We start from the raw sequence: 57,671 nt of genomic DNA, 5'->3' as shown, positions 1-57,671 counted from the left end.
GCAATGATCGATCCGGCGAGGACACCGATCGTGACGGGGGGCATCGCGCGGACTCGATTTCCCCTCACCGCTATCGGTGGCTGTTACCGGCGACACGAGGGGCGGGGTCCGTCATCGGGTTGCTGCGGAGCAGTCTCGCCTGGCACGGTGACGACTTGGGCGGCGTGGGTCAAGCCGGCGCCGAATCCGATCAGCAACGCGATGTCGCCGGGGTGGATCTGGCCGGTGCGCAGCAGGGTGTCCATGGCGAGCGGGACCGATGCCGCAGAGGTGTTGCCCATCTCGACGATGTCCCGGGCGACCGCGACGTCCGGGGGCAACCTCAACCGCTTGGTGAGCGCCTCGGTGATCCGCTGATTGGCCTGGTGCGGGATGAACGCGTCCAACCGTTCGAGCGGGACACCGGCGCGATCGAGCGCGCACCGTGCCACCTTCTCCATTTCCGAGACCGCCCACCGGAACACCGCCGGACCGTCCATTCGCACCGTCGGCGTTGTGCCGGTGGGATTTTCGCGGAACTCCGTCCACGACGGCTGCTGTGCGAGAGCCGATGCCTGAGAGCCGTCCGAACCCCACTCCACGGGGCCGATACCCGGATCTGCCGAGGGGCCAACCACCACGGCGCCGGCGCCGTCGGAGAAGATGAACGCCGTGGACCGATCGGTGAGGTCGAGGAACTCACTCAGGCGCTCGACCCCGATGACCAGGACGTAGTCGGCGGTCTGGGCGCGAACCAGGTCCGAGGCGAGCGCCAATGCGACACAGAAGCCGGCGCACCCGCAGGACACGTCGAACGCGCATCCGGTGATTCCCAACCGATGCCCGATCTGCGGGCCGGCCGCAGGTGTCTGATACGGGAACGTCGACGTCGCCACGATCACCGCCCCGACCCGGTCTCCGGAGACCCCCGACGCGGCGAGGGCTCCCCGGCCCGCCGCAACCGCCATCTCGATCACCGTCTCGCCGGGGCCCGCGAAGCGGCGGCTGCCGATACCGGATCGGACTCGTATCCACTCGTCCGTGGAGTCGATCCGCGCGCAGATCTCCTCGTTCGACACCACCCGCTCCGGCCGATACACCCCGAGCCCCCGGATCGCACTGTGGCGCACCACTGAACTCTCCGCGACTACCACCCGTGCGCCTCCTCTGTGCTCCACCCGGTCAGGGTCACCATCGGTGAGTCACCGGTAGGGGTTCATGCCCTTCAGCCTCCGTGGAACCGGCACGCGGCGACAGCACACCCAGGGTGCAAATACCGCCACCACGCCACCACTTACATGAGAAACGCGCCAGACCCCGCTCCCGTACCGCCGTCTCAGCACGCAGACATCCCTCGTCGCCACTTTCCGATGAGAACTCGCCACCACGTCGACACCTCCACGGAGAACGCGCCGGAGCGGCTGAGACCCGAGCCCCCCCGATCCTCCCCGATTCCATTACGTAATGTTATGAAACGAAATGATATGAAATGTTACGATGGCAGAGTGGGGTCCGTCTATCGGGGAGAGTGGCGTCGAGATGAGCGAGAGCAGGCCGGGTAGGCCTCGGGAGTACGCCTCGGACGCCGACCGGGTCCGTGCCTGGCGGGCCCGGCAGAAGGGAAAGTCCGGCTCCACCGCTGAGACGGCTGAGACGCCGACCGATCCGGTCGAGGCCTCGGCAACCCTGGCTCAGTCCCTTCCGCTGTTGAGGCAGGAGGCCGAACGGCTGTCCGCCGTCGCCGACCGCATCACCGAGTCGGTGAACCTGCTCGGCGACCCCGCTGCTGTCGATGCGCATCTACGCCGCGCCCAGGTCGCCGCGGACAAGGTCCGGGCGGATGCCGCCGCCGAGATCGAACAACTCCGCGATCAGCTCGACACCGCGGTCGACGACCGGATCAACGCCGATGCCGCCGCCCGGGCCGCCGAGCAGGCGGCGCAGCAGTCCGCCACCGAGCTCGCGGAAGCCAGCGCTGACCACGCCGAACAGTTGCGCGCGATGGAAAGCTCCTACCGCGAAAGGTTGGCGGAGCAGGAGCAACTCGTCGAATCCCTGCGTGCACAGGCCACCGAACTCGGCGACGAGGTCGCCCGGATCCGCGGCGCAGCGGACCGGGCGTCCGCAGCCGCCGCGGCCACGATCAGTCGGCTCGAATCGGACCTCGGCGAGGCACGAGCCGCCGTTCAGACCGAGCGGACCCGCACAGACGACATTCGTGACGAACTCGCCGCCGCGCGTGCCGACCTCGCCGCCGCACGCACCCAGACCGAGGCCAGCCGCGAACGGGTCGAGGAACTGCGTGCCGAGCTCGCCGATATCCGGGGGCGCGCCACGAGCTGACGGTTATCGATCACCAACGTCCTCGAATCCCCAGTTTTGCGAAAGAAGCCGCCGGCACACCCCGGGCGACCGGAGGTAACCTCCCCTCGCCGGTGATGTCACCGACCTGCAGTACTGCGACCAACGCGGTCGCCTAGGCCAACGCGGTCGCCGACCGGACCCTTACTCGTCCGGTGCCGGTGGTGGGGAAGCGGACCGGAGCTGATCGAGCGAGAGCGACACCGTGGTGGTTCCGGACCGCACCGAGTCGCGACCGTGCGGCCAACGGTAGTGCCAGCTCAGCCTTCGGTTCTGGCTCGTTCGGAGTCTGCTCGGGCACCGCCGCTACGAACGGCAGTGACCAGTTCGTTCAGGGTAGTGAAGACGGTCTCGGAGCGCCCGAGCGCGCGCTGTGCGTCTCGGAGTTGCGTGCCGGTGTGAGCCTCGGCGCACACATACTTCGCGTAGCCGGCGGCGCTGGACAGGTGAAAGATGTCAACCAAGTCGTTCCGCTTCCACTTGCTCATGTGGTCGATGAACCGGCGGATGAAGAGTTCGGACACTAGTCCCACCATGGGGGAATCGGCGAATAGTCGCGCCAACTCAGCGTCGCTGAACGTTGGGAAGTCTGTGGAGTTCGTTAGCCGGCGGTACGCGGCGGTGTAGTAGCCGATGTTTTCGTTCCAGTAGCGACGTCTTGCGAGTCGGCGACGTTGCTCCTTCGGTAGGTGCTCTGCATGGATTTGCGCCGTGATGGCTGCGTGGTGGGTGACCCATTTTGCGATCTGGTTCTTCGGTATCCGCTCGGGGTCGACGGGTTTCGAATCTGCCACCCGCCGGCCAGATGGGCCATCGCAACGCCGATCTCGTAGCGTCGGTCGCCATGCAACCCGGCTGTCTCGATCAGGTGTCCAGTTGAGAGGGGCAGGACAATGCCGCCGTCGCTGGCGAGGTCGATGAGATCCTGAGCTGCACGTCGTTCGCTGAGGTCTTGAGCGGCGGTGGGGACGCTGGATTGAACCCTTCGGTGAGGATGAGGTCGTTCCTGGTCGTGGTCGTCCAGATCCACCACTTCTCCCAGTCGAACGTCGACCTCGCGACCTGGGAGTTGATCGGCCTGTACCTGGCTTCGAGTTCGCTATCGAGGACCTGCCCGTCCTGGCAAACGACTCGGATGGACCCATTCTGGTAGTCGACATGCCAGTACTTGAACATGTCGGCGGAGATGGCCGTTGGTTCATCCATGGGGGCAGGGTAGCCGCGGGAAGCGACGCTGACGTCGCGATCGTCCTCGGCGGCGTGTTATACCCGCGGTTTCTGCGGCTGGGCGGTAACCGGTCCGCCCGGAGTTCTGACCTCGAACACGACAAACGCCCCGACCTCTTGGGGAGTCGGGGCTTCGTATGGTCGTAGTGGTCGCCCGCGACGACACTTCATGCAGGTCAACTTCATTTCTGAAGTTCTGTCGTGTATGAACGCCGAGTACACGAGCACAGTCGTGAAGCGCCACCCTCATGCGTTGTACACCGCGTCCGCTCCGACTTACCGCCATCCCGCCAACTCCAGAACAGCAAAGTATTATGCCCAAGGCCCAAAGGAAGTCCGGGGCGCGAACGCGAGCGATCGAGCGCAACCGAAGCGTGCCACCGAGTGCCTGGGTAGGCGTAATTTTCGACCAGGAATTGCAGGTGTTTACGCCTCGCTGGGCGGTCGCGGGCGTCTCGTATCAAAGTTGCTATCGTCGGTGCTGGTCATGCAGAGGATGGGGTGATGGGGTGCCAGGCAGAGTCTGCGTCACCGAGGGGTGCGGAAAGACCGCGGCAGGAACCAATCTCAAGTGCACCAGCTGTCGCAGCATCATGCGTGACTGCGTCGAGTGTGGTCGAACGTTCAAGGGGCCGCAGCGCAAGTGCCAGCCGTGCAGTCGCGTTACTCGGGTATGCACCGAATGCGGCAGGACGTTCAGCGGCAGCACCCGTAAGTGCACGCCGTGCCGAGCTACCCATCGGGTGTGCCAGGGCTGCGGCGAGTCTTTCAAGGGACAAACCAGCAAATGCACGCCGTGCCGAGCTACCGAACGCGCGTGCATCGACTGCGGCGATACCTTCAGCGGTAGCACGCGAAAGTGCCGCCGATGCCAGGTCGTTGAACGCCAGTGCACCAGGTGCGGAAAGACCTTCAACGGAACTAACCGCAACTGCGACTCCTGCCGGATGGTTGAACGGCCCTGCCTCGTCTGCGGCAAACCTCTCAAGGCAAATAACCGCACGTGCAACTCGTGTCGGGCTACAGAACGCGACTGCATCGAGTGTGGGAAGACATTCACAGGCACGGCTAACAAATGCGCCTGGTGCTACGCCTTCGAACGTGAGTGCATCAACTGCGGTAAACCGTTCAAGGGCACCAACTCCCAGTGCAGCTCATGCTCGGTCATCGAACGGGCCTGCGTCGGGTGCGGCAAAATCTTCAACGGCCGGAAGCTCAAGTGCGACCTCTGCCGATACACCGAGCGTGAGTGCATCGGCTGCGGCAAGATCTTCATGGGTAGGCAAAGCACGTGCAGTTCTTGTTCGAACGTCGAACGTGAATGCATCGTCTGCGACAAGACCTTCAACGGCACTACCTTGAAATGCGGACCATGTTCGAACGTCGAACGAGAGTGCATCGACTGCGGCGAAATGTTCATCGGCCGGCAGAGCAAGTGTGGCTTGTGCTACATCGTTGAACGAGTATGCATCAGATGTGGCGAGACATTTAATGGCAGCCACACAATGTGCAGATCCTGCTGCAGGGCGGCAATGGCTCCAGAGAAACGCGCCGCTCAAGACAGGAGAACCAACAACGCCCGTCGGGCGCGGAAGCTCGGCGCGGAGGTCGAAGGTCCGGTACCCGCGGAGATGTACACGGCGATCCGCAACAGCGGTCCATGTGTGTATTGCGGCGGTCAGAGCGCGGCGGTGGATCACGTCCGGCCCTTGACGAAGGGCGGATGGGAACACGAAGACAATCTGGTTCCCGCCTGCAAGCCGTGCAACTCCTCCAAGGGCGCCAAGTTGCTCACGGAATGGAACCCACACCGAGTCGCTCACGCCATCACACTGTCATCGAAAGTCGCAGTCGAGTACGCCCGGCTCACCGATTCTGAGTAGGCCTGACAGCGTCCCAGCACATGACCAACCCCGGTCCTGCACCCCCTCGAAGTCCTTCAACGGTCGCACGAGACCACCAGCGGGTCGTACTTGACCATCTCGGGCGGCGCGCCGATCAGGACCGGGGGTGGTTAGGCCCGCTGATCTCGGCCACGGAACGCTGGCCTGCGATGATCGCCTGGCTCGTTGAACGAGCAGATTCGCTGCCGTGGGGTACTCTCGGCTGTCGGCGGAGTCGTCGCCCTACGCGACGTCAGGTAGTGATCGACTGGGCTGGGAGTGGAAGACAGGTAGTGCAGCGCTCAGGCGAACCTTGCACCACCACTTGGTGGTCACCGGCCCGTTCGAGGAATACCGTTCTGACAAACGTCGTCTGGATATTCTCGACACATGTTGATCGGCTAATGCCCGCGTCTCGAGCGCAGACCAGAACCCCGACCATCAGATCGACGCGCTGCGCCGCGCCGGGGTGGCTACCGCGGACATCCACGTCGACCACGCGGGCGGTGCGAAGGCCTCACGGCCGCAGCTGGATCTGGTGTTGCAGCTGCTCCGCGAGGGGGATGTCCTGGTGATCACCCGGTTGGACCGGCTGGGGCGGTCGATGCTGCACCTGATCACCCTCGGCACCGACCTGCGGACCCGCACAGACGACATTCGTGACGAACTCGCCGCCGCACGCAGCCAGACCGAGGCCAGCCGCGAACGGGTGGAGGTACTGCGCGCCGAGCCCGCCGATGCCCGGGGGCGCGCCACGAGCTGATGGCTGTCGATACCAACAATGCTGTCGCAAACTCCGGGAGGAATTTCGCGCACTGACAAGCCCTACTGCTCGCCCGTGGTAATGGTCGCCTCGCCGTAGAGCTCCGAAAAAGTCGGGGGCTAAGCTTGGGCTAAGCTCCCGATGTGGTGGAGGAGCACGGACACTCGCACTCTGAATCGCCGTGCTGCAGACCGGCGAGCATTAGATCGAATACCGCAGCCGAACGGGTGTCGAGCTCAGCAAGCGGGATATCGAGTGCGCGACCGATTGCCTCTCGGAAAATGCCGTAGCCCAGATACGTTGCCGCCGTGAGCGCGTGCATGACCTCACCATCAGCACTGCGAGGCAGCGCACCGGTCTTCTTGTCCCGCTCAAGGGCTGCGCGAGTGGACTCGATAGCTGGGAATATGTCGAACTGTTCGTCCTCATCGAGTGCGAGCAGCGCCTGGAGCTTAGCGAGGTCGCGATTCTGTAAGGAGATTTTCCAGAGCGATCGCCGTCGATCGGAGAACGGAAGGTCCCAGTGCCCGCTGGGATGCGGAGCAACCTTACCGAGCATCCGACTGATTGCCGCTCGCAGCAGTATCTGGCGAGTGCCGAAGTACTGGTAGATCTGCCCGTGGTTGACTCCGGCCTCCTTGGCGACTTCCCGCAGTGTGATGCCCACCAGGACGCCGTCGCGTTTGATCAATCGCAATGCCGCGTCCAGCAGTTCGTCCTCGGTGTCCTCCCGGGTTCCACGACGCCTCCGCGGTCGCGCCGATGCCTGCGATTCTGCCACTTCGTCCACCTTCCATGGTTTGCCTCGCCAACGGGGCCTTGCTGTGGTTCGTCACACAGTCTACAGTCACTAACCACGATACGTTAGTAACGAACCGTTAGTAGGTGGATGATGACGGATACACCGCTGCCGCTAGAGGGCATTCGAGTGCTCGATCTGGCAAACGTGCTGGCTGCTCCAGTGACAGCGACCTTTCTGGGTGATTTCGGAGCCGAGGTAATCAAGGTCGAGGAGCCCGGCAAGGGAGACTTCACCCGGTCTGGGCTCGGTGGCGACACCGAAGCCCGCCGGTCGCTGCAATGGCTTCAGGAGGGCCGCAACAAGAAGTCGGTGACCATCGACCTTCGCACGGAGGAGGGACGATGCCTCGTGCGGGCGATGATCCCTCACTTCGATGTCGTCGTGACCAACTACCGCCCGCCGACGATGGAGAAGTGGGGCCTTGGCCCAAAGGATCTGCAGGCCCTCAATCCTCGTGCGATCCTCGTTTTCATCACCGGATACGGGCTCACCGGACCATACAGCGATCGTGGTGCATTCGATCGAATCGCAAGCGCCTTCTCCGGACTGACCTACGTCAGCGGCGACCCGGATCGCGCGCCTGTCCGGTCGGGCTACTCCGTGATCGACTACATGTCGGCCTATCTGGCCGTCTTCGCGACCGTCACGGCTCTGTATCACCGCGACATCCGTGGCGGAAGTGGACAGATCATCGACTTGGGCCTGTACGAGGCTGCGTTCCGGGCAAGCGAGGACGCTCTGATCACCTACGGGGTAACGGGCGGAGTGAGGGACCGGGTCGGCAACCGGAACCTGGCAATTGCCCCGGCCAGCGACTTCGACACCGCTGATGGGCGACGCATCTCACTGCACGCCGGAACCGATTCGCTTTTCCGAAAGCTGGCCGAGGTGATGGACCGCCCAGAATTGGGTCGCGATCCGCGGTTCGCATTTCGAACCGAGCGCCTCGCCAACCAAGACGAGCTCTACGCGATCATCACGGAGTGGGTGAGCACTCAGGATGCGAAGCACGCGGTCAAGCTACTTAACGACGCGGGAGTGCCGGCCTCTCTGATCATGAACGTCGCCGATATCGCCGATGATCCGCATTACCTTGATCGTGAAACGATAGTCACCCTCGACGACGAGCAGTACGGTGCCGTTCCCATGGCCGCCCCACTGCCGCGGATGAGTGAAACTCCCGGCCAGATTCGCGCCCTCGGGCCGAGACTCGGTCAACACACAGAAGAAGTACTTTCCGGACTTCTCGGCCTTCCCGCACATGAGATCGCACGCTTGCGTGCTCAGAGCGTCATCTGAGCACGCAAGTCAACCCCTCCATTCCACGCAGACGCGACACAGCTCCCCACCCGGAGGTCACATGACAATCGAGAATACCGCCGACCACACCGACGTACTCGACGAATGCGGTTCCCGCCGACGAACACGATCACCGGCGCGAGCGTGGCTGGTCGCCGGAATGATCATCGTCCTGGCGATGATCAACTTCGGCGACAAAGCAATCCTCGGCCTGGCCGCTGTCCCCCTGACCAAAGAACTGGGACTGAGCCAAACTACCTACGGTCTCGTTGCAAGCAGCTTCTTCTTGCTCTTCAGCATCGCCGGGGTTGCCGTGGGGTTCCTTGCGAACCGGATACCAACGAAGTGGTTGATCCTTGCGATTGCGTTGATCTGGTCCATCTCGGCGGTGCCCCTGGTCGCCGCCGCTTCGATAGCGACGCTGTTCCTTTCTCGCATCGTGTTGGGCGCGTCCGAGGGACCAACTGCATCTCTCGCGACACACGCGCTCTACAAATGGTTTTCGCCGGAAAAGCGCGCTATCCCAAGCACTCTTTACACCATGGGCGCGGGGCTAGGGGTCTTCGTCTCCGCCCCTACCCTCACGTGGCTGATCAGCAATCACGGTTGGCGTTCAGGATTCGTGGCACTCGCGATTGCCGGAGTGCTGTGGTCGGCGGTCTGGGCGGTGGTCGGCCGTGAAGGTCCAGAGAGAAGTCCCGAGACCGCAGACGGCGAGCCCCCCGAGGCGGCGGCAAAGTCGACCGAGCGTCTGCCGTACCGAAGAATCTTGCTCAGCCCGACCTGGCTGGGAAGCGCGAGCAGTACTTTCGGCGGTTACTGGTGTGTCGTTGTCAGCTCGGCGTTCGTGCCCGCCTACTTGGTGACTCAGCGCGGCTACACCCCCGCGCATGCCGCCAAGGCCGTCAGTGCCTACGCCATCGTCGCGGTCATTCTCCCAGTCGTGGTGGCCGTCGTGGCCGGGCGTTTCCATCGACGTGGGCACTCCTCCCGGGTGGCCTACGGCGTTCCGCAAGCAGTACTGGTTCTCATCCCCGCAGGACTGATGTTCGTGCTACCCCACATCGGATCCTCGTCTGTCTTCTTTATCGTGGTCGCACTTGCTTTCGGAATTGGATACGCCGCGATGCCGCTGTCGTACCTCACCGCTTCAGAGGTCACCCCTGCCCATCAACGCGGCGCCGTACTCGGAATCCTGGTGGCTGTCCAGACACTGCCAGGACTGTTTGCGCCCGCATTGACTGGGTGGATTATCGATGCCGCCTCAAACCAGGGGTCGGGCTTCACCCATGCCTGGACAGCCTGCGCGATCGTCATGACGGTGTGTGGATTGTTCGCGCTGGGCGCGATCCGTCCCGGGCGTGACGCTGCCCGCCTCGGCCTGCGGAAGGCCACGCCGTAGCGCACACCGCGCACTTCCTCTTGGGCCCCGAGAGAACCACCAGCAAAGAACAGTCCACACGGAAGAGATATTTCATGCCCACCACTACCCGCGTTGTAATCCAGGATCGCAAAGACGGCCCCATCGAGTTGCGCGAGGTCACGCTTCCAGACCCCGGTCCCCACGATGTCCTCGTCGCGATCGAGGCCAGCGGAGTCTGCCAGAGTCAGCTGTTCTGGATGCACGTTGACCACCCGAATCCGATGCTGTTCGGACACGAGGGCTACGGCACAGTCGTAGCCCTCGGAGCCGACGTTACAAATGTTCGCGAGGGTGAGAGGGTGATGGTGACCTGGATACCCCGACAAGGCGACCGAGTTCCAGCACCTGCATCCATCTCGTTGACCGGCGGCACTACAGCTATCTCCCCGAACGTCTACACGTGGGCAGAGCACACCCTGGTCGACGAACTGTACATCGTTCCACTCCCGCCGGCTGTCCAACAAGACGTCACGTCGATCGTCGGGTGTGCCGTCGTGACCGGGGCTGGCGCCGTATGCAACTCTGCACCGGTCAACCCCGGGGACACAGTGGCGGTGTTCGGAGTCGGCGGAGTCGGTTTGTCCGCGGTAGCCGGCGCACGCATCCGTGGTGCCTCGCAGATTGTCGCCGTTGACTTGGACGCCAACAAGCTGGAATTCGCCAAGCACTTCGGGGCCACCGACACTGTCAACGCGACCACCGTGAGCGACCCCGCGGCGGCGATCATCGAGCTCACTGGCGGTGTAGATGTCGCAGTCGACTGTGTGGGCCACCAGTCGACGACCGGCCAAGCCCTCGATTGCGTCCGGTCCGGTCAGGTCGGAGGGACCCATGGCGGCACGGCGGTACTCGTCGGTGTCCCGAAGGAGCCGATGACACTCGACCTGTCCAGCCTGTTTACCGGCCAGAAGAAACTCGTCGGCACAACAGGCGGCGGGTGTACCCAAGACGACATCACAATGTTCCTCGACTGGTACCACCGGGGACTCCTTGACTTGAATACCCTGGTTACCGATCGCTATCCCCTCGAATCCATCGAGCAAGCCGTCTCTGATCTCGCCACCGGGAAGATTCTCGGCCGGGCTCTGGTGACCATCTGAGGCCCCTGTCCTCGGCACGACACATCGACTTATGCACATTTTTGGAGAATCAGTGAATACGACAGAAGGTCACAGCGTCGAACAGGAGCGCTGCCCCGTGACGGGGCTCCGTGAGTACTCCCTGGATCCGCCGCACGACCGTCCGATGGACCCGCCGGACTACTTTCGCGAATTGCTCGGGGATTGCCCGGTCAGCATGGTCAGCGTTGGTAGGGGGCAACAGACGGCCTGGCTCTTTACCCGCTACGAAGATGTCCAAGCGGTGCTGTCCGACACGCGGTTCAGTTCCAACCCTCTCATCGATGGGTTCCCGTACATCGGTACGCCGGGACGTAACACCCCCGAAATTGCAAAAAGCATGATCCGACGCGACCCACCGGACCACACCAGGCTGCGGCGAATGGTGACGAAAGACTTCATGCCCCGCAGCATGGAGACCTTCCGCCCACAGATCGAAAGGATCATCGATCAGCATCTCGACGAAATGGAAGCAGCTGGATCACCAGCTGACTTCGTGCAACACTTCGCCCTGCCCGTACCGTCCGCGGTGATCGGCCTCATCTTGGGTGTTCCCCATGAGGACTTCGAGACGTTTCAGAGGCTGACCGAGGACCTTGTGTCCAAGGACAACACGCTCGAGGAGCAGTCTCACTGCGCACGGGAGTTCCTCGTCTTCTGCGAGGAGTTGATCGAGCTGAAGAAGCAGCAGCCAGGTGATGACGTCACCACCCGTCTCCTTCAGAATCAGTTCGGATCCGGCAAGCTTTCGCACGAGGAACTGGCGTCGTTCCTCACCCTCCTGGTCTCCGCGGGCCACGACACCACCTGGGGAATCTTTGCTCTCGCCGTACCCACGTTGCTGGGCGTCCCTCGGGAATTGGAGCGATTGAAGTCTGGGGAAGTCTCCTGGGAGATCGCGGTCGAGGAGTTGGTGCGCCACCATTCCGTCGTGCGCCAGGGCCCACGCCGAGTCGCGACTGAGGACATCGAGGTCAACGGCCATATGGTACGGAAGGGCGAGGGAGTCATCGCCGCCGTCTGGTCGGCCAATCACGATCCAGCAGTATTCGATTCATGGTCCACGTCCGAATTCACCCTCCCGGCACAGAGGCGGCGACACCTGGGATTCGGCTTTGGTCCGCATCAGTGCCTCGGCCAGTCACTCGCACGCCTCGAGCTGACCTACGGGCTGAAGCAGCTGTTCACCCGGTTCCCGAACCTGCAGCTCGCTGACGGAGGACAGGGCATGGTTTTCCGCCTCGACCAAGCCATCTACGGCATGACGTCCACCCCTGTGTGCTGGTGAAGGAGTACGAGAATGAAGATCAAGATCAACAAGGACCTGTGCTGTGGCGCGGGGCAGTGCGTCATCGAGGCGCCGACAGTCTTCGATCAGGACGACGAAGGAATCGCCTTCCTGCTTGATCAGACACCAGGCGAGAGCCAGCGCGCTGAGGTCGAGGCAGCAATGGCCGCGTGCCCCACGGTGGCGATCATGTTCGCCGAAGAGAATTCTTAGTTCATGGCGGCCCACCGGCCGGATCCCCGGCCGGTCTGTACTTCGGCTCGCCAGTCCGAGTGCGATTGCGTGTCTCACCGAACGCCCGGTAGTCACTTCAGCGGGTGACAGGTGCTCGTCACCCCCCTGTTCGCTCGGACATTCATTCGCTGCTGACGGCAAGATTCGACAGCTGCCGTCGATCCCAACGAGAAAGGTGCCAGTACCTTGACGACCCCGACCACCTCGCAGAACAACACGAGCACGCCCACCGCCGTACCGGACGCGACCATCCACGTCGTGAGTCCGGTGTCGGGAGAGCTGACTGCCGAAGTCGCTGTCACTTCAAGCTCCGATTTGGATGCAGCCATCGCGAATGCTGCACTCGCCCAGAAGGAGTGGATGTCCCTACCACCTGCAGTACGAAGCCAGAAGCTGTGGAAATGGGGTGAACTTGTCGATGCTCACTATGAGGAACTCGCTGAGCTCGACACGTCATGCACTGGAAAGGTGCTTCGTGAGTCGCGCAACGAGTGCCTGATGGCCTCGCGGAACATTCGCTACTGGGCCGGAATGGCCGACAAGATCTTCGGCGATCAGCTCGCTGACGTGCCAGGCCGCTTCTCCTACACTTCTCGCGAGCCCCTTGGCGTATTCGGAGTCATCCTGCCCTGGAACGGGCCTACCCACTCGTTCATCGCGCGTTGTGTGCCGCCCCTCGCCTGCGGTAACGCGGTGGTTGTCAAGCCCTCGGAACTTTCACCGCTCTCAGCGATTCGATTGGTGGAGTTGGCCGTAGCTGCCGGCCTGCCATCTGGTCTGTTGTCGGCCGCTATCGGAAACGGGGCCGTCGGCACCGAGCTGGTCGGACATGAGCGGGTACGCGGGGTGTCGTTCACGGGCTCGGTGGCAACCGGCCGCAAGGTCGCCGAACTGGCCGCTGCAACCTTCAAGCCGGTCACGCTCGAGCTCGGAGGGAAGTCTCCGGTTCTTGTCTTCGACGATGCTGACGTCGAGCAAGCCGCACGGGCAGTGCTGATGACGATCTACAGCAATGCCGGGCAGATTTGTGCGGCAGGAAGTCGACTGCTCGTGCAGAGCACAATCGCCGACACCTTCGTGGCACGACTGACCGAACTTACTCACCAGCTCAAGGTCGGAGACCCGCGTGACGAGTCCACTCATATCGGACCAGTCTCGTGCAGGCGCCAATACGACCGGGTGATGTCACTGCTCGAGGCCGCACGGAAGGAAGGAGCCCAGATAGCTGTGGGCGGCGGCCGGCCCGAAGGGGTAGACAAGGGGTGCTTCGTGGCCCCGACCATTCTTACCAGGGTCACTCCGGACATGACTGTCAGCAAGGAAGAGATCTTCGGCCCCGTTCTTACCGTAGCCGAGTTCGAGGATGAGACCGACGCCGTGACGCAAGCCAATGACAACGAGTACGGCCTCGCTGCGTACGTCTGGACAACGGACATGGGTCGCATGCACCGGGTCACCGCCCATCTCGATGCAGGCGCTGTCCACGGCAACACCCCGTTGGTGATGGATGCGTCACTGCCATTTGGCGGGTTCAAGCACAGCGGGGTCGGCAACGCCTACGGGGCGGATGCAATCGCGGGATGCACGCAGACCAAGCGGGTCACGCTGCGTACCACTACCGAACCGCTGCCCAATCCGTGGAGCTTCCAATGACAGTCCGCTCGGCAAAACCATTCGAGTCCGTCGCCATTATCGGCGCGGGGCACGGCGGCATCCAGGTGGCGGCAGAGCTACGCCGTCGTGGTTTTGCCGGCCGGATCCACTTGATCAGCGCCGAATCCGCGTTGCCCTATCAGCGCCCACCCCTGTCGAAGACCTTCTTGAAGCCCGGGACCGAGGGTGCCATGCCGGCACCTCAAGAGTTCCGACCTCGATCGTGGTTCAGCGAGCAGAACATCGAACTCGGTCTGGGTGACCCGGTCATTCGATTGGATCCCGACCGGCATGAGGTCGAGTTGCGGTCCGGACGCACGGTGCTCTTCGACCACGCCATCCTCGCAACGGGATCGAGCAATCGGCCGCTTCCAGTGCCTGTACTGAGCGGGCAGGTCATGACGCTGCGGGATGTGGAAGACGCCACTCGCGTACGAACGACACTGGCCGATGCCTCCCACGTGGCAATCGTCGGTGGCGGATTCGTCGGCTTGGAGATCGCTTCCTCAGTACGAGCGCTCGGCAAGGAAGTCACGGTAATCGAGGCCGAGGACCGCCTTCTGCGCCGGGGTCTATCGGAAAACATTGCCGCAGAGATCCATCGGCGTCATTCTGAACTCGGCGTCAGCGTTTCTCTTTCCACAATGGTGTCTGCTGTGCAGAGTCACACCAACCCGCTCATCCAACTGACTCTGCAGACAGGTGAGAGCATGTCGTGCGACGTGCTGATCGCCGGTGTCGGCGCAGTGCCAAATACCGACCTCGCCCGCTCCGCTGGGCTGACCATCAGCGATGGGGTGGAAGGTGGGGTGAAAGTCGACGGGACGCTGCGGACAAGCCACCCGGCCGTCTCGGCGATCGGCGATGTGTGCAGTTTTCCGTTGCCCGATGGCCGCAGAATCCGGCTGGAGTCGGTACAGAATGCCGTTGACCAGGGGAGATACGTGGCAACTCGGTTGTTGGGCCAGAGCGGCGACTATCACGCAGTACCGTGGTTCTGGAGCGACCAGGCCAACTCGAAGGTACAGATGGTCGGCTTCCCCGGAGAAAGTATCACCGAGCGCATCGCCGTTCCCGGTAAGCGCATACCCGGGGGGGTCTCGGTTTGGCACTTCAATGGCAGCCGCTTCGTCGGCGGGGAATCCATTGATGACAACGCCGGACACATTCAAATGCGAAGAATCATGGAATCTGGGCAGTCGATCTCACCATACGAAGTTGCTCAGCTGAATAAGGGTCCTCAAAAAGTCCGATGATGCAAACGGGCTGCGCGACGACCCATGATCGCCGCGCAGGTCGCCGAACTGAAGGACGTATCCAGACCCTGCCGACCGCTGTGCGCCGTGCAGAAAGTAGATTGACACTCAGGGCTGAATGAATGTCTCTCTACTTTCATACTGCGCCGGGGGCGAGGACCATCGAATCCAAAGTCACTAGAATCCCGAGTAGATCGTTCACCCCATGAATTCTCACGAGTATCGCAAATGGCGCCAGCGGCGACGCCCCGCATGGATCGAGAACAATCGCACACGCAAGCACCCGGACACCGAGGCGGAGCGCCTCATTGAGTTCGCCAGTATGTGGGTACCGTACGGCGGTGCAAACGAGGGAGAGATCCTCGTCCAATTCGGAATGTCGCGACTCCGGTTCATCGAGCGTTTGTGGCAGATCATAGGTGAATCCACCTGCGCTCGAGAAGAAATACGCAGTTTAGCGACCACATACCCCGCACCACCGGGGAACGAACGGGCCTCATCCCGTTCCGTGAGTCGCTCAGCGGGCCACAGAGATGCAGCAGACGATCAGCGGGCCGGCCGATCCCCAAGTAATTACGGAACCTCGAGCAAGCGACTCGCCTTGGAGAACAATGTGGAACTGCCATAGCGACAAAGACATTCTCGACTTTGCTCTTCTCTGGGAGCCTCTCGGTGGACCCGCTCCGGAAAATATTAACGCCGCCTTTGAAATCGACATAAATGAATACAAACGCCGGCTGACAGCCGCTGTCGGGTTCCAGGTATCCCAACTTCGGAAAGGATTCGTATCCCGTGAGCCCATCTACGGGATTTCAGCGATAACGGCGCTTGAGCAAACCCGACCTGAGAAGACCTACGAGAAACAAGACCGATATGAAGCCATGTGATCGAAGCTAAGACCGTCAAGCCACTTATCTCACGACGCACCACTAGGCATCGGCAACCGCGCTGAACCGCATCGAACTCACCCCATCAGATTCATCTGGTGGGGCGGGTTCTTTGGTTTGCAGAACCTTCGCATGACCACCACACCCATCGCTGATGCGGTTCTGGGCCGATCACCGTCGAGGCGGCCGCCTCTAACGCCTGCGAGGGCACCTGGCGGTGCTCAAACTCCACGACGCCGCCGAAGCCCTCCCCGCGGTCCTTGACCGCGGGGAGCAGAACAAACTGTAGATGAGACCCGTAAAGCTGCCTCGGGCGTTCGGCGTCGAGACGTAGACGCAGCAGCGGCCCAGGCCGCGGAATCGCCAATCCTGTGGATCGAGGGTTCGTCAGGCAACCTTGGATACGGGTGTGTCCGTTGACCGACCACGCAGTGATCTCGACGGGTCGTTCGAGAAGTTTGCCCTTGCGGCACAGCGCACCGGCCCGCACCAATGCCACCAGACGCAGCGACCGCCCGCCACCGGGCCCGGACGGCCTCGATGAGCTTGTCGGCCATCGCCAGGGACAGCGCGGGCAATGCACCGACCGAATGAGAGGTTGACTCATGACGCATCCCCAGACCCGCTGGCCCAAGTGGGTCTACGTCCCATCCGAGGACGAACCCGACTACCGCTTCAGCTTCGCGAACGAACGCACCTTCCTCGCCTGGATCCGCACCTCGCTGGCCCTGCTGGCAGCCGCTGTCGCGCTCGACGTCGTAGACCTTGCCCTCGCAGACCTGGTCCGCAAACTGCTCGCAGGACTCCTCGTGGGCAGCGGTCTGTTCTGCTCGATCATCGCCTGGACCAGGTGGGCAGTCTCAGAACGAGCGATACGGCGACAAGAACCCCTCCCCCCATTCGGGATCGCGATCATTCTCAGCATCGGCCTTCTCGCCGCAGGGTCGATCGTGATCGTGACAGTGGTGACCTCATGAACGCAACCGACGCCGACACGGGACTCGCCGATGAACGAACCTCCCTCGCCTGGCAACGCACTGCCCTCGCAGTCGCCGCAGGAGGTGCACTATTCGGTCGCCTCACCTTCGCCCGTCTGGGCATCGTCGCCCTCACTGTCCTCGTATTCGCGATCGCACTCAGCCTCTGTGCGCTCCACGAGTCGGGGACCCGGTACCGACGTCACGAGCGGCAAGCGCGTGGCGGCCGAACAACACTGACATTGTCGACTGCCACGTCACTCCTCGCTGCCATCGAGGCAGTAGCCCTCACTACTCACTGAGGGCGTCTCACCTAGATCACACCTATCCAGATCGCCTGACGTGCATAGTTTTGGTGCTCCGGTCAGCTGGGTGTCACTGGAGGCGAGCGGAAGCATGTCGACTGGTTATGCGGCGGCGCGGATGTAGACGAGGGAGTCGGCGAAGAAGCCGCGGACGAGGTGCGGCATGCGGTGCAGACGCCACAGCGCCTGGGCGCACAGGGTCTTGAACTGCTGTATCGAGGCCGCCAAAGAGGGCGACACGGCCTGAGAGCCGTTCTGCGGTCACCAAGGTCCGTTTTAGCGATGGTCATACCGGACATGTGCATATAGAAGAGACCATCATCGTTCGATCGAATCGGCGTGGGGCCCGTACAGCTCCAGTGCGCGACGGCGGAAGCACATGGTCGAAACTCTCACTGCTTCTCGTTGTTGCGTAAGCTGATCAGCACTCTCCTGCGCACTGAACTCCGGTTCGCTAACCACCCTTCGTGTCATAGATGCGCTGCAACCGGATAATCAGGCCTGACGTAGCGTCGATCCAGAGGCCGGTCGCGCTCAGCACGTCCGCGACACAGCGACGACCCGTACCGATCCCACTGCCTGGCACGGTGTCTAATGCCGATGCCGTCAGGTCCGGGAGGGAACGGGTCGGCCGAGCTCACGCTTTGGCAGCATCGTCCGATGCGTTTCGGAGTGGGGGAGTGGACCGTCATGGACGGCGGCACCGGCGGCGCGTTACGCGCTCGGCGAGCTCGGTGCGTAGGGTCGTCAGCTCGCTCGCGGGCCGAGCCTGAGCTGGTGGCGAGAGCCCGCCCTCGCGGTCGGGCGAGGTCGTCCTGTAAGTAGTCGAGGCAGACCCACCCCAGCCGATTCTCGACGGTCCGTCGCGCGCACGCTCAGGCCCGGACACTGAACGTACGACTCGACACCGGTGAAAACTGGAACCAGGGCTGATCAGCGAATGGAGCCTCGATCGATCAGTGACCTCCACCAGCGACCCAGCCACCGCCCGCACAACCCAGGCCCGATTGCGGGCGGCACTGAAGCAGCATGGATTTCGAGTTAGGCGCGTTGGTGAGATGCCTGTCGGGCACCACCAGGACCGATGCCTATCTTGAGAAGACCGGGCCGGGCTTCTCGGGCGGGCCAACGCTGCGGGCCCGGCGGGTTCGACCCAGGTCCTTGTGTCGGTAGCGGGGCATGAGGCCGGGTAGCAGCAGCATCCACATGTCGTCGACGCGTTCCTCGAGGTCGGCCCCTCCGGTGTGGAGCAGGGACAGGGTTTGGACCCCGGTGAACGCTCCGATCACGAATCGAGCGAAGGTCGCCGGATCGGTCTCGTGGCCGATGTCGCCCTGGTCGATGGCGCGGCGTGCGAGGTATTCGCAGGTGTTGATCCAGTCGATGTAGGGGTCGGCGGGTCCGTACCCCTTGTCACTGAGCTCGACGGTGATCCGGATGCCGGCTCTCACGATCGGCTCGTGAACGATCTGCCTGGCCATTTCGTGGCACAGCATCACGATTTGCTCTACCGCCGGCGCGTGTTCTCCTCGGATGGCCGCGACCGCAGCGATGGAGATCGCGTGTTGCGCGTCGATGATGGCTCGCGCCAGGGCTTCCTTGGAGCCGAAGTGGAAGTACAACGCTCCCTTGGAGAGCCCCAGGCTGTCGACGATCGCGTCCAGGCTGGTTCTCACATAGCCGGTCTGTTCGAACGCCTCGGCCGCGCGCGCAATGATCTGGGCTCTCGTCGCCAAACCCCTCGCCTGTCGACTCACGTGCACCTCCGCCCACATCGCGACAAAACCAACCTGCGGAACGGTACCAACATGGTTTTCGGGAACATCTCCAGGATTCGCTGAACCCCGCGGCCGACCGCTCCGTGCACCGACGGCCGTACGTACTCTGGCTTCGCTTCCTCGAATGGGGCCCCGTCCCGGGACCCCACCACTCGGTGCTTCACCCGTCCGATCAGTGGTTTCCGCTGTGCCGGCGCAGGGTCGGCAATCTGGGCGGTGCCCGCCCCGCAGGGAAAGCGAGCCGCTGATGACAGGGCAGGATCGCGGTACCACCGATCACAGAGCGATTCGGGAGTGGGTGACAAGCCGCCAGGGCACACCGGCGCTGAGTCCCCGGAGCCGGGCGGGGCGTGGGCGAGGGCCTGCCGTCACCGCGGCGGGTCACCGCGAGGAGCAGCAGTGGGCGCGGGCGGTCATGACGGCATGAGGGGTTCGGTCAGTCGTCCGGTGCCGGCGGCGGGGAAGCGGACCGGAGCTGATCGAGCGTCAGCGACACCGTGGTGTTGCGGACCGCACCGAGTCGGGACCGCGCCGCGGGGAGCGCCTCGAAGGCGGTCGACATGCCCAGCGCCCACGGCGCCGACTCGACCGGTGTCAGCCCACACCGCCCGAAGTGGTCCGAGAGCCGGCCGATGGCATGGTCGAGCGCCGCAATCTGTGCGGGGTCCGCATCCGGATCAGGATCGGAGAGCACCGGGTAGGGCCACATCAGCACGATCCCGGTGGGCAGCATCCGATGAATCGTCTCGGCCACCAGCCACGCCCCCAGATCGTGGCCCCGCAGCGGTTCGGTGACGAACGCGATGTTCGGGATCAGCACCGCCTCGGTGATCACGGCCAAAGTCTCGTATTGTTCCTCGACCTGCCCGGCGAGTTGATTGCCGTCGAACAACCCGGCCAGCATTTCGTGATCGCCGTCGAACGGGTCCAGGCACAACGCGATCGGGTCCTCGGTGCCGAGGCGGATCACCGTGAAGTCCAGTGAGCCCACCACCACGTCGTCGGCGTCGTCGATGTCCACCGTCATGGTCAGTTCGGCGAACCAGTCCAGGCACGCGTCGAGATCACTGTGCCCCACGCTCCGGAACTGCACCCGCGGCGACAACAGGACGACGCTGCCGCGGCCCTCCGTCTCGACCAGGTCCGCCACCGCGGCCAGCGACAATGACACCGCAACGCCCTCCTCGATGTAGCGGCCCGGACCCTGCCACTATCGCGCATCACCGCGTCCCGCACACCGAACGCGGGCCGTGAAACAGGTCAGGTCCGCACAATCAGCTGTCCATCTGGCTGACCAGACATTCTCGACGGGGTGGGAGTCAGAGACGCCCGTCAGGGGATGGTCATTGGGATTTCAGCTGTGTCACCAGTGCTTCGGCGACGGCGCGGGCGCTTCCCGGGTTCTGGCCGGTGATCAGCCGCCCGTCTTCGACGACGTACGTGTCGAAGGGTTTGTCGGCGCGGCTGTAGTTCGCGCCGAGCTTCGTCAGCTCCTCCTGCAAGCTGAAGGGAACGGCATCGGCGCGATGCGCCGCTTCCTCTTCCGGCCAGGAGAACCCGGTGACATTCTTGTTCTTGACCAAGGGTTCGCCCGTGCTCAGGGGGACGTTGAGCAGTCCAGCCGGACCATGGCACACGGCGGAGACGAAGCGATCGGTCTCGAAGAACCGTGCCGTCAGCGCACCGAGCTCGTCGCCGCGGAAATCGAACATCACGCCGTGCCCACCGGTGAAGTAGATGGCGTCGTAATCCTCGACGTTCACCTCGGCGACCTTCCGGGTGTTGCCCAGGAGGTCCATGAACTCGCGATCGTGGTAACGCTTGTCGGTGCCGAGTTCGCCAAGCACATCGTGCGCCAGGCTTTCGGGATCGATCGGCACATAGCCACCGGAGGGACTGGCGATGTCCACCGCGTATCCGTTGTCGGTGACGTAGTCATAAAAGTGTGTCAGCTCGCCGAGCCAGAGCCCGGTGCGATAGCCGACCTTCTCGTACTCGCCGACGTTGGTGACGATGATCAAAATCTTCTGCGTAGCCATGCTGTGCTCCCGTCTCCGGTCAGATGTCTTCAGGAGTGTGCCGCGCCAGGACGCCCGGGGAGAGTGGATTCGGCATCCGCGATCCGCGCCTCCGCTCAGCACGACGATCACCAGCCCACCATCACCACCGCGCGGACTCCACACAAGCCCTGGTATTCACGCGTTGGCATCGCAAACGGGATGGCGGTCGATACGGGGTCGCCCGTTCCGATCCCAGAGCCGGCCACGTGCGATGCCACTCCGCGACGTGCGCGATTTCTCGATTCACCCGTACTATAGTACGGGTAGGCGTACAATAGTGCGGGTAATGTGACCACCCAGGGAACGGAATCATGGATCTGACCCGGCCGCTGCAGACGGTGACACCCACGCTCGACGGTGAGGTGCTCGCCGCGCTGGCGACCGCATCCGAGGCGACGTTCACGACCGGCCAGTTGCACCGCGTGCTGCACCGCCACTCGGAGGAGGGGATACGGAAGGTGTTGCAACGCTTGAGTAAGCAGGGCACGGTGCTCTCGTCGAGAGTGGGCAACGCGTTCGTGTACCAGCTCAATCGTGAGCACCTGGCCTTTCCCCATGTCATGGGCCTCGCCGATTTGTCCGGGGAGTTCCTGCGCAGGCTGGAGGCGCGGTTGGCCGGCTGGGAGATTCCCCCGAGGTATGCCGCCGTGTTCGGGTCCGCGGCCCGCGGAACGATGACGATCGACAGTGACATCGACATCTTTCTGGTCCGGCCGGACGAGGGCGCAGGCGAGGTGTGGGACGAGCAGGTGGCGGAGCTGATGACCGCGGTGACCAGATGGACCGGCAACGACGCGCGGGATCTGCAGTTCACCGAAAGTGAGATCGCCGGCCGCGGCGCGGACGAACCGGTCCTGTCGGATGTGGCGAAGGAGGGGCTGACGGTGGCCGGTTCCCGCGCCGGTTTCACCCGTCTGCTGCGGCAGGGGAACCGATAGTGGGGCGGACACGGCCGTGTGACCAGGCGGTCCGTCGGGGGCGGCTGAGAAAAGCCGAACAGTTCTTTCATCTGGCCGAGATCGGTCGCGACTTCGCCGACGACCCGGACGGTGTCGATGATGCGGTCGTAACATTGTGGGTGCACGCGGGCATCGCGGCATCGGATGTCATCTGTTGCGCGCGACTGGGTAAGCATGCGCAGGGCGAGGACCCCAAGGATGCCGTCACGCTGCTCGGGTCCGTCGACCCGGCCACGGCGAGACACCTCAGCGTGCTGCTCGGCCTCAAGACACGGTCCGGTTACACCGATACCCCGACCAGCCGTACCGACTCGAAGCGCGCCGAACGAGCCGCCGAAGCCCTGATCGAGGCGGCCCGTCGCGCGCACGCTCAGGCCGGACACTAAAAACGTCAGACCCGGCACCGGCGAAGATCGGAACCAGCTGCGCTCCGACGCCGAACATCTCGGCATCGGCGGACCTTCCGGCCGGCGGCGGCGGTGCTTCTGGCCGACGCTCCCGCCGAAGCGGAACGCCAGCCCGGGCGGAGGCGGGGATGCGTACTCGACCACTGCCCGAGGATGGGGAGTAGTACCCGGGACTGTGTGGTATCCAGGCCGAGAAGGACGCGGTGACCGAAAGTTCTGCACGCCGGCCGCGACCGAGCCGGTCGGTGCCTGCCGGGCGTTCGCACCGGCAGGCCACTTTTAGTCTCGCGCCGCGGGCGGGGCCTGGTCGAGCATCCGGTAGACCGGGTTGGCTCTGGCGGCCTCCCGGGTGTCCTGACCGGCGGCTGCGGTGTAGCGGCTGGTGGTCTGGATCGAGGCGTGCCCGAGGAGCTGGCGCAACTCGTAGACCGACACCCCACGGTCGGCGAGTGTGGTCGCGAACGTGTGCCGAAGTTGGTGCACCAACGCCCCGCGAACCTTTTGGTCGTCGATGCCGGCCCGAGTGTAGGCGCGTTTGATGCGGTACTGCACCAGGGACCGGGTGATCCGCTCCCCGTCCGGGCCGACGAAGAGGGGATCGGTGGCCCGGAAGCGGGCCCAGGGATCGGAGTCGGCGCGCGCACGCACCCGGCCGGTGTGCGGGAACCGCAGAGCGCGGGAGGCGAGGTAGTGACCGAGCACCTCGACCAGGCCGACTTCGATCGTGACGGTGCGGTCCTTGCCGCCCTTGCCGTGCAACCGCACCGCCTTGGCGCCGGCGTCGTCCTCCACCGCCCGCAGGTCACGCAGGTCCAGGCCCACGAGCTCCGAGAGCCGGCAGCCGGTCAGCAAAGCGGTCAGGACGATCGCGAGGTCGCGTTCCGGCCAGGCCCGCGTATGCGTGTCCTGCGGGTCGCCGACCGCGGCGATCAGGCGGGCGACGGCATCGGGATCGAACGCCGAGGGTTGACGTTTCGGCATCGCCGGCCGCAACACCGTCGGCATCGGGTTGGCCTCGAGGAGATCCTCGGTACACCAGAAACTGCACAAGGTGTTCCACGTCGACCAGCACCGGCGCACCGTGGCCGGCGCCCGGGTTGCGGCGAACCGGCCGAACGCGCGGCGCAGATGCGTCTTGTCGAGCACGGCCACGGTCAAGTGTGCGACCGGCGTCCCGGTGTCGGCCGCGAGCGCCTCGGCGATCCCGGTGAAGTCGTGCCGGTAGGCCTCGGCGGTGTGGGCGGACAGGGTGCCGCCCCGGCGCCACGTCATGAACGATTCGAAGGAGACGTCGAGGGCAGTCGGCACCAGTCGAGCTCCTCTCGGTGGCGGGGGGAAGCGCTCCGCACGCCCCTCATTTTGCTATATATTACTGGTTATCTAGCAAAATTCGGTACGGGGGTTCATGAGCACCATGGTTACTCTTCGAAATCAGTATTATTTACTTGAGGAGTCTTACCGATACTTCCGTGAGAGCGCAGCGCTTGCCTTCGACGGAGAGGGTCGCCTTTCCTCTGGTATATGGCGGGACCAGCGAGAAGGTCGCACAACACAATTGCTATGTGCACGTTCAACGTCTGCAATCGAGGATAGGCGGTACCACCAGGTTGACGTTGAGACAACAGTGACGGGCCAACCTGCCGATCCTTCCGACGCCTCCGAACCCAACTGCAGATATCGTCAACCGCTTCCGGACTAATCTGAATGGGGCATGTCAGAGGTGGTGCAGGCCTATGGCGGACGACCCGTGGGCCACGCAGCGCGAGCCGGACGTCGTGGTCGAGTTGGCCGCGGCCGGGCTCGACGAGGCCGTGGAGATCGGACGTGGGGGTTTCGGGGTCGTTTATCGCTGCCTACAGAGCGATCTCGACCGCACAGTGGCCGTCAAAGTCCTGACGTCGAATCTCGATCCCGAGAACCTGGCCCGCTTCGTGCGGGAACAACGGGCGATGGGCCGCATGTCCGGGCACCCGAACATCGTGGACCTCTATCAGGTGGGCGTCACAGGTAGGGGCCGCCCCTTCCTGGTGATGCCGTATCACTCGCACGGATCCCTGGAGACACGGATCCGCCGGGGCGGCCCACTGGAGTGGGCGCAGGTTTTGCGGCTCGGCGTCAAGGTCGCGGGAGCTCTCGAGACCGCTCACCGCGGCGGCACCCTGCACCGTGATGTCAAACCGGCGAACATCCTGCTCACCGACTACGACGAGCCTCAACTTACCGACTTCGGCATCGCGCGGATCCCGGGCGGATTCGAGACCACGGCGGGGTCGATCACGGGCTCGCCAGCCTTCACCGCACCCGAGGTCCTGGAGGGCAGGCCCCCGACCGCCGCCTCCGACGTCTACAGCCTCGGATCGACGCTGTTCTGCGCACTCACCGGCCACGCCGCGTTCGAACGGCACAGCGGCGAGCAGGTGGTTGCCCAGTTCCTGCGTATCTCGTCGGCGCCGATCCCCGACCTTCGTGGCTCGGGTATCCCGGACGACGTCTGCGCAGCGGTCGAACGTGCAATGACCCGCGAGGTGGAGGTCCGTCCCGCCGACGCCGCCGCATTCGGCGACCAGTTGCGCGAGATCGAGAGCCGGCACGGTCTCGTCGTTGACGACATGCAGATGCCCGCGCCACGGGCCGCCGAGCCCCCGGAACGGGATGTGGACGCCACTCAGGCGGACGCCGCATCGCCGCATCGCCGGGCCTACTCGGTGCGCCCTTCGCCGACCCCGCCGGTACCGATGACGAAGTTCCGTCCGCCTACGGCGGAAGCTGCACAGGGTGTTCCACGTCGACCAGCACCGGCGCACGGTCGCCGGCGCCCGGGTCTCGGCGAACCGGCCGAACGCGTGGCGCAGATGCGTCTTGTCGAGCACGGCCACGGTCAACTCTTCGACCGGGTTCCCGGTGTCGGCCGCGAGCGCCACGGCGATCCCGGTGAAGTCGTGCCGGTAGGCCTCGGCGGTGTGCGCGGACAGGGTGCCGCCCCGACGCCAGGTCATGAACGATTCGAAGGCGACGGCGAGGGGAGTCGTCACGAGTCGAGCTCCTCTCGGTGGCGGTGGGACGCGCTCCGCACGCCCCTCATTTTGCTACATATTGACGATTATCTAGCAAAATTTCGGTTCGGGGGTTTATGAGCACCTGGCGGGGGCCCAGCGAAGGGTGTCGGCCTGAGTGGGTGTGAGCATCCCTCGGCACGCGTGTAAACACCGATTGAACAAGTCCGCGACACCCGCCCGGCCCGGCTTATTCTCGCGAGTATCGACAATTGGGCGGATGGACCTTGCGTTTCCAGCAGTCGGAGTTCGGAGGGTGCATCCTCTGTTCCTTCGACCCGGCCGCGGTACCTGGGGTGCCGGTAAGGATCGTGCCACCAGGTACAAACCGAGCGAGGTTGGTGCCACACCAGCTCCCTGGATGCATCTCCATCAACGATCGAGTGCCGGTCATCGATCCTCAACCGGACGGCGGAATCTCACTCAACGCGAGTCGGGTGTTCATGTTGAGTTTGACCTCGCCGTAGGGCAGCACGTGCGACCAGAAGAGCGGGGTCAGGCCCCGCTCGTCCTCGGCGGTGAGTACGCCGACCCAGTCCGGGTCGGCCAGGACGTCCTGAATCATCAGGACGTTGACATAGACCATGGCGGCCTGGCAGATCCGCAGGCAGAGCACGCTCATCTCCTGCTCGTCGCGACGGTTGGAGGCCAGCTCGGCGTTCTTGCCGTAGAAGATGATCGAGTTGGCACGATTCCAGACTCGATCACGTTCAGGCCGTCGTTGACCTCGCGTTGCAACCCGCGCGAGCGCAGGTAGCGGGCCAGGAACACCATCTTCTGAGCCCGGCACAATCGAGGAATGAGTCGGCTGATCGCGCCGGCCGGCCCTCCGCCGGAGAAGTGCAGCGAGAGTCAGCCATTTGTGCGCCATCAGTCATGGCCCACTCTCGCGCCCATCGATAGTGTCCCAGATCACAAGACAAACAAGGGCCGACAAACCAACACCCAGTTGCACCCAGACGAATACCTCGAAATCCCCCGCCACAACGAGAGGCACCCCCATGACCAGCTCCGTCCTCAACGGCTCCTCAACCGCCACCGACGACCAGTTCGACCGACTCCTGGCCGCCGCGCAAGAGATGAAGCCGCGCCTGATGCAACGCGCCGCCCAAACCGAGAACGAACGCCGAGTCCCCGACGAGACCATCGCCGAGATGATCGAGGCCGGCTTCTTCAAGTACATGGTCCCCACGCGCTTCGGCGGATACGGCGGCGGCGCCATCGGCCAGATCGCCCTCGCCGCAGAACTCGCCCGCGGCTGCGCATCCACCGCCTGGGTCTACACCCTCGTCGGCGACATCACCGCCTTCGTCGGGGCCTACCTCTCCCCCGAAGGCGCCCAAGCCATCTACGACAGCGCACCCGACGCATTGGTCTGCGGCGTCACCGCACCCCACGGCACCGCGACCAAGGTCGACGGCGGCTACCGCGTCTCCGGATCCTGGGGCTTTGCCAGCGGCTCCCTGCACTCTTCCTGGTTTATGGGCGGCGCCACCATCGTCGACGAACTGGGCAACCCGATCGACTTCGGCCAGATTTTCATGCCGATGGAGAACCTGACCATCAAAGACACCTGGCATGTCGTCGGCATGCGCGGAACTGGCTCCAACACCGTTGTCGCAGAAGACGTCTTCGTCCCCGCACAGTTCGTGGTCAGCGTGCCCGAACGCCTCGCCCGCGAAGCCGAGTTCCACCCCGGCGACGAGCCCGTCGACCGCATCCCGTTCGCACCCTTCTTCAGCATCGGACTCATGGGACCGCCCCTGGGCGCAGCCCGCGAACTCCACGCCATGATCGCCAACGACATCCACAAGCGCGGCCCCTCCTACTTCGACTTCGCCACCCAAGCCGACTCCGCAGTCCTCGTCGCCGCACTCGGCGAATCCGCCATGATGATCGACACCGCCGCCCTACACGTCCGCCGAGGCGCCGGTGAACTCGACGAAACCACCACCGAACACCCCCTCGACCGCGTCACACGCGCCCGCTGCCGAGCCGACGCCGCCCACGCCGCCGAAAACCTCCGTAAAGCCGCCGACATCCTCATGTCCATCGCCGGCGGCGGCGCCTTCGCATCCGCAAGCCGCCTCCAGCAGTACTGGCGCGACATTAACGTCGGCACCCGCCACGCCTTCCTCAACACCCGACCCCTCTACGAGGTCTACGCACGCGAACTCTGCGAACTCCAGCCCAACACCACCCAATTCGTCTAAACCACACGCCCACAACCACGCCGAACCACGACACCTGAACAACAGGGTCGCGTCGCGGCTCCTCGCCCGAGCGGACAACCCGGCGGCGACAAGAAGCGATCGGTTGAACGTCGTCCGCCCGCTGCTCGGCCCGCTACACCGGGCCGGACGGCGGGCGGCGTCGATGTGCGCTACCGGGCCGTCGTCGGCCACAATGGGCCCTGTGGACCCCGCCGATTGTCGGCGATCCGCTGACTGGCTTACGAAGGAATAACGCGGACAGGCGATCTCATCGCCGGGCCGATTTGACGGGCGGCAGCTCGCAGATGTCGTGTCGCTGCCGTTCGAGCGGTCAGTCGTTCTCCGACCCGACTGGGGTCGGTTGCCCGCGTGCGGCGGCACGGTACTGCGCCGGACTCGCACCGAACTGGTTGCGAAATGTGCGGCTGAAATGTGCAACGTCGCGAAACCCTACCTGGTGGCTGATCTCGGTGACGGTCAGCGGAGTCCGCAGGAGTAGTTTGCGCGCACGCCCCAGACGCTGCTGATACAGCCAGCGCAGTGGCGTCGTATTAGCTGCGCTGAACAGCTTGTGGACGTGTCGTACCGACATCTGAGCCTCGGCTGCGGTCTGCGTAATCGAAAGGTCGGGATCGTGCAGGTGCTGCTGCATGATTCGCTGAACGGTCTGCAGGTCCTCGGCATGCACCCGGGCGATACCTCGCAGCGGCGTGGTGGACTCGCTGACCGCAGTGACAAGGAGGTCCATCACCGCCGAAGAGATGGAGGCCGAGGCCGACTCCGACAACGATTCATCAATGTAGGCGATGTCGGACAGCAACCGGGTCGCGAGTCTGCCGATCGCGGTTTGGGACGAGATCGATTGGCCAACAAAATCATTCATCACGAGAATCGGCATGTGAGAATCGAGCAGCGCACGCGGTGTACGAACCACGATCTGCTCGAACTCGGTAGGGGCGTCGACGACCCACGGAGTCGTCGTATCGAACAGGACGAACGACCCGGGCCCGAGTTGCGAGCGGTGCTCGTTGTGATACACCGTCGTCGCACCCCGGGTGATGAGGGCGAGCATGTAGTCATCGGTGGGATCTGCTGCCACCATCGTCGGCGTGCGGGACACCTTGTGGGGATCAGCGCGCAGCGTGCTGACGGACAGATCGCCGATGGTCCGCGAGGAGAGATCGGCAGCGAACCCCTCTTTGGCACGAGGCCAGTCGACGCCCAGTTCGCAGTAGTTTGAGGCGAGGGCGTTGACGTACTCCAACCGGCTCTCGCTCGCCGTGTACTCGTCTGTGCTCACATGCTCGGCAATCGTCGAGCGTTCAGAGCCGGAGTCACCATCACGTGCGTCATCTGTCATGCCCTTACTCCACCCTTACCCCTTCAGTGACCCAGATTACAGGTCCGTCAACTGACGGACACCAACCCACGAATGTGAACCGCGTGGAAAGTGGCACGCTGGTCGGCGTATTCCTGCCCCCGCACATGTTCCGTGGAGGACGCACGGGACGCACGCGCCCCGTTCCGCGACCCCGAGCGGGGTCGTTCAGGGATTCGCACACTGCCACCGCCGGTCATCGCACGCATGCACAGAAAATATCCGGCGGCGTTCGGGCAGACGGATGGTTGTCTCACATCGATGCACGTCGCGCCGGTGTGCAGCGAGAGTCAGCCATTCGTGCGCCATCGGTCATGGCCCACTCACACCCCCGCCGATAGTGTTCCAGATCACAAGACAAACAAGGGGCGACAAACCAACCCAGTGGCAAAGAGACCTCCTCCAACGCTCTGGCGCGACCTACACCCTGTCAGCGAGCACACCCACTTTCACACCGCCTCCGCCATGCAAGTTCTCGGCCGACACCTCCTCGACCTCGAACCCGACCCACCCTCATCTGACCATCGCGATATGCGTCGAGACCGACGCAGGAAAGAGCCACAGCCATGTCACTCGAACAGTCGACTCCCGGAACGGTGACTCTCAAGAGCACGTTCGGGCACTACCCTTCCGGCGTAGCTGCGCTGTGTGCGGAGGTCGACGGGACTCCTCAAGTGTTGATCTCGTCGTCGTTCACCGTCGGGGTGTCATTCGAGCCGCCCCTGGTGCTGCTCGCCGTGCAACGATCCTCCCAGACATGGCCATTGCTGAGGTCGGCGCCGCGACTCGGCGTCTCCGTCCTCAGCAGCGACCAGGATGTCCTGTGCCGCCAGCTGTCGTCGAGGAATCGTGCCGGTCGGTTCGAGGGTGTGGAACTAGTGCGCATCAAATCCGGTGCCGTCCTGTTCGAAGGCGCAGCTGCCTGGATGCAGTGCTCGGTCTTCGACGAGCACGATGCCGGCGATCACGAGGTGATCATCCTGCGAGTCCACGATCACGACGCCGACCGCGCTTCAGAGCCGCTGGTGTTCCACGGGTCGGCATTCCGGAGGCTCGGATGAGCCCCCTGCTACCCGAGGCCGACACCTCGAGTAGGCACAGCCGGATCAGCGTCGACTCGTCCGTGCGACGGACCCTGGCTGCAGGTGGAAGTGTCGTGGTGGTCTTCGGCGGCCAGTCGTCCCTCTTCTACGCTGCGTTGTTGGCGAGCACCGCAACCACGGCATTCGCCATCCGGCACGGATCGGGCCTTCTTCGCACGGTACTGCCGTACTCTCGCGCCGAAGAGCTCATGATCCCGTCCATGGACGCATCGTTCTCGGCGAAGGAACGGATGTGCGTGGCCGTCGATGCCGCGGCGGGGATCACCACCGGGATCTCGGCCGTGGACAGGTCGCTCACCGCTCGCATTCTCGCCGACAGCACGTCTGTGGCAGCCGATCTCGTACGGCCCGGCCACATGATGGTCACCGCGGTCGACGGGACGTCTGAGTTCACGACGGTAAGCGGCATCGCCATGCAGACGGCATCACTGTCCGGCCTCGGCGCCGCAGCCGTCGTCACCGAGCTGGTCGGGCTCCGCAACCCCACCGGCATGATGGAAGCCGACGAGGCCCAGCAGTTCGCAGCGACACACGCACTACCGGTTCTGCGCCTACCGTTCGGATGACGTCCGTCGACATGCTCGCACTCTGGTACGACGACGGACGCCCACTCGTCTTCTACACCGGCAGCTTCCGAGCCCTCGAACTCCAACGCACAGAAGGGCGACCTCGGCTTCTGACACCCACAGTCGGAGTCGGGCCGATGCAACCCGAGTCAATTTTAACAACCATCCAGCACCTGCAGAAAAGAGAGAACCCCATGAGCATCCAATCAGCTGAGCGTGTGGATGTCGTGTCGTTGACCGACGCGGTTCGTCCGCACCTCGATGACGTGCGCGCCCGTGCCCGCGCTACCGAGAACGCCCGGCAACAAACCCCCGAAACCATCGAGTTGATCAAAGAACTCGGCCTGGTTCGCGCCCTGGTCCCCAAGGTTTACGGCGGACTCGAGCACGACGTCTATGACTGGCTGCAAGCGTTGCGGCTGCTGTCGACCGCCGACATGAGCGCCGGCTGGGTCGCTGGCCTGGCCAGCGCTCACAGCTTCGTCATCACCAAGTTCGACAAACGCGTCCAGGATGAGATCTGGGGCGAACTGGGCCCTGATGCCATCGTGTCCTCAGCAACCGCACTGTTCGACGACGGCATCGCACAACCCACCGACGGCGGCTACACCCTCAGCGGCCGCTGGCGCTTTGCCAGCGGTATCACCGCCGCAGACTGGGTGATGGCCCTGATCAAGGTCCCCGTCGCCGACTCCGGCGAACACGCACCCTACTGGGCCCTGATCCCCAAATCAGACTTCACCATCGACGACACCTGGCGCGTATCGGGCATGCGCGGCAGCGGCAGCCACGACTTCACCGTCGACAACATCTTCATCCCCGACTACCGACTCGGCGGCCCCGGCCTGGCCGTCGAGCCCACCGACGGCCCCCTCTACGACAACCCCCTCTACACCCTGCCGTTCCTGGTCATCTTCCCCATCATCTTCGCCCCCGTCGCCGTCGGCGGCGCCGAAGCCGCCGTCGAACTGTTCCGCACCCAACTCGCCACCCGCAAAGCAGCACTCTCCGGTGTCCCCCTCAAAAACTCGGCCCTGTCCCAGGTCCGCCTCGCCGAAGCCGCCATGCGCACCCGCGCCATGGTCGCCCTGATCGAAAAACGCTGGCAAGACGTCGCCGACCACGTCCGCGACAACCGCACCATCGACCCCGACCTCGCCATGTGGTGGCGCGTAGACGACGCCTACGTCGGCCACGAAGCCGTCCGCATCGCCGAACACATCATAGAAGGCGCCGGCGCCAGCATTTACTACGAAAAGGATGTTCTCCAACGATTCTGGCGCGACCTCCACTCCGTCGGCGGACACACCCACTTCAACACCGACTCCGCCATGCAAATCCTCGGCCGACACCTCCTCGACCTCGAACCCGATCCCACCCTCATCTGATCACCCACCCGACTCTGACCGAGCGAGAAGAAAGGTCACCCCACATGTCGCCCCTACCACCAACCAACCAACCATGCCCCTAAGAACCACATTCGGCCACTACCCATCCGGACTGGTCCATCGCGCATGACCATTACCAGGCCGGGCCCAGCGAACGGATCCGGGCGAGGCCATGCGCGTTGCCTGAGGGGCGAACACGCACCGAGGGCATCAACCAGTCACGACCCGGGCGAACTACACCCGCCCCCACACGTAAAAGAGCCCACCTTTCCATCAACCCGAGGAGAAGTCATGACCACACCCGTCGAAGAACACACCACCACCCGCCTGGACCGCATCGTCCCCTGGGCGCTCGCCGCCGTCGCAGTACTCTTCCTCATCGTCAGCCTCCTCGGCCCCACCTGGGTGTACAGCCCCGCCAATCCGGCAATCCCACTACCGGAGATGCACTCGAACTTCAGCGACCTGCAGACCGCGACCGCGGAAAGCACGTCAGGTGTGCAGCGCGAGTACTTCGCCTGGCTGGGTTGGGCTTTGGTGGTGCTCACCGCGATCTCTGCTGTCGCCGCGACCCTCATCCGGACCCGCGTCACCACCCTAATTGAACTCGCCGTCGCCGTGTTCACCCTTGTCATCACCGTGTTCGCGGTCAAGGGACCCCTGTCGTGGAGCGCGTTCTTCAGCAATGTGCCCAACATCCGCGTGGGCGGCTACCTGATGATCATCGGTCTACTGCTGGTGATCACCCACGCTGCACTTGCGCTTCGTCCCCGTGCCGCACGATGACACCCGCGGTCAACACCACCCCGCAACGACGTGAACGCCGCACACCGATACGCGGCATCAAGGGTGGACACCCCATTTGTCTCGATGCGCTCGATCTGACCCATGAAGATCGCGGGATACTCGAGGCAGCCCAGCGGTGGGCCCCGTACGGAGGTACTCCCGCCGACGAGATCTGGGTCAACTTCGGAATGAGCGTTCCCCAGTTCTCCAGAGAAGTCGAGCGCATCCTCGGGCTCCGGGCCCTACGAGCATTCGCGCCCGCGATCCGAGAACAGCTCTCGATGGTGGTAAATCCGGCCACCACCAAACCTGCGCGGTCCAGCCGCTCATCTCGTCGACGGTAGCCGCAGCGGGACCTCTTCGCAGACCCCCCAAGTCGCCCATGGTGCGGTGGGTCAGCCGACGCGAGGATCCGTGAGCCGGTATACCGGCTCACGGATCCCTGTCCGCCCGAGCTCGAACACTGTGTCGTCGACAGCTCGAAGGAAGGAAGGTCTGGGACCGCTTCGTGGACTTCGAAGCTGTAAGGCTTCGGCGGCGAAAGCAGGTCGAGCCTTGCCCCTCCGCGCGAAGGTGGACAGGAGAACATCCGTTTCGAGCCGCGCCAGCGGTGCTCCCACACACGGGTGGATTCCACGTCCCAGTGCGACGTGCCCGCCGGCGTCGCGGGTGATGTCGTACGCGCTCGCGTTCTCACCCCAGCGTTCGGGGTCCTGGTTCGCCGCGCCGAGAACGAACATGATCTTCTGGCCCTCCGACACCGGGATGCCTGCGATATCGGTGTCCAGCATCGGGGTACGGAAGATATGACGCACGGTGGACGTGCCACAGCGACTCGTCGAAGGCGACCTTGCCCAGATTCGGCTGTTCGCGCAGCAGCGCCCACTGGCCCTGGTTCGTGATCAAGAGGTAGAGGGTGTTGGCGAGCTGTGGTGTCGATGCCGGCGCCGACGAGGGACCGAACGAGGTTCGGGGCTTGGTCCTCGGTGAGTTCGCCACGATCGCGTGACTGACGCCGAGGTGCCGGCCACGTCGTCGCCGGTCGCCGCGCTCGCCGAGGCCGCCACGGGGGACGTGATGGCGGTGCACGCGTTTGCCGGCCGACCCACGAGCGTGTGGCGGGCCCCTGCAGGGCCGGCCGAACGCCGTCGACCTCGCGGCGATCCGGTCGGTCATACTTCGCGAGCGTCTGCTCCGCCTCGTTCGTAGACAAGCGGCACGGCGCTGCCCCCTTCGGCGCGACACGTTGATTTTCTGCCATTTTGAGGTAGCCGCCCGCCGGACGAGGAGCGAAGTCCAACAAATGCCCAGTTCAAGCCATGGCATGCCTTGTCTTGGTGGCAGAACCTTTGCACGTGCCTCGGACGGGATGGCGCTGCCTCGGATCATTTGGAAGAGGACACCTGGATGTCTTGGTCAGGTCGGTTGTTTCTCCAGGTCGGCGAGATACTCGTCCAGGACGGTGGACGCGGTAGCGTCGGCGTGTCTGTGTAGGTGCGTGCGGAGACTTCGTGCCAACCGGCTCACCGCGAATCCGGTATCGAGAACCGGCCGTACAAGCCCGAGACGAGCGCACTGCTCGACGAGCGGAATCAGTTCCGTCAGCGCGGCGTCGTCTCGTCCTGCGGCGGCCAAGACTTCCACCTCGAGCAGGGCGGCGTTGAGGAAGGCTCGCGGACGGACCCGTCGATCGATCGACTTGACCAGCGCGTGCGCCCTGTCGTAGACCATCGCGAAGTCCTGCGCTTCGTTCTGTGCCGCCAGTGCCTCACGAATCACCGAGTCCTCCACCATTTCCGTGGTGATGACCGCGATTCCGTTGTCCCGGTCGAGTTGCTGCCGGTTCTCACCGGCGCCGTCGCCGAGGCCGTCGATCTTCTTCCCGCCAGCGAGGAGCGTCGCGCCCGTGGCGTCCATGACCGGGAAATTGGAGGGCGCGTGTCCGGTCCCGGTCCGGATTCGTTCGTTGGCGATCCGCGCTGCCAACCGGGGCAGCCGCAGTTGGTGCGCCAGCCGGGCACCCTCGTCCAGGCGCGCCGTCGCCGCGTCGTGCTGCCCGAGTACGCGTTTCAGTCGTGCTCCCGTTCCGTAGGTGGCGAGCATGAAGTCGACGGTGCCGCCCTCGGCGCCCAAGGTGTGACTGCGGTCGAGGAGATGGTCGGCCTCGGTGAGGTGTCCCTGGTCGTAGAGCAGGTCACCGAGCAGGGCGGCGGTCAGCCGGGTGCCGTAGCCGACACCCTCTTCCGCTTCGGCCGCCACCTCCATGGCGTGCCGGAAACTCGCCTCCGCGGCCGGCAGATCGAGCTGTTCTCGTGCGGCGATCCCGGCCATGCAGTATCCATACATGACACTGAAGGGGCCGGTGGAGCGCCGGTGGAAGGGCAGCGCCCACTTCTGCCAGCGCCGAGCGTCGTCGAAGTCGAAGCGGTAGATGGCGCGGAACGACGCGGCATCTGCCGCTCCGGACAAGACCCAGGGGCGCAGTGTGCTCGCCCGCGCCAGGCATCCCTCGACGGCCTCGTCGATTCCGTCGATCTCGTCGTCGAAGACGGTGATCGTGGCGTGGATGAAGGCGGCCTCGACGCGCATATCCGCTGCCGCGCTGTCCTCGCCCCCGCCGGCCAGTGCTGCCTCCGCGACGGACAGACATTGCTCGGCGTCACGGGGATGATGCAGCAATGCGTGCGCCCACGCGAGTGCGATCTGCAGCCGGGGGCGATCGGTGGTGCTTTGCGCCGGCAGTTTCGCGGCGAGACCGAGCAGCGTTCCCATCTGCGACTGCTCGAGCAGCTCCACCGCAGCACTCTCGACGAGTGCGGCGGCGTCGTGCCCGTCACCTGCGCGGAGATAGTGGTCGACCGCCTGGCTGCGAAGACCCCGGCCCGCGAACCACCCCCCTGCTTTCCGATGGAGCTCGACCACGCGATCGGGGTCCTCGCGCGCGAGGCGGCGCTGGAGGAACTCGGCGAACAGGTGGTGATAACGGAACCACTCCCCCTCCTCGTCGAGGCGACGCAGGAACAGATCACGTGCCTCGACGTCCTCGAGTGCCGCTTGCCCTTCCTGGCCGCCGGTCAGTGCGCGCGCCAGGCTGCCACACGTCTTCTCCGTGATCGAGGTGGTGAGCACGAAGTCGAGTGTGCGTCGATCGAGACTACCGAGGACGTTCTCGGCGAGGTACTCGCCGATGGCCCGGTTTCCTCCGGACAGATGATCGATCAGCTCGCGGGGGTGCGGGTGATCGCGCAGTGCCAACGAGACCAGTTGCAGTGCCGCCGCCCACCCGTCCGTCGACTGTTCGAGTTCGACGATATCGGGTTCGCCCAGCACGAGTCCGGAGCGGTCGACCAGCAGCTGTGTCGACTCCCGAACATCGAACCGCAGTGCTGCGGAGTCTATTTCGATGAGTTCGTTGTGCACACTCATCCGACTGAGGGGAAGGCCGAGCCGGGTGCGGCTGGTGACGATCAGGTGCAGGTGGTGACAACCGTGTTCGAGCAGGAACGCCAGCGCGGCCCGCGTGTCGTCGTTGCTCACCCGGTGCCAGTCGTCGATCACGAGGGCGACATGTTGGTCGGTGGAGTGGAGCTTGTCGATCAACGAGGTGAGCACATACCGCTCGCGGCCGACGCCGTGGACCTCGAGTTCGCGCACCAATTCCCGGCCAAGACCCGGTTGTGCGACGGCAATGGACTCGATCAGATGGGTAAGGAACCAGATGAGGGTGTTGTCGTCGTTGTCGATCGTCAACCAGGCCGTCGCCACCCCCTCCCCCCGCAGTACCTCCAGGCGTTGGGCAGCCAGGGTGCTCTTACCGAACCCGGCGGGCGCGTGAATGAGCACCAGGCGAGGACGACCGCTGCGGCGCAGGCGGTCGAGCAGGTGCGTGCGTGCCACCGCCGCACCCGGCGTGACCGGCGGACGGAACTTGGTCGACGCGCTCGGCGGCGGCGCCGACTCCCGCCGGGGACCGCTGCCGGTTCGGTATCGAAGGTAATCCGACCCACCGACCTGCATCTCGCCGGTGGGCCGGAAGGGACGGTCCTCGTCACCGACGATCGGAAGCGGAATATTCGCCAGAGCGAGACCGATCTGTTCCCCCGCCCGCCTCAGTGCCCCGCCCAGCTCCGCAGCGGTGGTGGGCCGGTCCGCGGGGTCCCGGGCCATCGCCGACTCGATCACCGTGCAGACCGCGTCGGGGACACCCTGATCCCGAAGATCGGGCAGCGGGTCCGAGCCGATACGCAGCAGCTGCGCGAAGACCTGTTCCCCCCGGCGCCGGGCATACGCCGGGCGGCCCGCCAGCGCGGTGAACAGTGTGGCACCGAGCCCGTAGACGTCGCTGGCGGTCGACGCGTCCGACCCGCTGAGCAGTTCCGGGGCGGTGTAGGCGGGAGATCCGGCCACCAGACCCCGGGTGGTCTCCTCACCACCGGTGATCCGGGCGATACCGAAGTCGGTCAACTGCGGTTCGCCGTACTCGGTCAGCAGAATGTTGGCCGGTTTGATGTCGCGATGCAGCACTCCCCCGCGGTGCGCGGTTTCGAGGGCACCGGCGAGCTTGACACCGATCGCCAGCGCCTCGGCGGTCGTCAACGCTCCGTGGTGGATGATCCAGGAGTCGAGGGAGTCGCGGCGGTGAAACGGCATCACGATGTAGGGGCGTCCGGTGTAGGTGATCCCGGCTTGCAGGACGTGGACGATGTTCGGGTGCCCGGACAATCTGCCCATGGCCTGCTGCTCGCGCAGAAAGCGCGCGCGATCCATGTGGTCCGGATCCGGGCTCAGAACTTTCACGGCGACCAACCGGTCGAGGGCGGGTTGCCGGCATCGGTAGACGATGCCGAAGCCGCCGCGGCCGGCGATGCACGCGTCGTCGAACCCCTCGGCTGCTAATTCCGCGAGGATGTCGGCGTCGACTTGGCGTTGGGTGTGCTCGGTGGCGTCGTCCGGCATGGCTGGCCCCTCAGCGCGTCGTGGCCGCTTCGTCGATGCGCGCAGTTCGGGCTGACCAACACCTGCCCATGGGGTCTCCTTGCATGCGACTACCCCATTCTAGATACCGCCGCCCTCGCTTGCGCCCAAAGCGTCTGACGATAGCGCGGTGGCAGCGCGCTGACTGCCTACTCGGTCCGATCGATCCGAGTTCGACGAGACGGGCACGGTTGGGGTCGGCGTTGCCGAGTTTGACGCCCTCGTATCCGCGAACCATGTCCGGCAGACGCGATGGAGCCGCACCCGTCGGTGTGAAGTGGCGATCAGTCTCGCGGTTCGGTACGGATGTCGTCGAGGATGCGAAGCAGGTCAGCGAGAATTTTGTCGGCTTGGTCTTCGATGCCGTCGAGGATGTTGGTGGCATCCGTGAGTTGACCGTGGGCGGCGTGGCGGGCTTGGATGCCGCGGTCGTAGTAGTCCGTATCGAGCTCGACGGTGCCCTCAACTTGACGGGCGGGTTGTTGGCTGGCGGTACGTCGGAGTGCGATGGCCCGGTTGCCGTCCTGGCTCAGGCCGCCGTGATGCCACGGTGGCGGAGGTGGGAGCTGTCGGGAAAGACTGCACCGGCAGGTGCGCGCCGCTACCGGGATGGTGGTGCGGGTTCGAATCAAGCTGTGACTGCGGCGACCTGTCGAAGATCGAAGCCTTCATAGTCCGCTTGTGCGACGGCGACGATACGACTCCAATAGTTCCCAACACCTCCGACGTAGGGCATGAATACGACGGGCTTTCCCCACCGTAGAACCAGGTGGCACGTGAATCGCGGTACAGCGTCGAGGCCGCGGCGTCGTTGACGTGCGCGACCCACCGTTCCTCGGCCACCTCCGTGGCCTCCAGCGTCGCATTACCGCGAGAATCCAGGTAGACGATTGCATCGGCTATCCACTCGACGTGTTGTTCGATAGAGGTCACCATATTGCTGAAGACGGACGGGCTTCCGGGGCCAGCGACGATGAACATGTTCGGGAAGTGATGCGCCGCTATCGTCCCGCGTCAGAAATTCGTGAGATATATTTGGCGTGGGAGTCGAGGATCTCCTCGGCGGTCTTGTGCCAGACGAACGGCTTCGGGTCATCGTTCCAGGTCTTGATCCAGTCGCGAACGTCTTTCTCCAGTGCTGGAACGCTTTTGTGTACACCACGGAGGGGCAGCTGATCGGTCAGGAATGCGAACCAGCGCTCGACCTGATTGATCCAGGAGGACCCGGTCGGGGTGAAGTGGACGTGAAAACGTGGATGCTTGGCCAACCAGTCGCCCACTGCCGGCGTCTTGTGGGTGGCCAGGTTGTCACAGACGAGATGCACGTCCAACTCGTCGGGGACGGCCTTGTCGATCGCGGTGAGGAACTTCTTGAACTCCACGGCCCGGTGGCGTCGAATAAGCTCGGAGATCACCGTGCCGTCGGCGATGTTGAACGCCGCGAACAGGCTGGTGACGCCGCTGCGGGCGTAGTCATGACTGCGCCGTTCCGGCATGCCGGGCATCATCGGCAGCACCGTTCTTGTCCGAGTCACGGCGCAATTAGCGTTGAACCGCTGAGCTTGTGGAGCTGGTCGAAGGTGAGGGCCTTCGTCGCGGCCAGGGAACTGCCTACCGAGACCACGGTGCGTCCCTTCCTCGTCGCTCTGGCCTACCTGCGCCGACCTATACCCCGGACAGGCCAAAACCGATGCCCGAGACGCGTTCATCATTGCCTTTTGCCGCCCGCACCATGCCGCACACCCTGCGCCGCGTCTATACCGGCGACGAGGCCCTCACCGAACCCCGTGGTCCTCGTCGGGTTCGACGACGACCTCGCCGGTGAGGCCACCCGAGTCAGCAACCGGATCCGCGGACTCCTCACCTCCATCCATCCCGCCCTCGAGCGGGTCCTCGGACCCCGCATCGCCCCATCCGGCGGTCCTCGAGATCCTCTCCCGCTGCGGTGGACCGACCGGAATCGAACAAGGCAGGCAAGCGCAAACTCACCGCGATCGCGGTCAAACACGCACCCCGCATGGGCACCCGACTCGTCGGCGAGATCGTCGCCGCCCCGCGGGCGAGCAGACCGTGCTGGTCCTCGGCACCCAGGCCGCCGAGACCATCCTCCCCAAACTCGCCGACACCCTGAAAGGGACTCTCCAGCAACGGAAAGCGGTCGCCGAGGACGTCGAGAGGGCCCTCGATAACTGCCCTCCTCCCGGGCCGAAGACATCGATGCCCGGCATCGACTTCCTCAGCAGGAGCCCTGATCCTGATCGATGTCGGCGACGGCTCCGCCTTCCCCTCCGCCGCTCACCTGGCGGCCTACGCCGGTATCGCACCTTCTCACCCGCAAATCGGGCTCACCGATCCGTGGTGAGCACCCCGCCCACTCCGGCAACAAAAAGCTCAAACGAGCGCTGTTCCTGTCCGCGTTTTCCGCCCTCCACGACCCCACCGGTCGCGCCTACTACGACAAAAAGCGTGCCGAGAAGAAGAAGCTTGGGCGCGGCCCTGATCTCCCTCGCCCGACGCCGCTGCGACGTCCTCTACGCCATGCTGAAGTCAAGGAACTTTACCGGGAACCACTCCCCTCAGCAGCTTGACGAAGACTATAGGGACACCCCCGACGTTGTAGGCCAGTATGATTTACTAACCAATTGGTAAGTAAACGTGAACCCCGGCCGCTATGAGTGTCAAGCACGTTCGTCGAGCCTCGCAGCTCGCGCCCCGTACGACTTTCTTCGACGAGCACGACGCAGCGACTGACCCGGAGGAGAAGCGATGGCGTCCACAACGGGCCAGCGATCGTCTCGGAGCGGAAAGCCGTCCACCCGAGGGCGGCGGCAGGACTACATCGATGCGGCCGCACGAGTCTTTCATCGCCGGGGGTACGACAGTGCGACAGTGGGAGACATCGCCGAGGAACTCGACGTCACGAGAGCGGCCCTGTACTACTACTTCAATAGCAAGGAAGAACTTCTTTACGAGATAATCCGCGAAATGCACGAGATCAACCTGGGGAATCTCGCGATCGCAGAGGCGAATGCAGGCGATGCACGAACACGCCTGTGGAATTATTTCGCAGGCCACGCGAGAGTCAACTTGAAGTACTTCATCCAATCATCCGTGGCGTATCGCGACCTCGATCACCTCGGTCCCGATAACAGGCAAGACGTCGTCGCACTTCGAGACAAGACACAGGCCTTCGTGCGACGACTCCTCTCCGAGGCAGCGGACGAGGGCGTCGTGTGCACGCTGGCCGACCTGGATCTCGCGTCGATCGCGATGTTCACAACCGTCAATGCCGTGCACATCTGGTACCACCCGGACGGTCCGATGGACCACGACGAGGCCGCTCGGAGTATCGCTGATTTCGTCGTGGCCGGGGTGCTGTGCCGCGGCACAGGCGACGTGGCCTGCCCACGGCACAACCCACTGCCTGCCCGGAACGTCAGTCCAATCGCACGTGACTTTGCCCTCGCAGGTCGCGGCCGACCAGCCTGGCCCGGATCCTTCGCCCCAGGGGAGTCTTGACATCCCCGCACCCCTACAAGCACACTTACCAAGTGTTTAGTAACTGGGTGTCCCAGGCGCGCACCCGCGTCAACGAGGGAGAACGATGAGGTTCGTCAACATCGACGGTCGCGCAGGCATTCTTGTCGGCAGCGGAGTAATCGACGTGCACACTGCGACAGAGGGGGCCTTTGGGCCGGACATAACATCGTGCCTCGAACGATGGGACGCATTCGTCGACGCAGTTCGTTCAGCGCCACCGACCGCTCCGCGCCCTGTCGACGCGGCCGAACTCGGTGCGCCCGTTCCACGACCTCGGCAGATCTTCGCGATAGGACTGAACTATGCGGACCATGCTCGCGAAACGGGCACGGCAACGCCGGAGTACCCAGTCGTGTTCACCAAGTTCGCGAGTTCGTTGACCGGTCCGGTCACGACCGTGACACTGTCCTCCGACACAGTCGACTACGAGGCCGAGTTGGTGGTCGTGATCGGCCGAACAGCCCGAAACGTGAGCGAGGCCGACGCACGGGATCATATCGCGGGATTGACTGTGGGACAGGACATCAGCGACAGAAACATTCAAACTCGCGGGGGCGCAGGTGCTCAATGGTCACTCGGCAAGTCGCTGCCGGGCTACTCCCCCATCGGGCCCGCCTTGGTGACCCTGGACGAGATTTCCCATCCTGACGACTTGGCTATCACCGGCCGTGCGGGCGACGAAGTCCTGCAGGACAGCAGGACGTCCGAGCTCATTTTCACCGTGCCGCAGCTGGTCGCATTCTTGTCTTCGAACGTGACTCTTTACCCGGGCGATCTCATTTTCACGGGCACACCGTCCGGGGTAGGAATCGGACGAGACCCCAAGCGTTACCTGCGATCCGGTGAGACTCTGGTAACCGAGATCGAGGGTCTCGGACGACTCGAGACGACTTTCGTCGACGCGTGAACGCGATTCGACTTCTACATCAGTCCAGCCTCAGCAAAGGAACAATGCATGTCCGAGAAGTGTTACCACGGCTACGCTCTTCGACCCCCCGGCATCTTTCCGATTAAGCGTGGGATCGTGGACGCGTCGGAACTCCCCCCACCCCTCCAGCACGTTTTTCGTGAGTACAACGAAAATCTCGCCGCACCGTTCGTGGGATTGACCTCGGACGGCACGCCGCGCCCCGGGCTGTACCCCATACGTGACACCGGCATCACCAACACCGAGTTGGTGTCCGCTGCTTCTGCGTTCATCGCGGGTCTCGATTCCGACCAGCGTGACAAGGGAGTTCTTCCCGTCGACGCGAACGAATGGCGCGCCTGGATCAATGCCTTCGCACCGCATCAGCCACACGGCATTTTACTGGACGATCTGTCGAGCGATCAGCAAATAGCGGCGATGGAGGTGTTTCGTGCGGCGATGTCCGACAGAGGCTTCGAAGAAATTCGCAAGATGATGAAGACCAATGCGGCACTTGGCGAGATGGTGGGCGGTTACCACGACACTCTTCGCGAATGGATGTACTGGTTCACCCTGTTCGGAACCCCGTCGACGACCGAACCATGGGGCTTTCAGCTCTACGGACATCATTGCTGCGTCAACATCTTTGTTCTCGGCGGACAGCTGACGATCAGCCCGATGTTCCTCGGAACCGAGCCCCGAATCGTCGAGGAGGGCACACATGCAGGTATTCGCTCGTTCGACTCCGAGCTCGAGTTGGCACTCGAGCTGATGGCGTCGTTGTCCCCGGAGCAGCGCGCCGCTGCAACGCTGTCCGAGTCGGTCCAGTGGGACGACCTACCGCCTGAGCTCGCACACCCGACCGAGGGTCGGATGCGGGGGTCGGTGGCCCGTGACAATGCTGTGGTTCCACTCGACGGTATCGCCGCAACCGAGCTCGACCCATCGCAGCGCGAGCGACTGCTGGCACTGGTCTCGCACTATGTCGGGCGTCTGCCGGAGGCGCACGCCCGACTCAAGATGGCCGACGTGGAGGCACACCTCGGCGAGACCAGCTTCGCGTGGGCCGGCGAACACGACATCGAGAAGCCGTTCTACTACAAAGTCCAGAGCCCGGTAATCTTTATCGAGATGGACTCGCACTCGGGGATATTCATCGGCAACGACGATCCGGAACCTTTCCACATTCACAACATCGTCAGAACACCGAACGGCAACGACTACGGACGGGCTCACCTGGCTGCTCACGCAGCGCCCTGATATGGAACCGACTTTGTCAAGAGGGCAGGGAGGAGCGGCGCCCACGACCGTCGTCGCGGACGCCGCTTTCTTCTGACCGCATGACCGAGGGGAGGTGGTGGCGAGCGTGTCTGTATCGGTGCGCGGTCACTCTGATATACGCGGGTTGGTTACCGCAGGACGGACTGTTCGGCTGGAGTGGTTCGCGGGTCTAATGGCGAGCGTGATCCCAACGCGGAGTTGAGGATTGCCCATAGGGCGCTCGCGGGTCACTCCCAGGCACTGCCGTCACCACCGCGTACGGTCGTCCGGACATCTGTCGGGCGCCTCGGGAATTCCTCCGGTCCCGGGCCTGTCGGATCGTCACGAGTCAGTGAGGCAAGGTGGAGTCCCCGCAGCGCAGCGAGGAGAACCGACCTTGCCGTCCGGCGAGTGACGATCAGGATCACGGCCCTGAGGAATGCTCGTGGCGCCCGCCTGCCTCAGTCGCCCGAGGACGGCCGGTGACCAGCACCAACCGGCGAGTTCCCGGGCGATCGCGGTGTTGGCAACCGCCGCTCGCTTGTGCCGCCGCTCGAAGTCGTTCCACCGGGCGTGCAGGCGCCGGTTACCTTGCAGACTGCGGTCCCGGGCCGCCGGGTCGGCCTTGTCCCAGCGCCGCCGCAGAGCCACCCCGGGACGATACGGGCGACGATGCTGCCAGGCGGCCTCGATCAGCAGCCGGCGTGCGTGCCCGTTGCCGGTCTTGGCGATCGCTCCCTGTGACCGCGTCGCGCCCGACGACGATTCGGTGGGCACCAGCCCCAGGTAGGCGCCGATCGAGCGGCCGGACAGCCGTTGCCAGTCCCCGATCTCGACGGCCAACCCGAACGCGGTCAGCGTGGACACCCGAGCCGGGTCACCACCGGGGTGTAGGCACTTGTAGCCATCTCGGCGATCGCGGCATCCAGGCGGTCGCGACGATCCACGGCCGCAATCATGGTGTCGTAGGCGAGCTGCAATCCCGGCACCTCGAACCTCTGCCGCCGCAGCCAGGTGTCGTGCACCCTCGTCCACGCCTTGCCCTCGCAGTAGACGATTCCCTGGTCGCAGAAGCAGTTTCGACACACGATGGCGAGCCGACATCAGATCGCCGCGCACGTCCTCCCCCCTCGCACCAGATCTCTCGCGCGCTCCTACTCGACATCGGGGATCGTTACCGCCACGATCTGACCGAGATGAAGCAGACGAGCCAAATGCCGAGCGTCTCGCGCATCGGTCTTGACTCGGTCACCGGCGGGGCGCTGCAGCTTCGACGGCGCCGCGACCAGACACTCGATCCCCGCCGCCAAGCAGGAACCGCGCCAACCCGAACCCGGTCGGCCCAGCCTCGTAAGTCACCGACACCGGCTCTGGGCAAGGTACATATCCACCCGAGAATCTCCTGGCGATCCGGCGTCAACCGCCGCTCGAACAGCTCGCCAGTCTCACCATCGAGTCCACACGCGACCACCGACCGCGCGTGCACATCCAACCCAACACTCGTACGCTGATTCATTGCTGGGGCCTCCCACATCTGTGGCCCTACCGGCCAGGACCGCTTCCTGTCGGCAACCCACGATCACATGTGGCGCGAGGCCCCAGCCATTACCTCCATACCAACTTGTTCAATTGCCCCAAGAGATCGCGGTCTGCAGCCATGATCTCCTAGGTACCGAACGGGATTGCTCGCCCCATACCTGCCGCCGCTCGAGGCTGGCTCCTAGACGGCCTGCGCCCCGGTCGGCACCGACGGCGCGGAGTGGCTGAAGAGAGGCCTGCAAAGCCGGAAGTTGGTGTGCCCTCCTCGCTACCCGACAGTGTCGAGTCGAGGAGGGACTGATGAAGAAGGTCGTTGGCGAATGTGGAACTCGGGTGATGATCGCGGTCGATCCCCCCCAAAGCATCGTGGACCGCGGCCGCAGTCCATGCGTCCTTGCAGGTGCTCGACACCATCCGGTGTCGGTTGGCGCCGACGGATACGACGATGTGCGCGGCGAGGCGAACAACGCAGCGGCAGTGGCAGTGGCAGTGGGTTTCGACGGCAAGGTCGCGATTCATCCAACCCACATACCGGTCATACGTGACGCTTTCGCACCGACTGTCGACGAGATCGACTGGGCGGAAAGAATTCTTGACCCTGCGCGGTCGAACCGCGGCGTGTTCAGCCTGGGCGGCGGCATGATGGATGCACCTGTGATCCACCATGCCCGGCGAATATTGACGCGTCGGGGATCTGTCACCGACTGACCGGGACCGGTAACACGGCGAGGGTTCGCATTCCGAAGACGACCGGCCGAGCGCCTGTGAAGTGTCCCGGACAACCCATTTGTCCGGGACACTTTCGTTGTCATCCTTCTTTTGTTTCGACACGGAGGTCGCGCCGCAGAATCTTTCCGGTGACGGATTTCGGAAGATCGCCGGTGAATTGAATGATCCGTGGGTACTTATACGCGGCCATCTGCGACTTGCAGAAGTCGATGAGCTCCGTTTCGGTGCAACTCACGCCTTGTTTCACAATAACGAAAGCTTTGACCGTCTCGCCGCGGTACTTGTCGGGCACACCGACAACTGCGGCTTCACGGACAGCAGGATGGGAATAGAGCACGTCCTCCACTTCCCGCGGCCACACCTTGTATCCCGACGCGATGATCATGTCCGTTTTGCGGTCGACCAGATAGACCCATCCGTCCTCATCCATGTAACCCACGTCACCGGTGGCGATCTCGCCGTCCACGATCTTCGCTGCGGTCTCCTCCGGGCGTTGCCAATAGGCGGCTATTACCTGGGGACCTGATACGGCGATTTCGCCAACCGTGCCCGGGGGCACCGAATTTCGCTCCTCGTCCACGATTCGGACCGAAGTGTTGAAGACCGGGACGCCGACTGACAGAGCTCCCGATTCGGGATCGACACGACCAAGATTCCCCAGGGGTACTCCGATTGCCGGACTCGTGGTCTCGGTCATCCCGTAGAGGTTGTGGATCAACAAACCGGTGCGTTCGCGCACGAAGTCACGCAGCGATGGGGGAATGGGTGCACCACCGGAGAAGACTGCGCGAAACGACGCGAAGTCGTCCAGCGTGATGTCATCCCGGCTCGACAGATTGTTGAACACAGTGATCGAGCCGACCGTGAAAGTGGGTCGGTGTTCTCGAATCGCATCCAGGACCACGTCTGGATGAAATCGGTGTCCGAGAATTACTGCTGCACCGGTCAGTAGTCCGACGCCGATATGCCCGACGAGTCCGGTGATGTGAAACAGCGGCGCCACACCCAGAATTCGATCCGAAGCTCCGAGACCGATCCAGTCACGGTACGTCTGACTCGAGAAGGCCAGGGATCCATGGGTGATCATCGCGCCTTTCGGCTTACCCGTGGTGCCCGAGGTATACATGAGTACAGCGAGGTCGTCGGAGTCCGCTCGGTGCCTCGTCTGCAGTTCACGATCCTCTCCGCTGACTTCGGAGAGCTTCTGTACGCCCGGTATTTCTCGGTCGGGCCCCAGCACCCGCGAGTCATCGCGTTGTTGGTGGTCGCGAGGAGAACTCGCCAACACGTGGTCGAGCCGTGTTTCACCGGAATCCAGCACGGGGGCTATGACCTCCTCGTACAGGCCTTCATCGCACACCAGGAACGTGGCGCCCGAGTCAGCGAGAAGGTACGTCACCTCACGGACCCGGTACATCGGGTTCATGACGACGCCCGCCCCCCCGGCCTTCCACGCGGCAAGAAGACACACGATGAAACCGGGGTCATTCTGCAGATAGATCGCCAGCCGATCTCCTGCGGCGAAGCCGTTTTCGATCAGATACGCGGCCATGCTGTCGGATCTGCGGTCCAGTTCGGTGAAAGACACCGCGCCGTCGAAGTACAGGATCGCCGGTGCGTCACCCACCTCGTGGACCGTGGCCTCGAACAAAGTCAGCATCTCGGAAAACGCGGGTGTGAGATCAGCCGGAACACCTGGAGAATACGAACGCAACCACGGCCGCACGTCCACGTTCTCGTTCGCTTTCGTGCTCATCGGGTCACGTGCGAGGCTACTGGCTCGGCCGGCGTCAAACTATTGGGGCCGTTGTGGGTTTCCCCGTTCGAGACGAAGTCGACGCCCTCGTCCCATGGAACTCCTTCCACTGGCGTCGGTGAGAGGACGACCAAGTGCCGCTCGGTGGCACTGCTGCTGTTGTACTGCCGGTGCGGTACTCCTGCCGGCAGCACCACCAAAGCGCCCTCCCCGACGGTGTGCTTTTCGAGAGCGACCTCTACCGTCAACTCGCCCTCCAAAACGAGATAGAACTGGTCGAACGGATGAATGTGCATGCCCGGACCTGCCGATCCCGAATCAACCTCGGCATAGTTGACGACCGCCTGAAGCGACCCCGTGCTGGGGTCGGCAAGCGGTTGCAGTCGAAAACCCGACATGGGTTCGACGAACTCCGATTCATCGATCTGCCGGATGTACGCACGTTGCGTCGCGCGCCGATCCTCGGGGACATCGGACGGAGAATCGACAGGATACGCGAGCGGCGCGCCCGGGCCGGGACGTGGGATGATCATCTCGAAGTGCCGTTCCGTACCGGGTCCATCGTTCCAGTTTCGGTGCGGAAGGCCTGCAGGAATAAACACGAGCGACCCTCGCCCGGCAGTGGTTACATCCTCACCGAGCTGGACATTCATGGTGCCCTCGAGAAGGAAGTACAGCTGGTCGCTGTGGTGATAATGCAGTCCAGGACCGCACCCGTCCTGCTGAATCACGCTGTGGATGAACAGGGTGCTCTCCAACGAGGAGAGGAACTGCGCGCGGTACCCGGGAAATCCGGTGTCGAATGCCTTCTCGTCGTCGAACTTGCGGACGTAGTCCATGTCAATTATCCCTACTGTCGCGTACTGGTTAGGTCAGTGATAATGGTGATGATGATGTAGGTGATCGTGCGCTGCATAATGCTGCGCCAGAAGGTCTTTCCCGTAGTCGCCCCCGTTGGGGGTGCGAACGATGGTATGCACGTGGAAGGGTTCCGGTTCGTCGTTGTCCAGGAATATTCCAGGATGGTTGTCGTACTCCACCAGCACCACGGGACTGTGCATCTTGTAGTAGAACGGGCTGTCGCTCTCGTGTTCTCCAATCCACGCAAACCAGCTGTCGTCGAGGAACTCGGCGACTCGGGCCCGGCGAAACTCCTTGGGTGCATCGGGGAGTAGATCGAGATAGGGATCGACCAGAGTGAGCAGCAGTTCCTTCTGTCCGGTGCTGAGTGAATCACCTCGGAGACCTTCGTACGGCAAGACCAGATTGTCTTGGCCCGCTCCCGCACGATGGCGACCGTCAACTGGTCCGTTCAGCTCAGGCGGCAGATTCTCGGCGAGGATGGATCGGTATTTGATCACCTGCGCGCGCTGTTCGCCAGTCAGGTTCGCCATGAACTCGAGTGCGGTGTCGCGATGCTCTTGAAACACCTGTTCCCCGCGGAACTCCGTACCGAGAAAGGTAGGTGTCAGAACGACTTGCTGTCCGACGATGAAGCAATGCACGTCGACGTGATGTCCAGCGAGCTGCCATCCCCACGGATCCTCTGTGGAGGGATCTCCGAAGATCGTGAACCAATACGAGAATTCGGTAAGCGTGTCCAAATAAGCCCCGAGGAATTCGCCCAAATCGCCATTGAGTTTCATCGCTCCGCGGACTCGGCGATATCCGGTACTACCCAGAGACGCGCGAATGACCTGCAAGGCCGCGTTCCGTTGACCTTCTCCGAGGTCTTCCAAACGTAGACCGTGCTCGCTGAACGTGAGAAAAGCGTTGATCCACAGTCGCCAGTCGGCGCTGTCGATCGGCGATGTGGCCTTCTGTCGCAGGTCCGGCGTGAGCGCATCGAGGTAGGCACGAGCTGCGTCGGTTGCCGGCCCGCTTTCGAATCCTTCGTCGCACAGGCCGAAGAGTCCCTTGATCGGTTGCCCGTCCGTAGTGACGCCGACGAACGGTTGCGCGGCGTTCTCCTCCACCTGAGGCAGAGCGGCACCGTTTAGGAGACCCAGCATTTGCTGCACTCCTGCCCCGTTACCGAAGTCGACCTTGCCTGCGGCCAGCGGTAGCCCCAGCGGCCGAGAATTGAACCCGTTGTAGGCGGTCATCGGACTCTCCTGTCCTGATCAAACGTGTACGCCACCTCATCACCGACCTTTACTAAACACTTGGTAAGTGTTACGTTCTCCACGCCGAAGTGTCAAGGGCAGATTCGGTGACGTACTCTCGAACGCCGATCGAACTGGCGTTCGTGATGACGAGGAACAGCGTCGAACTCGAGGAGACGAACATGGCGTCGACCACCGGACAACGATCGTCTCGCAGCTCCAAGTCGTCGGCCGGGGGTCGACGACAGGACTACATCGATGCCGCGGCGCGGGTGTTCTACCGACGCGGTTACGACACCGCGACTGTCGGCGACATCGCCGAGGAGCTCGACGTCACAAAAGCTGCTCTCTACTACTACTTCGCGAGCAAAGAAGAACTTCTCTACGAGATCATCCGCGAGATGCATGTCATCAACCTCGAAAACCTCGAGAGCGCGAAGGCGCTCGTCGGTGACGCGCAGACGCGCCTGTGGAACTACTTCGTCGGTCATATACAGGTCAACCTCGAGTTCTTCGAGAAGTCCACGGTTGTGTACACCGACCTCGATCATCTCAGCGCCGAAAACCGACAAGAGGTCGTCGCACTCCGCGACAAGACGCAACAGTTCGTCCGGGATCTCCTGGCCGAGGCCGTGGCGGAGGGGACCGCGTGCACTAAAGCCGATCTAGACCTCGCATCGATCGCCATGTTCACAACAGCCAACGCCGTTCACAACTGGTATCACCCCGACGGTCAACTGAAGCCAGTTGAAGCCGCGCGCCGCATGGCGGATTACGTGGTAGCGGGAATCTCTTGCACAGGAGAGTCCGACCTCTCGTGCCCCCGGCACAACCCCCGCGTCTCCTAGCATGTCGAACCCCTGACAGCGCTGGTGATGTGCGCGCGCGGGGTGTTGGCGGTGCTCTGATATTTGCACACCGTGATCGCTGCAACGCCCTGCCGGGCCAGAAGTGCGGTGGCGGCAAGACCAGCTGGGCCGGCCCCGACCACCAGGACTTCGGTAACGAATTCTTTCACTGGTTCACGCCCTAATGTTCGACCCGTCAGGGAAATGAGGGGGGTGTGAGGTGTGCCTGACCGTCGAGCGGTCGTGGTCAGGATTTGCGGGATTGCACCGATCTCGTCGGCCGCGCCAGACCCTTACTAAACAAACGGTAAGTGGAGTTTACCGATAGATTCATCACATTTGCCAAGAAGGTGCTTGAAGCACTGCGCTCGGCGGCCGACAAGACGAACACCCCGAACTCGCCGGCATCGATTCATGACGGATGGGTGCCAACGTCCCAGGGAAGCCTCGGGTGTGCCTCCTGTTCCTGGCCGGGGTTCACGTGTACCGCGACATCTGCGACGACGTTGTGAACAGCGGTTACCGCGGGTTTGCCCTGACACTCGAGGGCGAAAATTCGCGGGCCTTGACAGCGCGGTAGCCCTGAAGCACACTCAACTTACCAACTGTTTAGTAATTCCCCGGAGGAAGCTATGACTACCCAGTCAGCAGACCGCGTGGATGTCGTGTCGTTGACCGACGCGGTACGCCCACACCTCGAGGACGTGCGTGGCCGCGCTCGCGCCACCGAGGACGGCCGGCAACAAACTCCCGAAACCATCGAGCTGATCAAGGAACTGGGATTGGTTCGCGCCCTGGTTCCCCGCGAGCATGGAGGGCTCGAACACGATGTCTTCGACTGGTTGCAGGCATTGCGGCTGTTGTCCACTGCGGATATGAGTGCGGGGTGGGTCGCCGGTCTGGCCAGCGCCCACAGCTTCGTGCTCAGCAAGTTCGACAAGCGCGTCCAGGACGAGATCTGGGGCGTACTCGGCCCCGATGCCATCGTGTCCTCGGCGACCGCACTGTTCGACGACGGAGTCGCACAACCGGTCGACGGCGGGTTCACCGTGAGCGGTCGGTGGCGCTTCGCCAGCGGCATCACCGCCGCGGACTGGGTCATGGCACTGATCAAGGTTCCCGCGCCTGACACCGGAGAACTCGCACCCTACTGGGCCCTGATTCCCAAGTCGGACTTCACAATCGAAGACACTTGGAAAGTATCGGGGATGCGCGGAAGCGGCAGCCACGACTTCGCAGTAGACAACATCTTCGTTCCCGAGTACCGACTCGGTGGACCTGGCCTGTCGGTCGAACCCGCGGACGGATCGCAGTACGACAACCCGCTGTACACGCTGCCGTTCCTGGTCATCTTCCCGATCATCTTCGCTCCGGTCGCACTCGGCGGCGCAGAAGCGGCTGTGGAACTCTTCAGAACCCAACTATCGACCCGCAAAGCAGCACTGTCGGGCGTCGCACTCAAGGACTCGCCCTTGGCCCAGGTACGGCTGGCCGAGGCCGCGATGCGCACACGAGCCATCGTCGCGTTGATGGAGAAACGCTGGAACGACGTTGCTGAACACGTCCGCCACAACCTCGCAATCGATCCCGAGGTCGCGATGTGGTGGCGCGTCGACGACGCGTACGTCGGCCACGAAGCGGTTCGCATCGTCGAACACCTCATCGAAGGCGCCGGCGCCAGCATCTACTACGAGAAGGACGTACTCCAACGCTTCTGGCGCGACCTACATTCCGTCGGCGGGCACACCCACTTCAACACCGACTCTGCCATGCAGATCCTCGGCCGACACCTTCTCGGACTCGAACCGGACCCAACCCTCATCTGACCACCCGCCGGACCTAGACACAGCGAAGAGGGCCATGCACATGTCACTATCGCCAGCAACCGACACATTGACCTTGAAAAGCACTTTCGGCCACTACCCGTCCGGCGTGGCCGCGATATCGGCCGAGGTCGATGGGGTAGCCCTCGTCCTGGTGTCGTCGTCGTTCACCGTTGGGGTCTCACTGGATCCTCCTTTGGTGATGTTCGCTGTACAGCACTCATCTCAGACGTGGCCGCAGCTGAAGACAGCAGCACGCCTCGGCGTGTCTGTCCTCAGCAGCGAACAGGACGCCCTATGTCGTCAGCTGTCCTCGGGCGATCGATCGAAGAGGTTCGACGGTGTCGACCTGATACCCACAGATTCCGATGCCGTCTTGTTCGAGGGGGCCTCAGCCTGGATGCAATGCTCGGTGTTCGCCGAACACCGAGCAGGCGACCACGACATCGTCGTTCTGCGCGTCCACGCTCACAATTCCGATCTCGACTCCGACCCCCTCGTATTCCACGGATCCGCGTTCAGGAGGCTTCCATGACCACACTGCTGGATGAGCGACGCACTTCGCTTGTTTCGAAGGACGACTATCTTCGTTCCTACGCGCATGCGGCTCTGGTCGAGGGGCGAAGTGTCGTGGTCGTCCTGAACGGCACAGCAACCCTGTTCTACGCTGCATCGCAGTCCACCACCGCCACTACAGCATTCGCCATACGGCACGGTTCCGGACTCCTGCGCGTCGCACTCCCCTACGCCCGCACCGAACATCTCTCGATCCCGTACATGGACCCATCATTCAGCACCACCGCCGAACGGATGTGTGTTTCCGTCGACGCCGCAACCGGTATAACTACCGGGATTTCGGCGCTCGACAGATCCCGCACGGCCCGAATCCTTGCGGCCGAACAGTCCCAGGTGTCGGACCTCGTCCGGCCTGGACATGTGATGGTTGTCGCGGTCGACGACGCGGCGGAGCCGACGACGGCGAGCGGTGTCGCACTGAAGGCAGCATCGATCTCCGGCCTCGGGGCCGCAGCCGTCGCCACCGAACTGGTCAGTGTCCGCTACCCCACCGAAATGATGGACGCCGAAGAGGCTTACCACTTCGCCGCAACGCACGAGCTTGCTATCCTCGCTCTCTCCTCACGCTCGAACCGCAACTGACGCCCCGGACGCGCGTACCGGCTCGGCACCCGGGCGTCTACAGCACGCCCGTACCAGCGCCTGGTGCGTTTGACAGGCGCTGGTACGGGGATGCCAATTCGAACTTACCGATTGTTTAGTAACTTAACGCTTTCGCTGCAGACGGTATCGGGCACACCATCCGGCGGTCTTGGGGTCATACCGGGTTCGGTGCCCGTTCTCGAGACACAGGTTTGCCGCTGTGGCACGGACCCAATGCACTAGGAGCAACAAACAATGAACGACGCAGTGATTGTCGCCGCTGTCCGTACCCCGGTGGGCAAGAGGAACGGCGCGCTGTCCTCGGTCCACCCGGCAGATCTGTCCGCGCACGTACTCGACGCCCTTGTCCGCAGAACTGGAATCGACCCTGCACAGGTCGACGACGTGGTGTGGGGGTGCGTCAGTCAGGTCGGCGAACAGACATTCGACATCGCTCGCACCGCGGTGTTGTCTGCAGGATGGCCCGAGTCGGTGCCGGGAACGACGGTGGACCGCCAATGCGGATCCTCTCAGCAAGCGATCCATTTCGCTGCCGCCGGTCTGATCGCCGGACACTACGACGTCGTGGTCGCAGGTGGCGTCGAGAGCATGTCACGTATACCCATGGGGTCCGCACAAGCAACCGGCAACCCATTCGGTCCTCGATACCGACAGCGTTATGGCGAGGATGCACCGAATCAGGGCATCGGAGCGGAGATGATTGCGGACCAGTGGGCTTTGTCTCGGCAGCGTCTCGATGAATTTGCAGTGGAGTCGCACGAGCGAGCGGCAAAAGCTAGCGACGGTGGATCGTTCTCCGCTGAGATAGCTCCCATCGACACCAACAGCGGTCAGGTGGATACCGACGAAGGAATCCGCCGCGGCGGGACCGTCGAAAAGCTCGGAGGGTTGCGTCCTGCGTTCCACGAGGACGGGAAGATCACGGCTGCCAACGCGTCGCAGATCTCGGATGGGTCCGCAGCATTGCTGATGATGACCAGCGACGCCGCGTCCCGCGCCGGTCTCGACCCGATCGCCAGAATCCACAGTGTGGCGGTCGTCGGGTCGGCGCCGATGCCGATGCTCACCGGCCCCATCCCCGCCACCGCCAAAATCCTCAAGAGGTCGGGCCTGAGCATCGGCGACATCGGCGTCTTCGAAGTGAACGAGGCATTCGCTTCCATTCCCCTTGCGTGGGCAACCGAGTTCGATGTCGATCTCTCGAAGGTCAACCCCCGTGGTGGTGCGATCGCACTGGGCCATCCGCTAGGCGGGTCGGGTGCTCGGCTGATGACCACGATGATTCATCACATGCAGCAGGAGAACATCCGATTCGGTCTGCAGACCATGTGTGAGGGCGGCGGACAGGCCAACGCCACCATCGTCGAACTTCTCTGACACCTTCCCGACCAACGACATAAGGAACTACTCTTGCGTACTCTCACTTACGATTTCAGCGAACAGACAGTCATCGTCACGGGCGGCGCCCGGGGAATCGGGCTCGAACTAGGCCGATTCTTCGTCTCAGCAGGCGCAATCACGTACCTACTGGACTACGACGCCGACGAGGCCGCCAAAGCTGCCGCCGACATCGGTGCACGCTCGGTAGCCGCCGACGTCAGCAACACCGAGGACGTGGAGCGAGCGGTCGCCGCCGTCGTCGGCGACACCGGTCGCATCGACATCTTGGTGAACAACGCCGGAATCCTCCGCGACAACGTGATGTGGAAAATCGACGACAACGACTGGAACGACGTGCTCGCGATCCACGCAGGCGGCACCTTTCGGCTCACTCGGGCGTGCATCCCGCACTTCCGGAAGAAGAATTTCGGCCGGGTGATCAACGTGACCTCCTACACCGGCTTACGAGGCAACATCGGCCAGGCGAACTACGCGACCGCAAAAGCGGGAATCATCGGTTTCACCAAGACGGCTGCCAAGGAGCTCGCCCGTTTCGGAGTCACCGTGAACGCCATCTCGCCCAATGCGGAGACACGCATGGTGGCATCGATCCCTGACGCCAAGAAGGCCGAACTCGCGGCGGCGATCCCTCTGGGAAGGTTCGCCGACCCGGCCGAGATGGCTGCCGCTGTGGGATTCCTCGCCTCCGCCGAAGCGGGCTACATCACCGGAGTCGTGCTCCCGGTCGACGGCGGGATCTCGATCTGATGACCGCATTGGCTGCACAGCTTCTCGACCAGGAAGTCGGCACCGATCTCGGCCACAGCCGGTGGGTTGTGATCGACCAGGATCGAATAGATGCCTTCGCAGATACGACGGAGGACCACCAATGGATCCACGTCGATCGTGAGCGCGCATCGACGGGCCCCTTCGGCACGACCATAGCGCACGGCTACCTCTCACTGAGCCTCGTCGCCGCCTTCTTGGACGAGCTCTTCCATCCCGACGGCGCGCAGATGATGGTCAACTACGGTACCGAGCGGGTCCGGTTTCCGCACCCGGTACCGGTGGACTCGGAGCTGCGCGGTCATGGCGAGATCACCTCTGTATCGCCCGTCGCCGGCGGATTTCAGGTGACCATTCGCATGACGGTGGAGATCAAGGGATATTCGAAGCCCGCATGCGTCGCTGATGTGCTTGTTCGTGTCCTGTTCGAATAAGTTGACGCGCACTATCTTTCGACATCACATGGAGTGAAGAATGACAAGCGTTGCACCACTCGCACTCGCAGAAGTCCACGGACACGTGTGCGTGATCACGATCAACAGACCGAACGCGATGAATGCCGTCAACAGTGACGTATCGACCGCTGTCGGCTCAGCGTTGCGCGATTTCGCGACGGACGAAGAACTGAGGGTTGCGGTCATCACCGGCGCCGGTCGGGCCTTCTGCGCCGGCGCGGACTTGAAGGCAGTCGCCGCAGGGCGATCTTTTCTCTCCGACGCACACCCTGAATGGGGATTTGCAGGCGTGGTGCAACAGTACGTGGACAAGCCGGTCATCGCGGCTGTGAACGGATTCGCACTCGGCGGCGGTACCGAAATCGTACTGGCCTGCGACCTGGCTGTCATCAGCAGCGAGGCTACCCTTGGACTGCCCGAGGTCACCCGCGGACTCATTGCCGGAGCCGGCGGCTTGCTCCGTTTGCCCGACCAGATCCCACCGAAGATTGCTGCCCACGCGATACTCACCGGCCAACCACTGTCCGCCGAAACAGCCCTGCGGTGGGGATTGGTCAATGCCGTCGTCGAGCCGAATGATGTTCTGCTGGAATCTCTTCGACTCGCCCACATGATCGCCGCGAACGCACCGGTGGCCGTGACGACGAGCAAATCGATCATGAGCCGACGGCGAGACAATGGATCCGATTGGAGCCCTGACGCCTGGTCGGCCAACAATGCCGCGCTCGCGCAGATCATGGCCAGCACCGACGCGCACGAAGGCACGACAGCTTTCGCAGAAAAACGTGCACCACGCTGGATCGGGGCCTGAATCACTGCGGAAAAGGCGCAGCATTCCGAGGTTCGCGGCAGCCCGCCGGCGGGCGCAGCACCGATCCGGAGGATCTGCCCACCGAGAAGGTCGGATATGCGATGCGGGACCTGGATCGGCTGATCGCCACCTGCGCCGGGCACGGCCGTTGCGTCGGCATCTACGCCGAAAGACTGCTCGACGATCCGCTGCCCTGGATTCGGATGCGGGCGGTCTACCGGCTGCTCGGGTTGGTCCGCCGCTACGGGCTCGGCCCGGTCGAGTCCGTCTGCAGCACGGCGCTGGAGCTGGATGTGGTGTCGGTGAGCAAGATCGCCTCGATGCTCGAACGCGCCACCGAGACCACCACACCGCTGCTGCCGGCCGCCGGGTCGGCGGCACCGTCCCGGTTCACCCGCGACCCCGCCGAGTTCGCCACCGACAGGACCGGCCC

General features: G+C 63.7%; 51 protein-coding genes and 6 pseudogenes (1 of these 57 cut by a window edge). 34 read left to right on the top strand and 23 right to left on the bottom strand.

The window, feature by feature from the left end:
- Positions 1-83: 83 nt before the first annotated feature.
- Positions 84-1,112 (bottom strand): beta-ketoacyl-ACP synthase III, encoded by a 1,029-nt coding sequence (locus ACFTWF_RS23445; protein ID WP_378463562.1) that lies wholly within the window; start codon positions 1,110-1,112, stop codon positions 84-86.
- Positions 1,113-1,518: 406 nt separating this feature from the next.
- Here ACFTWF_RS23445 and ACFTWF_RS23440 point away from each other — a divergent pair, with 406 nt between their 5' ends.
- Entirely contained in the window at positions 1,519-2,322 is an 804-nt protein-coding gene (locus ACFTWF_RS23440) for a hypothetical protein (protein ID WP_378463561.1), read from the top strand.
- 278 nt (positions 2,323-2,600) lie between these two features.
- On the opposite strand, the gene ACFTWF_RS23435 is transcribed toward ACFTWF_RS23440, so the two are convergent.
- The 3 genes from ACFTWF_RS23435 to ACFTWF_RS23425 all read right to left on the bottom strand — a co-directional run bounded on the left by ACFTWF_RS23435 (position 2,601) and on the right by ACFTWF_RS23425 (position 5,069).
- On the bottom strand, positions 2,601-3,134 hold the full coding sequence (locus tag ACFTWF_RS23435) for a hypothetical protein (RefSeq protein ID WP_378463560.1): 534 nt from the start codon (positions 3,132-3,134) through the stop codon (positions 2,601-2,603).
- 70 nt (positions 3,135-3,204) lie between these two features.
- Positions 3,205-3,546, bottom strand: coding sequence for a hypothetical protein (locus ACFTWF_RS23430; RefSeq protein ID WP_378463559.1), 342 nt, complete (start codon positions 3,544-3,546; stop codon positions 3,205-3,207).
- Positions 3,547-4,721: 1,175 nt separating this feature from the next.
- The gene (locus tag ACFTWF_RS23425) at positions 4,722-5,069 is read right to left on the bottom strand and encodes a hypothetical protein (RefSeq protein WP_378463618.1); all 348 of its coding nucleotides are present in this window, start codon (positions 5,067-5,069) and stop codon (positions 4,722-4,724) included.
- On the opposite strand from ACFTWF_RS23425, the gene ACFTWF_RS23420 reads away from it, so the two are divergent.
- Together ACFTWF_RS23420 and ACFTWF_RS23415 are read left to right on the top strand one after the other, a co-directional pair.
- Complete coding sequence (locus ACFTWF_RS23420) at positions 4,980-5,450, top strand: HNH endonuclease (protein ID WP_378463611.1); 471 nt, start codon at positions 4,980-4,982, stop codon at positions 5,448-5,450. The two genes, ACFTWF_RS23425 and ACFTWF_RS23420, sit on opposite strands and share 90 nt — an antisense overlap.
- 445 nt (positions 5,451-5,895) lie before the next feature.
- Positions 5,896-6,213: a recombinase family protein gene (locus ACFTWF_RS23415; protein ID WP_378463610.1), complete on the top strand. Its 318-nt coding sequence runs from the start codon at positions 5,896-5,898 to the stop codon at positions 6,211-6,213.
- 130 nt (positions 6,214-6,343) lie between these two features.
- Here ACFTWF_RS23415 and ACFTWF_RS23410 read toward each other — a convergent pair whose 3' ends face one another.
- Positions 6,344-6,994 carry a TetR/AcrR family transcriptional regulator gene (locus ACFTWF_RS23410; RefSeq protein WP_378463558.1) on the bottom strand — a complete coding sequence of 217 codons (651 nt, stop codon included), beginning with the start codon at positions 6,992-6,994 and terminating at the stop codon, positions 6,344-6,346.
- Positions 6,995-7,102: 108 nt separating this feature from the next.
- Between ACFTWF_RS23410 and ACFTWF_RS23405 the strand changes: the two genes are divergently transcribed.
- From ACFTWF_RS23405 to ACFTWF_RS23370, 8 genes and pseudogenes are all read left to right on the top strand, one after another.
- The gene (locus ACFTWF_RS23405) at positions 7,103-8,314 is read left to right on the top strand and encodes a CaiB/BaiF CoA transferase family protein (RefSeq protein WP_378463557.1); all 1,212 of its coding nucleotides are present in this window, start codon (positions 7,103-7,105) and stop codon (positions 8,312-8,314) included.
- Between the two features lie 61 nt (positions 8,315-8,375).
- Positions 8,376-9,716 (top strand): MFS transporter, encoded by a 1,341-nt coding sequence (locus ACFTWF_RS23400; RefSeq protein WP_378463556.1) that lies wholly within the window; start codon positions 8,376-8,378, stop codon positions 9,714-9,716.
- Between the two features lie 74 nt (positions 9,717-9,790).
- Positions 9,791-10,837, top strand: coding sequence for a zinc-binding dehydrogenase (locus tag ACFTWF_RS23395; protein ID WP_378463555.1), 1,047 nt, complete (start codon positions 9,791-9,793; stop codon positions 10,835-10,837).
- A 52-nt stretch (positions 10,838-10,889) separates the two neighbouring features.
- Positions 10,890-12,143, top strand: a complete 1,254-nt coding sequence (locus ACFTWF_RS23390; protein ID WP_378463554.1) for a cytochrome P450 — start codon at positions 10,890-10,892, stop codon at positions 12,141-12,143.
- 12 nt (positions 12,144-12,155) lie between these two features.
- Entirely contained in the window at positions 12,156-12,356 is a 201-nt protein-coding gene (locus tag ACFTWF_RS23385; RefSeq protein ID WP_378463553.1) for a ferredoxin, read from the top strand.
- A 207-nt stretch (positions 12,357-12,563) separates the two neighbouring features.
- Complete coding sequence (locus tag ACFTWF_RS23380) at positions 12,564-14,030, top strand: aldehyde dehydrogenase family protein (RefSeq protein WP_378463552.1); 1,467 nt, start codon at positions 12,564-12,566, stop codon at positions 14,028-14,030.
- A complete protein-coding gene (locus ACFTWF_RS23375) occupies positions 14,027-15,286 on the top strand; it encodes an NAD(P)/FAD-dependent oxidoreductase (protein WP_378463551.1) in 1,260 nt (419 codons plus the stop codon). The genes ACFTWF_RS23380 and ACFTWF_RS23375 overlap by 4 nt, the downstream gene beginning before the upstream one ends.
- Positions 15,287-16,305: 1,019 nt before the next feature.
- Positions 16,306-16,459: pseudogene (locus tag ACFTWF_RS23370) on the top strand (AAA family ATPase); the annotation flags it as partial.
- Between the two features lie 144 nt (positions 16,460-16,603).
- On the opposite strand, the pseudogene ACFTWF_RS23365 reads toward ACFTWF_RS23370, so the two are convergent.
- Positions 16,604-16,745, bottom strand: a pseudogene (locus ACFTWF_RS23365) (IS256 family transposase); the annotation flags it as partial.
- Between the two features lie 33 nt (positions 16,746-16,778).
- On the opposite strand from ACFTWF_RS23365, the gene ACFTWF_RS23360 reads away from it, so the two are divergent.
- Both ACFTWF_RS23360 and ACFTWF_RS23355 read left to right on the top strand, forming a co-directional pair.
- Positions 16,779-17,150 carry a YidH family protein gene (locus tag ACFTWF_RS23360; RefSeq protein WP_378463550.1) on the top strand — a complete coding sequence of 124 codons (372 nt, stop codon included), beginning with the start codon at positions 16,779-16,781 and terminating at the stop codon, positions 17,148-17,150.
- Positions 17,147-17,452, top strand: a complete 306-nt coding sequence (locus ACFTWF_RS23355; RefSeq protein WP_378463549.1) for a DUF202 domain-containing protein — start codon at positions 17,147-17,149, stop codon at positions 17,450-17,452. Before ACFTWF_RS23360 ends, ACFTWF_RS23355 begins: the two co-directional genes overlap by 4 nt.
- 105 nt (positions 17,453-17,557) lie before the next feature.
- Here the strand turns inward: ACFTWF_RS23355 and ACFTWF_RS23350 are convergent, their stop codons facing one another.
- The 4 genes from ACFTWF_RS23350 to ACFTWF_RS23335 all read right to left on the bottom strand — a co-directional run bounded on the left by ACFTWF_RS23350 (position 17,558) and on the right by ACFTWF_RS23335 (position 21,272).
- Positions 17,558-17,695, bottom strand: a complete 138-nt coding sequence (locus tag ACFTWF_RS23350; RefSeq protein WP_378463548.1) for a hypothetical protein — start codon at positions 17,693-17,695, stop codon at positions 17,558-17,560.
- An 848-nt stretch (positions 17,696-18,543) separates the two neighbouring features.
- Positions 18,544-19,212: a ScbR family autoregulator-binding transcription factor gene (locus ACFTWF_RS23345; protein ID WP_378463547.1), complete on the bottom strand. Its 669-nt coding sequence runs from the start codon at positions 19,210-19,212 to the stop codon at positions 18,544-18,546.
- Positions 19,213-19,669: 457 nt separating this feature from the next.
- Positions 19,670-20,404, bottom strand: coding sequence for a hypothetical protein (locus ACFTWF_RS23340; RefSeq protein ID WP_378463546.1), 735 nt, complete (start codon positions 20,402-20,404; stop codon positions 19,670-19,672).
- A 172-nt stretch (positions 20,405-20,576) separates the two neighbouring features.
- On the bottom strand, positions 20,577-21,272 hold the full coding sequence (locus ACFTWF_RS23335) for a type 1 glutamine amidotransferase domain-containing protein (protein WP_378463545.1): 696 nt from the start codon (positions 21,270-21,272) through the stop codon (positions 20,577-20,579).
- Positions 21,273-21,604: 332 nt separating this feature from the next.
- On the opposite strand from ACFTWF_RS23335, the gene ACFTWF_RS23330 reads away from it, so the two are divergent.
- Together ACFTWF_RS23330 and ACFTWF_RS23325 are read left to right on the top strand one after the other, a co-directional pair.
- Positions 21,605-22,231, top strand: a complete 627-nt coding sequence (locus ACFTWF_RS23330; protein WP_378463544.1) for a nucleotidyltransferase family protein — start codon at positions 21,605-21,607, stop codon at positions 22,229-22,231.
- Entirely contained in the window at positions 22,231-22,638 is a 408-nt protein-coding gene (locus ACFTWF_RS23325; protein ID WP_378463543.1) for a hypothetical protein, read from the top strand. The genes ACFTWF_RS23330 and ACFTWF_RS23325 overlap by 1 nt, the downstream gene beginning before the upstream one ends.
- Positions 22,639-22,938: 300 nt before the next feature.
- On the opposite strand, the gene ACFTWF_RS23320 is transcribed toward ACFTWF_RS23325, so the two are convergent.
- The gene (locus ACFTWF_RS23320) at positions 22,939-23,967 is read right to left on the bottom strand and encodes a tyrosine-type recombinase/integrase (RefSeq protein ID WP_378463542.1); all 1,029 of its coding nucleotides are present in this window, start codon (positions 23,965-23,967) and stop codon (positions 22,939-22,941) included.
- A gap of 425 nt (positions 23,968-24,392) precedes the next feature.
- Between ACFTWF_RS23320 and ACFTWF_RS23315 the strand changes: the two are divergent.
- Positions 24,393-25,412 (top strand): annotated as a pseudogene (locus ACFTWF_RS23315) (serine/threonine-protein kinase); the annotation flags it as partial.
- A gap of 700 nt (positions 25,413-26,112) precedes the next feature.
- Here the strand turns inward: ACFTWF_RS23315 and ACFTWF_RS23310 are convergent.
- Positions 26,113-26,583, bottom strand: a complete 471-nt coding sequence (locus ACFTWF_RS23310; protein WP_378463541.1) for a Tn3 family transposase — start codon at positions 26,581-26,583, stop codon at positions 26,113-26,115.
- Between the two features lie 130 nt (positions 26,584-26,713).
- On the opposite strand from ACFTWF_RS23310, the gene ACFTWF_RS23305 reads away from it, so the two are divergent.
- Positions 26,714-27,925: an acyl-CoA dehydrogenase family protein gene (locus tag ACFTWF_RS23305; RefSeq protein ID WP_378463540.1), complete on the top strand. Its 1,212-nt coding sequence runs from the start codon at positions 26,714-26,716 to the stop codon at positions 27,923-27,925.
- A gap of 331 nt (positions 27,926-28,256) precedes the next feature.
- Here the strand turns inward: ACFTWF_RS23305 and ACFTWF_RS23300 are convergent, their stop codons facing one another.
- Positions 28,257-29,225, bottom strand: coding sequence for a helix-turn-helix domain-containing protein (locus ACFTWF_RS23300; protein ID WP_378463539.1), 969 nt, complete (start codon positions 29,223-29,225; stop codon positions 28,257-28,259).
- A gap of 644 nt (positions 29,226-29,869) precedes the next feature.
- On the opposite strand from ACFTWF_RS23300, the gene ACFTWF_RS23295 reads away from it, so the two are divergent.
- The 4 genes from ACFTWF_RS23295 to ACFTWF_RS23280 all read left to right on the top strand — a co-directional run bounded on the left by ACFTWF_RS23295 (position 29,870) and on the right by ACFTWF_RS23280 (position 33,146).
- Complete coding sequence (locus ACFTWF_RS23295) at positions 29,870-30,364, top strand: flavin reductase family protein (protein WP_378463538.1); 495 nt, start codon at positions 29,870-29,872, stop codon at positions 30,362-30,364.
- The gene (locus ACFTWF_RS23290; RefSeq protein WP_378463537.1) at positions 30,361-30,972 is read left to right on the top strand and encodes a 3,4-dihydroxy-2-butanone-4-phosphate synthase; all 612 of its coding nucleotides are present in this window, start codon (positions 30,361-30,363) and stop codon (positions 30,970-30,972) included. The genes ACFTWF_RS23295 and ACFTWF_RS23290 overlap by 4 nt, the downstream gene beginning before the upstream one ends.
- Before the next feature lie 137 nt (positions 30,973-31,109).
- Positions 31,110-32,360, top strand: coding sequence for an acyl-CoA dehydrogenase family protein (locus ACFTWF_RS23285; RefSeq protein WP_378463536.1), 1,251 nt, complete (start codon positions 31,110-31,112; stop codon positions 32,358-32,360).
- Between the two features lie 291 nt (positions 32,361-32,651).
- Complete coding sequence (locus tag ACFTWF_RS23280) at positions 32,652-33,146, top strand: hypothetical protein (RefSeq protein ID WP_378463535.1); 495 nt, start codon at positions 32,652-32,654, stop codon at positions 33,144-33,146.
- Positions 33,147-33,541: 395 nt separating this feature from the next.
- Here ACFTWF_RS23280 and ACFTWF_RS23275 read toward each other — a convergent pair whose 3' ends face one another.
- The 4 genes and pseudogenes from ACFTWF_RS23275 to ACFTWF_RS23260 form a co-directional block, all read right to left on the bottom strand.
- Entirely contained in the window at positions 33,542-33,961 is a 420-nt protein-coding gene (locus ACFTWF_RS23275; protein ID WP_378463534.1) for a cytochrome P450, read from the bottom strand.
- Between the two features lie 601 nt (positions 33,962-34,562).
- Positions 34,563-38,102, bottom strand: a complete 3,540-nt coding sequence (locus ACFTWF_RS23270; protein WP_378463533.1) for a protein kinase — start codon at positions 38,100-38,102, stop codon at positions 34,563-34,565.
- 302 nt (positions 38,103-38,404) lie between these two features.
- Positions 38,405-38,752 (bottom strand): hypothetical protein, encoded by a 348-nt coding sequence (locus tag ACFTWF_RS23265; RefSeq protein ID WP_378463532.1) that lies wholly within the window; start codon positions 38,750-38,752, stop codon positions 38,405-38,407.
- Positions 38,753-39,121: 369 nt separating this feature from the next.
- Positions 39,122-39,658: pseudogene (locus tag ACFTWF_RS23260) on the bottom strand (IS630 family transposase); the annotation flags it as partial.
- A 121-nt stretch (positions 39,659-39,779) separates the two neighbouring features.
- Between ACFTWF_RS23260 and ACFTWF_RS23255 the strand changes: the two are divergent.
- The 4 genes and pseudogenes from ACFTWF_RS23255 to ACFTWF_RS23240 all read left to right on the top strand — a co-directional run.
- Positions 39,780-40,708, top strand: a pseudogene (locus tag ACFTWF_RS23255) (IS110 family transposase); the annotation flags it as partial.
- Positions 40,709-40,886: 178 nt separating this feature from the next.
- The gene (locus ACFTWF_RS23250; protein WP_378463531.1) at positions 40,887-41,639 is read left to right on the top strand and encodes a TetR/AcrR family transcriptional regulator; all 753 of its coding nucleotides are present in this window, start codon (positions 40,887-40,889) and stop codon (positions 41,637-41,639) included.
- 85 nt (positions 41,640-41,724) lie between these two features.
- Entirely contained in the window at positions 41,725-42,567 is an 843-nt protein-coding gene (locus ACFTWF_RS23245) for a fumarylacetoacetate hydrolase family protein (RefSeq protein WP_378463530.1), read from the top strand.
- Between the two features lie 117 nt (positions 42,568-42,684).
- Positions 42,685-43,827 (top strand): DUF3500 domain-containing protein, encoded by a 1,143-nt coding sequence (locus tag ACFTWF_RS23240; RefSeq protein ID WP_378463529.1) that lies wholly within the window; start codon positions 42,685-42,687, stop codon positions 43,825-43,827.
- 471 nt (positions 43,828-44,298) lie between these two features.
- Here the strand turns inward: ACFTWF_RS23240 and ACFTWF_RS23235 are convergent.
- Positions 44,299-45,361 (bottom strand): annotated as a pseudogene (locus ACFTWF_RS23235) (IS110 family transposase); the annotation flags it as partial.
- A gap of 305 nt (positions 45,362-45,666) precedes the next feature.
- On the opposite strand from ACFTWF_RS23235, the gene ACFTWF_RS23230 reads away from it, so the two are divergent.
- Complete coding sequence (locus tag ACFTWF_RS23230) at positions 45,667-46,074, top strand: HpcH/HpaI aldolase/citrate lyase family protein (protein WP_378463528.1); 408 nt, start codon at positions 45,667-45,669, stop codon at positions 46,072-46,074.
- A gap of 100 nt (positions 46,075-46,174) precedes the next feature.
- Here ACFTWF_RS23230 and ACFTWF_RS23225 read toward each other — a convergent pair whose 3' ends face one another.
- From ACFTWF_RS23225 to ACFTWF_RS23215, 3 genes are read right to left on the bottom strand one after another with little or no spacing between them, the layout of a single operon-like run.
- Positions 46,175-47,851: a class I adenylate-forming enzyme family protein gene (locus ACFTWF_RS23225; RefSeq protein ID WP_378463527.1), complete on the bottom strand. Its 1,677-nt coding sequence runs from the start codon at positions 47,849-47,851 to the stop codon at positions 46,175-46,177.
- Positions 47,848-48,690, bottom strand: coding sequence for a cupin domain-containing protein (locus ACFTWF_RS23220; protein ID WP_378463526.1), 843 nt, complete (start codon positions 48,688-48,690; stop codon positions 47,848-47,850). Before ACFTWF_RS23220 ends, ACFTWF_RS23225 begins: the two co-directional genes overlap by 4 nt.
- Before the next feature lie 33 nt (positions 48,691-48,723).
- Entirely contained in the window at positions 48,724-49,956 is a 1,233-nt protein-coding gene (locus ACFTWF_RS23215; RefSeq protein ID WP_378463525.1) for a DUF3500 domain-containing protein, read from the bottom strand.
- Positions 49,957-50,138: 182 nt separating this feature from the next.
- On the opposite strand from ACFTWF_RS23215, the gene ACFTWF_RS23210 reads away from it, so the two are divergent.
- Complete coding sequence (locus ACFTWF_RS23210) at positions 50,139-50,804, top strand: TetR/AcrR family transcriptional regulator (RefSeq protein ID WP_378463524.1); 666 nt, start codon at positions 50,139-50,141, stop codon at positions 50,802-50,804.
- Here the strand turns inward: ACFTWF_RS23210 and ACFTWF_RS23205 are convergent.
- Complete coding sequence (locus ACFTWF_RS23205) at positions 50,801-50,947, bottom strand: FAD-dependent monooxygenase (protein ID WP_378463609.1); 147 nt, start codon at positions 50,945-50,947, stop codon at positions 50,801-50,803. The two genes, ACFTWF_RS23210 and ACFTWF_RS23205, sit on opposite strands and share 4 nt — an antisense overlap.
- A gap of 489 nt (positions 50,948-51,436) precedes the next feature.
- On the opposite strand from ACFTWF_RS23205, the gene ACFTWF_RS23200 reads away from it, so the two are divergent.
- The 7 genes from ACFTWF_RS23200 (at position 51,437) to ACFTWF_RS23170 (ending at position 57,238) form a co-directional block, all read left to right on the top strand.
- Entirely contained in the window at positions 51,437-52,630 is a 1,194-nt protein-coding gene (locus ACFTWF_RS23200; RefSeq protein WP_378463523.1) for an acyl-CoA dehydrogenase family protein, read from the top strand.
- Between the two features lie 34 nt (positions 52,631-52,664).
- Positions 52,665-53,162, top strand: a complete 498-nt coding sequence (locus ACFTWF_RS23195; protein WP_378463522.1) for a flavin reductase family protein — start codon at positions 52,665-52,667, stop codon at positions 53,160-53,162.
- Complete coding sequence (locus ACFTWF_RS23190; RefSeq protein WP_378463521.1) at positions 53,159-53,785, top strand: 3,4-dihydroxy-2-butanone-4-phosphate synthase; 627 nt, start codon at positions 53,159-53,161, stop codon at positions 53,783-53,785. The genes ACFTWF_RS23195 and ACFTWF_RS23190 overlap by 4 nt, the downstream gene beginning before the upstream one ends.
- A 255-nt stretch (positions 53,786-54,040) precedes the next feature.
- Entirely contained in the window at positions 54,041-55,183 is a 1,143-nt protein-coding gene (locus ACFTWF_RS23185) for a thiolase family protein (RefSeq protein WP_378463520.1), read from the top strand.
- A 33-nt stretch (positions 55,184-55,216) separates the two neighbouring features.
- Positions 55,217-55,954, top strand: coding sequence for an SDR family oxidoreductase (locus ACFTWF_RS23180; RefSeq protein WP_378463519.1), 738 nt, complete (start codon positions 55,217-55,219; stop codon positions 55,952-55,954).
- On the top strand, positions 55,954-56,406 hold the full coding sequence (locus tag ACFTWF_RS23175) for a MaoC family dehydratase (protein ID WP_378463518.1): 453 nt from the start codon (positions 55,954-55,956) through the stop codon (positions 56,404-56,406). The genes ACFTWF_RS23180 and ACFTWF_RS23175 overlap by 1 nt, the downstream gene beginning before the upstream one ends.
- 40 nt (positions 56,407-56,446) lie before the next feature.
- Positions 56,447-57,238: a crotonase/enoyl-CoA hydratase family protein gene (locus tag ACFTWF_RS23170; protein WP_378463517.1), complete on the top strand. Its 792-nt coding sequence runs from the start codon at positions 56,447-56,449 to the stop codon at positions 57,236-57,238.
- Between the two features lie 241 nt (positions 57,239-57,479).
- Here the strand turns inward: ACFTWF_RS23170 and ACFTWF_RS23165 are convergent, their stop codons facing one another.
- On the bottom strand, positions 57,480-57,671 hold the 3' portion of the coding sequence (locus tag ACFTWF_RS23165; protein WP_378463617.1) for a hypothetical protein. Its footprint extends 108 nt past the window's final position; only the last 192 of its 300 coding nucleotides appear in the window; the start codon falls outside the window, past its right edge; its stop codon occupies positions 57,480-57,482.

It is taken from the genome of Rhodococcus sp. NPDC056960 (assembly GCF_042674125.1).
In the GTDB taxonomy this organism is placed as follows: domain Bacteria; phylum Actinomycetota; class Actinomycetes; order Mycobacteriales; family Mycobacteriaceae; genus Rhodococcus_F.
The sequence above is the reverse complement of the archived record's forward strand: the minus strand, read 5'-3'. Positions and strand labels throughout refer to the sequence as shown.

What these genes read in the sequence shown, in the direction of transcription:
- ACFTWF_RS23440 (WP_378463561.1), top strand. Translation starts at nt 1,519, where the DNA reads ATGAGCGAGAGCAGGCCGGGTAGGCCTCGGGAGTACGCCTCGGACGCC.
- ACFTWF_RS23430 (WP_378463559.1), bottom strand. Translation starts at nt 3,546, where the DNA reads ATGGATGAACCAACGGCCATCTCCGCCGACATGTTCAAGTACTGGCAT.
- ACFTWF_RS23420 (WP_378463611.1), top strand. Translation starts at nt 4,980, where the DNA reads ATGTTCATCGGCCGGCAGAGCAAGTGTGGCTTGTGCTACATCGTTGAA.
- ACFTWF_RS23405 (WP_378463557.1), top strand. Translation starts at nt 7,103, where the DNA reads ATGATGACGGATACACCGCTGCCGCTAGAGGGCATTCGAGTGCTCGAT.
- ACFTWF_RS23400 (WP_378463556.1), top strand. Translation starts at nt 8,376, where the DNA reads ATGACAATCGAGAATACCGCCGACCACACCGACGTACTCGACGAATGC.
- ACFTWF_RS23395 (WP_378463555.1), top strand. Translation starts at nt 9,791, where the DNA reads ATGCCCACCACTACCCGCGTTGTAATCCAGGATCGCAAAGACGGCCCC.
- ACFTWF_RS23385 (WP_378463553.1), top strand. Translation starts at nt 12,156, where the DNA reads ATGAAGATCAAGATCAACAAGGACCTGTGCTGTGGCGCGGGGCAGTGC.
- ACFTWF_RS23375 (WP_378463551.1), top strand. Translation starts at nt 14,027, where the DNA reads ATGACAGTCCGCTCGGCAAAACCATTCGAGTCCGTCGCCATTATCGGC.
- ACFTWF_RS23360 (WP_378463550.1), top strand. Translation starts at nt 16,779, where the DNA reads ATGACGCATCCCCAGACCCGCTGGCCCAAGTGGGTCTACGTCCCATCC.
- ACFTWF_RS23355 (WP_378463549.1), top strand. Translation starts at nt 17,147, where the DNA reads ATGAACGCAACCGACGCCGACACGGGACTCGCCGATGAACGAACCTCC.
- ACFTWF_RS23335 (WP_378463545.1), bottom strand. Translation starts at nt 21,272, where the DNA reads ATGGCTACGCAGAAGATTTTGATCATCGTCACCAACGTCGGCGAGTAC.
- ACFTWF_RS23330 (WP_378463544.1), top strand. Translation starts at nt 21,605, where the DNA reads ATGGATCTGACCCGGCCGCTGCAGACGGTGACACCCACGCTCGACGGT.
- ACFTWF_RS23310 (WP_378463541.1), bottom strand. Translation starts at nt 26,583, where the DNA reads ATGGCGCACAAATGGCTGACTCTCGCTGCACTTCTCCGGCGGAGGGCC.
- ACFTWF_RS23305 (WP_378463540.1), top strand. Translation starts at nt 26,714, where the DNA reads ATGACCAGCTCCGTCCTCAACGGCTCCTCAACCGCCACCGACGACCAG.
- ACFTWF_RS23295 (WP_378463538.1), top strand. Translation starts at nt 29,870, where the DNA reads ATGTCACTCGAACAGTCGACTCCCGGAACGGTGACTCTCAAGAGCACG.
- ACFTWF_RS23290 (WP_378463537.1), top strand. Translation starts at nt 30,361, where the DNA reads ATGAGCCCCCTGCTACCCGAGGCCGACACCTCGAGTAGGCACAGCCGG.
- ACFTWF_RS23285 (WP_378463536.1), top strand. Translation starts at nt 31,110, where the DNA reads ATGCAACCCGAGTCAATTTTAACAACCATCCAGCACCTGCAGAAAAGA.
- ACFTWF_RS23280 (WP_378463535.1), top strand. Translation starts at nt 32,652, where the DNA reads ATGACCACACCCGTCGAAGAACACACCACCACCCGCCTGGACCGCATC.
- ACFTWF_RS23270 (WP_378463533.1), bottom strand. Translation starts at nt 38,102, where the DNA reads ATGCCGGACGACGCCACCGAGCACACCCAACGCCAAGTCGACGCCGAC.
- ACFTWF_RS23250 (WP_378463531.1), top strand. Translation starts at nt 40,887, where the DNA reads ATGGCGTCCACAACGGGCCAGCGATCGTCTCGGAGCGGAAAGCCGTCC.
- ACFTWF_RS23245 (WP_378463530.1), top strand. Translation starts at nt 41,725, where the DNA reads ATGAGGTTCGTCAACATCGACGGTCGCGCAGGCATTCTTGTCGGCAGC.
- ACFTWF_RS23230 (WP_378463528.1), top strand. Translation starts at nt 45,667, where the DNA reads ATGAAGAAGGTCGTTGGCGAATGTGGAACTCGGGTGATGATCGCGGTC.
- ACFTWF_RS23225 (WP_378463527.1), bottom strand. Translation starts at nt 47,851, where the DNA reads ATGAGCACGAAAGCGAACGAGAACGTGGACGTGCGGCCGTGGTTGCGT.
- ACFTWF_RS23220 (WP_378463526.1), bottom strand. Translation starts at nt 48,690, where the DNA reads ATGGACTACGTCCGCAAGTTCGACGACGAGAAGGCATTCGACACCGGA.
- ACFTWF_RS23215 (WP_378463525.1), bottom strand. Translation starts at nt 49,956, where the DNA reads ATGACCGCCTACAACGGGTTCAATTCTCGGCCGCTGGGGCTACCGCTG.
- ACFTWF_RS23210 (WP_378463524.1), top strand. Translation starts at nt 50,139, where the DNA reads ATGGCGTCGACCACCGGACAACGATCGTCTCGCAGCTCCAAGTCGTCG.
- ACFTWF_RS23200 (WP_378463523.1), top strand. Translation starts at nt 51,437, where the DNA reads ATGACTACCCAGTCAGCAGACCGCGTGGATGTCGTGTCGTTGACCGAC.
- ACFTWF_RS23195 (WP_378463522.1), top strand. Translation starts at nt 52,665, where the DNA reads ATGCACATGTCACTATCGCCAGCAACCGACACATTGACCTTGAAAAGC.
- ACFTWF_RS23190 (WP_378463521.1), top strand. Translation starts at nt 53,159, where the DNA reads ATGACCACACTGCTGGATGAGCGACGCACTTCGCTTGTTTCGAAGGAC.
- ACFTWF_RS23185 (WP_378463520.1), top strand. Translation starts at nt 54,041, where the DNA reads ATGAACGACGCAGTGATTGTCGCCGCTGTCCGTACCCCGGTGGGCAAG.
- ACFTWF_RS23175 (WP_378463518.1), top strand. Translation starts at nt 55,954, where the DNA reads ATGACCGCATTGGCTGCACAGCTTCTCGACCAGGAAGTCGGCACCGAT.
- ACFTWF_RS23170 (WP_378463517.1), top strand. Translation starts at nt 56,447, where the DNA reads ATGACAAGCGTTGCACCACTCGCACTCGCAGAAGTCCACGGACACGTG.